46 protein-coding genes, 1 tRNA gene and 1 other RNA gene (1 of these 48 running past the window's edge) are annotated in these 57671 nt (G+C 66.3%); 22 read left to right on the top strand and 26 right to left on the bottom strand.

What is annotated here, in order from left to right; genetic code table 11:
* Positions 1-844: the 3' portion of an acetyl-CoA acetyltransferase gene (locus tag EH199_RS08320; protein ID WP_124808790.1), read on the top strand. It extends 695 nt beyond the left edge of the window; the window shows 844 of its 1539 coding nt (coding positions 696-1539); its start codon lies beyond the left edge, outside the window; the stop codon is at positions 842-844.
* A gap of 60 nt (positions 845-904) precedes the next feature.
* Here the strand turns inward: EH199_RS08320 and EH199_RS08315 are convergent, their stop codons facing one another.
* The 6 genes from EH199_RS08315 to EH199_RS08290 all read right to left on the bottom strand — a co-directional run bounded on the left by EH199_RS08315 (position 905) and on the right by EH199_RS08290 (position 9180).
* Positions 905-2338 carry an aldehyde dehydrogenase family protein gene (locus tag EH199_RS08315; RefSeq protein ID WP_124808789.1) on the bottom strand — a complete coding sequence of 478 codons (1434 nt, stop codon included), beginning with the start codon at positions 2336-2338 and terminating at the stop codon, positions 905-907.
* Positions 2339-2382: 44 nt separating this feature from the next.
* Positions 2383-3495: an NAD(P)-dependent alcohol dehydrogenase gene (locus tag EH199_RS08310; protein ID WP_124808788.1), complete on the bottom strand. Its 1113-nt coding sequence runs from the start codon at positions 3493-3495 to the stop codon at positions 2383-2385.
* A gap of 191 nt (positions 3496-3686) precedes the next feature.
* Complete coding sequence (locus EH199_RS08305; protein WP_124808787.1) at positions 3687-4727, bottom strand: alcohol dehydrogenase family protein; 1041 nt, start codon at positions 4725-4727, stop codon at positions 3687-3689.
* 18 nt (positions 4728-4745) lie between these two features.
* Positions 4746-5972 (bottom strand): acyl-CoA dehydrogenase family protein, encoded by a 1227-nt coding sequence (locus EH199_RS08300; RefSeq protein WP_124808786.1) that lies wholly within the window; start codon positions 5970-5972, stop codon positions 4746-4748.
* Between the two features lie 21 nt (positions 5973-5993).
* Positions 5994-6731, bottom strand: coding sequence for an SDR family NAD(P)-dependent oxidoreductase (locus EH199_RS08295; protein ID WP_124808785.1), 738 nt, complete (start codon positions 6729-6731; stop codon positions 5994-5996).
* Positions 6732-6819: 88 nt separating this feature from the next.
* Entirely contained in the window at positions 6820-9180 is a 2361-nt protein-coding gene (locus EH199_RS08290) for a TonB-dependent receptor (protein ID WP_124808784.1), read from the bottom strand.
* A 121-nt stretch (positions 9181-9301) separates the two neighbouring features.
* Here EH199_RS08290 and EH199_RS08285 point away from each other — a divergent pair, with 121 nt between their 5' ends.
* From EH199_RS08285 to EH199_RS08265, 5 genes are all read left to right on the top strand, one after another.
* The gene (locus tag EH199_RS08285) at positions 9302-10321 is read left to right on the top strand and encodes an AraC family transcriptional regulator (RefSeq protein WP_124808783.1); all 1020 of its coding nucleotides are present in this window, start codon (positions 9302-9304) and stop codon (positions 10319-10321) included.
* A gap of 146 nt (positions 10322-10467) precedes the next feature.
* Positions 10468-12702, top strand: coding sequence for a TonB-dependent receptor (locus EH199_RS08280; RefSeq protein WP_124808782.1), 2235 nt, complete (start codon positions 10468-10470; stop codon positions 12700-12702).
* Positions 12702-13946 (top strand): cytochrome P450, encoded by a 1245-nt coding sequence (locus tag EH199_RS08275; protein WP_124808781.1) that lies wholly within the window; start codon positions 12702-12704, stop codon positions 13944-13946. The genes EH199_RS08280 and EH199_RS08275 overlap by 1 nt, the downstream gene beginning before the upstream one ends.
* 11 nt (positions 13947-13957) lie before the next feature.
* Positions 13958-14824: a helix-turn-helix domain-containing protein gene (locus tag EH199_RS08270; RefSeq protein WP_124808780.1), complete on the top strand. Its 867-nt coding sequence runs from the start codon at positions 13958-13960 to the stop codon at positions 14822-14824.
* Positions 14825-14893: 69 nt separating this feature from the next.
* A complete protein-coding gene (locus tag EH199_RS08265; protein ID WP_124808779.1) occupies positions 14894-16774 on the top strand; it encodes an ABC-F family ATP-binding cassette domain-containing protein in 1881 nt (626 codons plus the stop codon).
* 7 nt (positions 16775-16781) lie between these two features.
* Here EH199_RS08265 and EH199_RS08260 read toward each other — a convergent pair whose 3' ends face one another.
* The 5 genes from EH199_RS08260 to EH199_RS08240 all read right to left on the bottom strand — a co-directional run bounded on the left by EH199_RS08260 (position 16782) and on the right by EH199_RS08240 (position 25147).
* On the bottom strand, positions 16782-17474 hold the full coding sequence (locus EH199_RS08260; protein ID WP_124808778.1) for a Crp/Fnr family transcriptional regulator: 693 nt from the start codon (positions 17472-17474) through the stop codon (positions 16782-16784).
* 71 nt (positions 17475-17545) lie between these two features.
* Positions 17546-19255, bottom strand: coding sequence for a sulfatase-like hydrolase/transferase (locus EH199_RS08255; RefSeq protein WP_124808777.1), 1710 nt, complete (start codon positions 19253-19255; stop codon positions 17546-17548).
* Positions 19256-19357: 102 nt separating this feature from the next.
* On the bottom strand, positions 19358-20755 hold the full coding sequence (locus EH199_RS08250) for an efflux transporter outer membrane subunit (protein ID WP_124808776.1): 1398 nt from the start codon (positions 20753-20755) through the stop codon (positions 19358-19360).
* Positions 20755-21960, bottom strand: coding sequence for an efflux RND transporter periplasmic adaptor subunit (locus EH199_RS08245; RefSeq protein WP_124808775.1), 1206 nt, complete (start codon positions 21958-21960; stop codon positions 20755-20757). Before EH199_RS08245 ends, EH199_RS08250 begins: the two co-directional genes overlap by 1 nt.
* Positions 21953-25147: an efflux RND transporter permease subunit gene (locus tag EH199_RS08240; protein ID WP_124808774.1), complete on the bottom strand. Its 3195-nt coding sequence runs from the start codon at positions 25145-25147 to the stop codon at positions 21953-21955. Before EH199_RS08240 ends, EH199_RS08245 begins: the two co-directional genes overlap by 8 nt.
* A 227-nt stretch (positions 25148-25374) precedes the next feature.
* On the opposite strand from EH199_RS08240, the gene EH199_RS08235 reads away from it, so the two are divergent.
* Together EH199_RS08235 and EH199_RS08230 are read left to right on the top strand one after the other, a co-directional pair.
* Complete coding sequence (locus tag EH199_RS08235) at positions 25375-26283, top strand: LysR substrate-binding domain-containing protein (RefSeq protein WP_124808773.1); 909 nt, start codon at positions 25375-25377, stop codon at positions 26281-26283.
* Positions 26284-26397: 114 nt separating this feature from the next.
* Positions 26398-27585: a serine hydrolase gene (locus tag EH199_RS08230; RefSeq protein ID WP_124808772.1), complete on the top strand. Its 1188-nt coding sequence runs from the start codon at positions 26398-26400 to the stop codon at positions 27583-27585.
* 19 nt (positions 27586-27604) lie between these two features.
* Here EH199_RS08230 and EH199_RS08225 read toward each other — a convergent pair whose 3' ends face one another.
* From EH199_RS08225 to EH199_RS08215, 3 genes are all read right to left on the bottom strand, one after another.
* Positions 27605-29350, bottom strand: a complete 1746-nt coding sequence (locus EH199_RS08225) for a diguanylate cyclase (RefSeq protein ID WP_124808771.1) — start codon at positions 29348-29350, stop codon at positions 27605-27607.
* A 73-nt stretch (positions 29351-29423) separates the two neighbouring features.
* On the bottom strand, positions 29424-30662 hold the full coding sequence (locus EH199_RS08220) for a CaiB/BaiF CoA-transferase family protein (RefSeq protein WP_124808770.1): 1239 nt from the start codon (positions 30660-30662) through the stop codon (positions 29424-29426).
* Between the two features lie 78 nt (positions 30663-30740).
* A complete protein-coding gene (locus EH199_RS08215; RefSeq protein ID WP_124808769.1) occupies positions 30741-31742 on the bottom strand; it encodes an AraC family transcriptional regulator in 1002 nt (333 codons plus the stop codon).
* 83 nt (positions 31743-31825) lie between these two features.
* Between EH199_RS08215 and EH199_RS08210 the strand changes: the two genes are divergently transcribed.
* Positions 31826-32200: a carboxymuconolactone decarboxylase family protein gene (locus EH199_RS08210; protein WP_223806545.1), complete on the top strand. Its 375-nt coding sequence runs from the start codon at positions 31826-31828 to the stop codon at positions 32198-32200.
* A 27-nt stretch (positions 32201-32227) separates the two neighbouring features.
* Positions 32228-33286 (top strand): 3-keto-5-aminohexanoate cleavage protein, encoded by a 1059-nt coding sequence (locus tag EH199_RS08205; protein WP_124808768.1) that lies wholly within the window; start codon positions 32228-32230, stop codon positions 33284-33286.
* A 49-nt stretch (positions 33287-33335) separates the two neighbouring features.
* Here EH199_RS08205 and EH199_RS08200 read toward each other — a convergent pair whose 3' ends face one another.
* From EH199_RS08200 to EH199_RS08185, 4 genes are all read right to left on the bottom strand, one after another.
* Positions 33336-34940 carry a fatty acid--CoA ligase gene (locus EH199_RS08200; RefSeq protein ID WP_124808767.1) on the bottom strand — a complete coding sequence of 535 codons (1605 nt, stop codon included), beginning with the start codon at positions 34938-34940 and terminating at the stop codon, positions 33336-33338.
* Positions 34941-35015: 75 nt separating this feature from the next.
* Entirely contained in the window at positions 35016-35207 is a 192-nt protein-coding gene (locus EH199_RS08195) for a hypothetical protein (RefSeq protein WP_124808766.1), read from the bottom strand.
* A gap of 96 nt (positions 35208-35303) precedes the next feature.
* Positions 35304-36041: a histidine utilization repressor gene (gene hutC, locus EH199_RS08190; RefSeq protein ID WP_124808765.1), complete on the bottom strand. Its 738-nt coding sequence runs from the start codon at positions 36039-36041 to the stop codon at positions 35304-35306.
* Positions 36038-37414 (bottom strand): formimidoylglutamate deiminase, encoded by a 1377-nt coding sequence (locus EH199_RS08185; protein ID WP_223806544.1) that lies wholly within the window; start codon positions 37412-37414, stop codon positions 36038-36040. The genes hutC and EH199_RS08185 overlap by 4 nt, the downstream gene beginning before the upstream one ends.
* Before the next feature lie 90 nt (positions 37415-37504).
* Here EH199_RS08185 and hutI point away from each other — a divergent pair, with 90 nt between their 5' ends.
* The 4 genes from hutI to hutU are packed head-to-tail and all read left to right on the top strand — an operon-like array spanning position 37505 to position 42712.
* Positions 37505-38710 (top strand): imidazolonepropionase, encoded by a 1206-nt coding sequence (hutI, locus tag EH199_RS08180; protein WP_124808764.1) that lies wholly within the window; start codon positions 37505-37507, stop codon positions 38708-38710.
* Positions 38707-40239 (top strand): histidine ammonia-lyase, encoded by a 1533-nt coding sequence (hutH, locus tag EH199_RS08175; protein ID WP_124808763.1) that lies wholly within the window; start codon positions 38707-38709, stop codon positions 40237-40239. Before hutI ends, hutH begins: the two co-directional genes overlap by 4 nt.
* A complete protein-coding gene (gene hutG, locus EH199_RS08170; RefSeq protein WP_124808762.1) occupies positions 40236-41057 on the top strand; it encodes an N-formylglutamate deformylase in 822 nt (273 codons plus the stop codon). Before hutH ends, hutG begins: the two co-directional genes overlap by 4 nt.
* The gene (gene hutU / locus EH199_RS08165; RefSeq protein WP_124808761.1) at positions 41054-42712 is read left to right on the top strand and encodes a urocanate hydratase; all 1659 of its coding nucleotides are present in this window, start codon (positions 41054-41056) and stop codon (positions 42710-42712) included. Before hutG ends, hutU begins: the two co-directional genes overlap by 4 nt.
* Positions 42713-42806: 94 nt before the next feature.
* Here hutU and EH199_RS08160 read toward each other — a convergent pair whose 3' ends face one another.
* Entirely contained in the window at positions 42807-43142 is a 336-nt protein-coding gene (locus EH199_RS08160) for a YbaB/EbfC family nucleoid-associated protein (RefSeq protein WP_124808760.1), read from the bottom strand.
* Positions 43139-44863, bottom strand: a complete 1725-nt coding sequence (locus EH199_RS08155) for a DNA polymerase III subunit gamma/tau (protein WP_124808862.1) — start codon at positions 44861-44863, stop codon at positions 43139-43141. Before EH199_RS08155 ends, EH199_RS08160 begins: the two co-directional genes overlap by 4 nt.
* A gap of 188 nt (positions 44864-45051) precedes the next feature.
* Between EH199_RS08155 and EH199_RS08150 the strand changes: the two genes are divergently transcribed.
* The gene (locus EH199_RS08150) at positions 45052-45543 is read left to right on the top strand and encodes a DUF4188 domain-containing protein (protein WP_124808759.1); all 492 of its coding nucleotides are present in this window, start codon (positions 45052-45054) and stop codon (positions 45541-45543) included.
* A gap of 8 nt (positions 45544-45551) precedes the next feature.
* Here the strand turns inward: EH199_RS08150 and ffs are convergent.
* From ffs to EH199_RS08130, 4 genes are all read right to left on the bottom strand, one after another.
* Positions 45552-45646, bottom strand: an RNA gene (ffs, locus tag EH199_RS08145) — signal recognition particle sRNA small type.
* A 57-nt stretch (positions 45647-45703) separates the two neighbouring features.
* A complete protein-coding gene (locus tag EH199_RS08140) occupies positions 45704-45982 on the bottom strand; it encodes an ETC complex I subunit (RefSeq protein WP_124808758.1) in 279 nt (92 codons plus the stop codon).
* 93 nt (positions 45983-46075) lie between these two features.
* On the bottom strand, positions 46076-48547 hold the full coding sequence (gene hrpB / locus EH199_RS08135) for an ATP-dependent helicase HrpB (protein WP_124808757.1): 2472 nt from the start codon (positions 48545-48547) through the stop codon (positions 46076-46078).
* Positions 48548-48591: 44 nt separating this feature from the next.
* Positions 48592-49908: an MFS transporter gene (locus EH199_RS08130; RefSeq protein WP_124808756.1), complete on the bottom strand. Its 1317-nt coding sequence runs from the start codon at positions 49906-49908 to the stop codon at positions 48592-48594.
* A 152-nt stretch (positions 49909-50060) separates the two neighbouring features.
* Here EH199_RS08130 and cyoA point away from each other — a divergent pair, with 152 nt between their 5' ends.
* From cyoA to EH199_RS08095, 7 genes are read left to right on the top strand one after another with little or no spacing between them, the layout of a single operon-like run.
* The gene (cyoA, locus tag EH199_RS08125; protein WP_124808755.1) at positions 50061-51212 is read left to right on the top strand and encodes a ubiquinol oxidase subunit II; all 1152 of its coding nucleotides are present in this window, start codon (positions 50061-50063) and stop codon (positions 51210-51212) included.
* 16 nt (positions 51213-51228) lie between these two features.
* Positions 51229-53241 carry a cytochrome o ubiquinol oxidase subunit I gene (gene cyoB, locus EH199_RS08120; RefSeq protein ID WP_124808754.1) on the top strand — a complete coding sequence of 671 codons (2013 nt, stop codon included), beginning with the start codon at positions 51229-51231 and terminating at the stop codon, positions 53239-53241.
* Positions 53238-53864 (top strand): cytochrome o ubiquinol oxidase subunit III, encoded by a 627-nt coding sequence (cyoC, locus tag EH199_RS08115; RefSeq protein WP_124808753.1) that lies wholly within the window; start codon positions 53238-53240, stop codon positions 53862-53864. The genes cyoB and cyoC overlap by 4 nt, the downstream gene beginning before the upstream one ends.
* Positions 53861-54235, top strand: coding sequence for a cytochrome o ubiquinol oxidase subunit IV (gene cyoD / locus EH199_RS08110; protein WP_124808752.1), 375 nt, complete (start codon positions 53861-53863; stop codon positions 54233-54235). The genes cyoC and cyoD overlap by 4 nt, the downstream gene beginning before the upstream one ends.
* Positions 54232-54939 (top strand): SURF1 family protein, encoded by a 708-nt coding sequence (locus EH199_RS08105; protein WP_223806543.1) that lies wholly within the window; start codon positions 54232-54234, stop codon positions 54937-54939. Before cyoD ends, EH199_RS08105 begins: the two co-directional genes overlap by 4 nt.
* Positions 54936-56231, top strand: coding sequence for an ATP-binding protein (locus EH199_RS08100; protein ID WP_223806542.1), 1296 nt, complete (start codon positions 54936-54938; stop codon positions 56229-56231). Before EH199_RS08105 ends, EH199_RS08100 begins: the two co-directional genes overlap by 4 nt.
* Positions 56231-56779: a response regulator transcription factor gene (locus EH199_RS08095; RefSeq protein ID WP_124808751.1), complete on the top strand. Its 549-nt coding sequence runs from the start codon at positions 56231-56233 to the stop codon at positions 56777-56779. The genes EH199_RS08100 and EH199_RS08095 overlap by 1 nt, the downstream gene beginning before the upstream one ends.
* A gap of 89 nt (positions 56780-56868) precedes the next feature.
* Here the strand turns inward: EH199_RS08095 and EH199_RS08090 are convergent, their stop codons facing one another.
* Both EH199_RS08090 and EH199_RS08085 read right to left on the bottom strand, forming a co-directional pair.
* A complete protein-coding gene (locus tag EH199_RS08090; RefSeq protein ID WP_223806555.1) occupies positions 56869-57165 on the bottom strand; it encodes an HU family DNA-binding protein in 297 nt (98 codons plus the stop codon).
* A 264-nt stretch (positions 57166-57429) separates the two neighbouring features.
* Positions 57430-57506: transfer RNA gene (locus EH199_RS08085), tRNA-Met, on the bottom strand.
* Between the last annotated feature and the right edge of the window lie 165 nt (positions 57507-57671).

The following is a 57671-nucleotide window of genomic DNA, read 5'->3' as shown; positions in this document are numbered from 1 at the left end:
ACAGATCGCCACGCCCGGCGAACGCAACCGTATCGTCGCCGATCCCTATACCTTGAAGCTGGTGGCGCGCGATCAGGTCAACCAGGGGGCGGCGGTGCTGCTGATGGCGGCCGGCGCGGCGCGCGCGGCAGGCATTCCGGAAGACCGCTGGATCTTCGTCCATGGCGCCGCGCTGGCGGTGGAGCGCGAAATTCTCGACCGGCCGGACCTCAGCCGCTATCCGGCCGCCGATGCCGCCATCGCCTCGGCCTTCGCCAGCGCCGGCAAGACCGCCGCCGACATGGCCGCCTTCGATTTCTACAGCTGTTTCCCGATCCCGGTCTTCACCGCCGCGATCGAGGGACTGGGCCTGACGGGCGACGATCCACGCGGCCTGACGGTGACGGGCGGCCTTCCCTATTTCGGCGGTGCCGGAAACAACTATTCGATGCACGCCATCGCCAGCGTGGCCGAACGGCTGCGGCGGGAAGCCGGGAGCTTCGGCTTCGTGGGCGCGAACGGCGGCTTCCAGTCGAAATACGGGGCCATGGTGCTCTCGGGCGAACCGCGCGCGTGGCCCGGCTGCGAAAAGGACGGCATCCAGGCACAGCTCGATGACGCGCCCAAACCCGCGATCACCGCGCAGGCGCAGGGAACGGGCACGATCGGAACCTACACGGTGGTCCACACCAAGGGCGTGCCCACGCATGGAATCGCCATCGGCACCTTGGCGGACGGCGCCCGCTTCATCGCCAACCCGGCCGACGAAGCGACGCTTTCGCGCATGGTGGCAACCGATCCGCTGGGGGCGAAGGTCATCCTCACCGCCGGCGAAAAGACCAACACGTTCGTTTTCACGGAATAGGCAAAAGGCCGGCCCGCTTCACAGGGAGCGGGCCGGCCTTCCGGAATCGCCGATATTGGCTCAGGAAACGAACGCGGCCTTCTTGCGGCGCACCAGCGTTTGCGTGGCGGTGTATTCCAGCAGCCCTTCCAGCCCGCCTTCCACGCCCACGCCCGATTGCTTCATGCCGCCGAACGCCGCCAGCGGCGACAGGTGCTGCGTTTCGTTGACCCAGACCGTGCCCGACTGGATGCGCTGGGCCAGTTCGAACGCCTTGTCCTCGTCGCTGCCCCAGACCGATCCGCCAAGGCCGTAGTCCGATGCGTTGGCGCGCGCGATCACATCGTCGTAATCGTCGAACCGGATCAGCGGCAGGACCGGGCCGAACTGCTCCTCCTGCACGATGCGGCTGTCCTCGGGCGGATTGTCGAGGATCGTGATCGGCACGAAATAGCCCGGAACCTCGGCCTTCTCTCCGCCCGTCAGGAAGGTATAGCCCTTGTCCCTGGCATCCTGGATCAGTTCCAGCACGCGCGCGTATTGCTGGCTGTTGTTGATCGGGCCGATCTGCGTGCCCTGCTCCGACCCATCGCCCACTTTCACCGTCTTCGCATAGGCCACGATGGCATCGCGCAGCGGTTCGTAGATGTCCTTGTGGATATACATCCGCTTGGTGGCGATGCAGATCTGGCCGTTGTTGGTGAAGGCCGCCCAGAACAGTTGTTCGGCGATCTTCTCTACATCCACATCGGGCATGACGATGGCGGCATCGTTTCCGCCGAGTTCCAGCGTCACGCGCTTCAGCGTGGGCGCAGCGGAGGCCATCACGCGGCGGCCCGTCTGGGTCGATCCGGTGAAGCTGATCTTGTCGAAGCCCGGGTGCGCGGTCATCCACGGCCCCAGGCTGTCACCGCCGGTAATCACGTTGAGCACGCCCGCCGGCAGGATTTCCGCCGCCAGCTCGGCAAACTTCAGCGTGCTCAGCGGCGTGAACGGTGATGGCTTCAGCACCATCGTATTGCCCGCGAGCAGCGCCGGCGCGACCTTGAACATCGCCAGGATCATAGGGAAGTTCCACGGCGCGATTGCGCCGACAACGCCCAGCGGCACGTGCCGCGTGATGCTGATCCGCTCGTCCGAATCCTCGTTCACCGTTTCGGGCAGGTCGAGCGCGGTAAAGGCCTTGAGCCAGTACCCCGCGCCCATGCATTCGCCCTGCGCCTCGTGGTGCGGCTTGCCCTGTTCGCTGGTCAGCAGGCGCGTGAAGCCATCGAGGTTGGCGAAGATCGCATCGCCCAGCGCGTTGAGCTTCGCCTTGCGCTCCTCGATCGGGGCTGCAGCCCAGCCCGGAAAAGCCTTGCGCGCCGCCGCCACGGCCGCGTCGAGATCGGCCTGCGTCGCGTCCGGCGCGCTGGCGATCGCTTCCTCGGTCGCGGGATTGATCACATCGAACGTGGCGCTGCCAGCAACGAATTCGCCGCCGATCAGCATCCTGTAAGTACCGTTGAATTCCATGGCTGTGCCTTTCACTGGGGTCTGTCCGGGGATCGGCCCGGCCATCAGGGAACGAGAACGACCTTGATGCACTCTCCGCGCGCCTGCGCGGCAATGGCTTCGTTGATTTCCGCCAACGGGAACGTCCGGATCAGGCGATCGAACGGGAAATTGCCGGCGGCATGGTGGGCCAGCAGTTCCGGAATGAAATCCTGCGGCGTGCTGTCGCCTTCGATGATGCCGATGATGCGCAAGCCCGGCGTCATCAGCGCGGCGATGTTCACGCTGATCGCGGCGGTCATGTCCTTGGGCACGCCGACCAGGCCGATCATCCCGTGCGGGGCTAGGTTGGCAAGTCCCGTCTCGATCACGCCGACATTGCCCGACGTATCGAGCGCATAGTCCACGCCCAGCGGCAGGATCGCGCGGATGGCTGCCGCCAGATCGCCGGCGGCGGGATCGATCACATGCGTCGCGCCGAATTCCAGCCCGATGGCACGCCGCGCGGCGATCGGTTCGACCAGGATAATCGTGGAGCAGCCCTGTATCCGCCCGGCCATCACGGCGGCCAGCCCCACGGGTCCGCCGCCGAACACGATCAGCGACGAACCGGCGGGGCAGGCCATCGACCGCATCACCGCGCCCGCGCCGGTCTGGAAGCCGCAGCCCAGCGGCCCCAGCAGTTCCAGCGGCAGGGCCGTATCGCCGACTTTCACCACATTGCGCGCGCGCGTGACCGCCAGCGTCGCGAACGAGGACTGGCCGAAGAAGTGCGACGACACGCGCGCGCCATCCGCGCCGGCATAGGCGGTGGAACCATCGTCCAGCCGCATCCCGGCATAGTTCATCGGCACGAATTGCACGCAATAGCTGGGCAAATCCTCGGCGCAGCGGGCGCAGGTGCCGCAGCTCGAAAAGCCCAGCACCACGCGATCGCCCACGGCCAGGTCATCGACGTCCTCGCCCACGGCCTCGATCACGCCGGCGCCTTCGTGGCCCAGCACGGCGGGCTTGGCGAACGCATCGAACTGGTCGCGGAAGACAAGATCGGTGTGGCACAGGCCGACACCGGCGATCCGCACCAGCACCTCGCCCGCGCGCGGCCCTTCAACCGTGACCTGTTCGAGCGTGAAATCCGCATGGGCGGCCCGCGCAACGGCGGCGGTACAGACAGTCATCAGGCTCTCCTCATCATCTTTCCGCGCCGTTCATTTCCTGAAGTTCCGGCAATCCGCTTCGGTGAACGTATGGGCTGGCCCCAACAACCGGCGCAGCAAGAATTGCGAAAAATGGCAGCATGCCATGCAATCCATCGGACCAATTTAATCGATCAGTTAATTTCGTCCAACCCGTTTGTCTCCCCGTTAGGTCAATCGGGCGCAAGGACCATCTTGAGCGCGCCGGCTTCCCGGCTGTCGAACAGACGATAGGCTTCCGACCCTTGCGATAGCGGCATCCGGTGGCTGATGTAGCGCTCCGGCCGCAGTCGCCCGGATTGCACCAGCGGAAACAGCGCGGGGAGTTCCTCGGGCACGGAGCAGGTGCCGATGCGGAAAGTCAGCCCGGCGGCAAACGCGCGCTCCAGCGGAAAGGCATAGCGCCGCGATTGCTGGACGCCGATCACCGAAACCGTGCCCCGGCGCGCCACCAGCCGCAGCGCCAGATCGACCGTGGCGTCCGACCCGACCACCTCCACTACGCAATCCAGCTTGCGCCCCTTCGTGGCCTCACGGATCGTTTCCAGCGCGGCATCGGGATGCAGCGCGATCGCCCCCGCTTCGGCGGCCAGCGCGCGCCGTTCGGCAATCGGATCGATCGCATAGACCACATGCGCGCCCATCACGAAGGCGCTGTCCACCGCCATCAGGCCGATCGGGCCAAGGCCGATGACGGCCACGGCGCTGCCCGGCCGGATATCGGCGTTGCGCGCGCCGAACCAGGCGGTCGCCAGCGCGTCGGTCATCCTCAGCGCCTGATCGCCGCTCACGCCTTCGGGAATGGGCACCGCGTTCATGTCCGCCGCCGGCACGCGGAACGCTTCGGCCTGCACGCCCTGCAGCCGTGCGGAAAGGCCGTAGCACGATCCCAGGCCGGATTCGCAGTTCAGGACGTTGCCGGCAAGGCATGACCGGCACGCGCCGCAGCCCACCGCCGCCGGCACCATGACCCTATCACCCACTTTCACGCGCGAAACGGCGCGCCCCACCTCGACCACCTCGCCCACGGCCTCGTGCCCCACGCAGAAGCCGATATCCTCGGAAAAGCCGTGTCCGTGGTAGATGTGCAGATCGCTGCCGCAGATCGAGCAAGCGTCCATGCGGATGATCGCATCGCGATCGGATTCGAGCACCGGATCGTCCATCGTCTCGTGCCGAATGTCCCGCGCGCCATGGTATCGCAGCGCCTTCATGCCCTTGCCCTCCCCGGTTCAGCGCGCGTTGGCAGCGACGTATTCCGCAATCTTGAGCTTGCCGAGCTGCGACATGTGGACTTCCTCCGGCCCGTCGGTGATCCGCACGTAGCGGTTGAGCGTGAAGAAGTGGGCGACAGGGGTGTCATCGCTCACCCCCATGCCGCCGTGGACCTGGATCGCGCGATCGGCCACGGTCTGAGCCATCTGCGGCGCGATAACCTTGATCGCCGCGATCAGGTCGCGCGCCACCTTGTTGCCGTGGCGATCCATCGCGTCGGCCGCCTTCAGCGTCAGCAGGCGGGCCATCTCGATCTCGCAGAAGCTGCGTGCCACGTGCTGACGAATGCTGCTCTGGTCGGCGAGCTTGCGGCCGAACGCGACGCGGCTGTCCGCCCGGCGCGCCATGTATTCCAGCGCGCGCTGCGCCTGACCGATCGAGCGCATGCAATGGTGGATGCGCCCCGGCCCCAGCCGGCCCTGCGCGATCTCGAACCCGCGCCCTTCGCCCAGAATAAGGTTCTCCTTCGGCACGCGCACGTTGTCGAAGCGCAGTTCCACCTCGCCGCCCGGCGAATTGTGCGAACCGAACACCGTCAGGTGCCGCACCACCGTGATGCCCGGCGTATCGCGGGGCACCAGGATCTGCGAATGCTGCGCATGGCGCGGCGCATCGAAATCGGTCTTGCCCATCACGATGAAGATGTCGCACCGCGGGTGCATCGCGTTGGAAATCCACCACTTGCGGCCGTTGATGACGTATTCGTCGCCCTCGGGCCGGATCGACAGTTCCAGATTGGTGGCGTCGGAGGAGGCGACCTGGGGCTCGGTCATCACGTAGGCCGAGCGGATTTCGCCATCGAGCAGCGGCTTGAGCCAGCGCTCCTGCTGCGCCGCGCTGCCGAACTTGGCCAGCACTTCCATGTTGCCGGTATCGGGCGCGGAGCAATTGAACACCTGGCTGGCCCAGGGCACGCGCCCCATGATCTCGGCCAGCGGCGCGTATTCCAGATTGGTGAGTCCCGGCGAGAACGCGCCGTATTCGTGCGGCAGGAACAGGTTCCACAGCCCGGCATCGCGGGCGCGGACCTTCAGCGCCTCCATCCCCGGCCATTCCTGCCAGAGGTTCGCCTGATCGTGGACGAAATCGGCATAGGCCTTTTCGTTCGGATAGACGTGCTCGTCTATGAAGCCTTCGAGCCGGGCGATCAGCCCCTTCACCTTGTCGGTATGGTCAAACTGCATGAGGGGATGCTCCCGGCTGTTTCAGAGGGACAGGCCGCCATCCACCACCAGCGTGTGGCCGGTGACGTAGGATGCCAGCGGCGACGCGAGGAAGATCGCCGCGCCGGCCATGTCTTCGGGCGTGCCCATGCGGCGCTGCGGAATGGTGGCCAGCGCCCCTTCCAGCCGCTGCGGATGCGCGGTGGTCACCTTGGTCAGCTTGGTATCGACCAGCCCCGGCGCCAGCCCGTTCACGCGGATGCCGTCCGCCGCGAACGCCTGCCCCAGCGATTTGGTCAGGCTGATCGCGCCCGCCTTGGACGCGGCATAGGCCGGATTGCCGATATTGGCCTTCAACCCCGAAATCGAGCTGACGATCACGATCGCGCCGCGACTCTCGGCAAGTTGCGACCGGAACTTGCGCGCGCAATGCATCAGGCTGTCGAGATTGACCGCCATCACCCTGTCCCAGCCGGCGCGCTCGAATTCGCCGCGCTTGTAGACGACTGTCCCCTGGCAGAGGATCAGGACGTCGAGCGAGGGGAACGGCAACGCCGCCGCATCGATGGCGTCGGGATCGCCCACGTCAACGCAGGAATAGCCCAGGCCCGTCAGGTCCGACCCATCACCCGGATCGTACTCGTCCGCCGATGCCCGCGTGCCCCAGACGTGGACTTTCCCGCCACGGGCGCGGAACGCCTGGGCGATGCCGTTGCCGATGCCGCTGGAACCGCCGACGACCAGCACGGTCTTGCCGGAAAAGTCGGTATCTGTGGGCATCCTTGCCTCTCCTTTTGCCGGCCCTCTCTTCCCGTCAGCGGGGCGCCGGACGATCCCGTCCCGCCCCCCGCCGATCGGGTATCACGCGTCAGAACGTGGCGCGCAAGCGCAGGCCGTAGGTACGTGGCGCGCCGAGATAGCCGTTCTCGTCACCGGTCTGGAGCGGCGTCGGGAACGACTGGGTGAAGTAGGTCCGGTTGAACAGGTTCTGCACCCACCCTTCGACCAGCAGGTTCCACTTCGGAATCTTGAAGCCCAGGTTGGCGTTGACCAGGCTGACCGGCCCCTGTTCCGAACGCGACGCGGTGCTGATGAGCTGGCGGCTGGTGTACTGGTACTGCACACGCCCCGTCAGGTTCAGGTTTTCGCTCAGCGGCTGATCGAGATTGAGCGCGACGTTGGCCGAAAGCTTCGGCGCGAAGCGGAACCGCGAATCCGACAGGACCGGATCGATCGAGGCATCCTTCGCGTACTTGGCGTGCGGTATCCAAGTGCCGTCGATGCCCAGCGTCAGGCTGTTCGAAAGCTGGAACAGGTTCTCGATCTCGACGCCATAGTCCTTGGCCGACTTCGCGTTGAGCACGGTGAAACGCAGCCCCACGAACTGCGCGATCTGGAGATCGGACAGGTCGTAGTAGAACAGCGCGATGTTGGTCCGCGCGCGCCGGTTCAGGTACTGGAACTTGGCGCCCACTTCATAGGCGTTGACCTTTTCCGGCTTGTAGGTGGGATCGAGCGGGGTCGAGACGGTCGATGTCGGGCTGATCAGGCGGATCAGGCCCTGAAGCTGCGGCGGAAGCGCGTTGAACACGGTCGGGTTGTTGAACAGCGTGCCCGCCGCGTTCGCATCGATGTTCACGCCGCCCGCCTTGAAGCCGCGGTTGTACGTGGCATAGAGCATGACATCGTCGACCGGACGGTACTGGATGCCCAGCGTCCCGCTGACCGCCTTGTCAGTCCGGGTCTTGTCATAGTTCGGGCTCGGCCCAAGGCCGAGAACCGTGAACACGGTGTTCGGGAACGGCGAGAAGAAGGCATTGCGGAACGCGCCCTGCTTCTTTTCGACCGAATAGCGCACGCCGGCGATGATGTTGACCTTCGAGCCGAGCGCGAAATCGAGATGCGCGAAACCGGCGTAGGAACGCGCCTTGCCCGACATCGCTTCCACCGCCCACGGGCCGACGGATGCGTTCACCGTGCCGGCCGGAATGCCCGAAGCGCCCAGCACCGCGTTCCAGTAGGCCTGCCCTTGCGAAGCCCAGGGCAGCGTGCGGCCCATCTTCAGCTTTTCATCCGAGACGAAGCCGCCGAACACGGCATCGGCGTTCAGCGCGCTGATCTTCGTGTTGTAGGTCAGTTCCTGCGAGATGAAGCGGCTGTCGAAGTTTTCGTAGTAGCGGAAGATATCCGCGCCCGAGAAATCCGGGTCCATGTCGCGCTGGTCGAGCTTGAACTTGCGGATCGCGGTTACCGACTTCAGCGTGCCGCCGCCAAGGCCGGCCTCGATCTGCAGCGTGCCACCGTAATCGGTGATCGTCTGGCGGCCATTGCCGTTCAGCGTCTGCTGAAAGTCGGACAGCTTGCGCGAAGGCACCTTGCCGCCGTTCAGCGTGGTCAGCAAGTCGACCAGCGGCTGCGTCGGGCCGTTCTTGAAGTCCGAAGTCGCATAGCAGCAGTTGCCGCCGCCGTGTGAATAGTCGCCGATCAGGCGGATGGTGAGGTCCGGCGTCGGCTCGAACAGCAGTTGCGCCTTGATCGCCTGCGTGGAATCGCCGTTCAGGTGCTCGCCATTGGTGGGGTTCGTGTAGAACCCATCGCGGTGCGAGACCACGCCCGCGATGCGGAACGCCGCGTGATCGCTGATCGGCACGTTGCCTGCCGCGCGCACGGTGAAGGTGTTGTAGTTGCCATAGCTGGCGTCAAACAGGCCCTCCATGCGGTCGGTCGAAGGCTTGGCCGAGGAAAGCAGCAAGGCGCCGGCGGTAGTGTTCTTGCCGAACAGTGTGCCCTGCGGACCGCGCAGCACCTGCAGGTTGTCGATATCGAGGAAGCTCTGCAGCGCGGCGGCGGCGCGGGTGCGGTACACGCCATCGATGAACACGCCGACCGAGCCTTCGAAGCTGCGGCTGTTGCCCGTGGTGCCCAGGCCGCGAATGATGACGTTGGCCGTGGAGCTGGAAATGTTGGTGGCGCGGAACGTGATCGACGGGCTGACCGCCTGGATGTTGGAGATGTTCTCGACGCGGGCGGTTGCCAGCGCTTCGCCGCTGGCCGCCGTGATCGCGATCGGCACGTTCTGGAGATTTTCGGCGCGACGCTGCGCGGTGACGACGATTTCCTGGAGCCCGGCGCCCTGATTATCCGCCGTGCTTTCCTGAGCGATCACGGGCGTTGCTACAACCGACGAAACGACCATGCCGGCAACGCCGGCAAGGAATACTGCCTTCATGCTTACTACCTCTCTCACTATCCGCTCTACGCCGGATCAGACCGATGGAGTCTGCTTCAATCCTGCGATTAAATCTTGACATATCACGCCACGATCGTGACCAATAGCGACAGGAGAGTTTATGACGCCGGTCGCGCATCCATCGTCCATGCAGCAATTCGTCCGGTACGCGCGGCTTACCGGCATACCGCTGGAAGATATTCTCGACCGCGAACTATGGTCGATCGTGCAATCGAGTGCGACGCGGGAAACCGTGCCCGCGCACGCCATGGTCGATATCATGCAGATCTGCGCGATCATGGCGAACCGCCCGGACATTGGCGTGGCCTTCGCATCCTGGTGCAACCTGAACGGCTACGGCCCGCTGAGCCTGCTTTGGGGCCACTGCCCGACGGTGGGGGAAACGATCCGCGTCTCGAACCGCTTTCTGCATCTGGAAAGCGATGCGCTGGGCGTCCGCTCCATCGAAACCGAGGACGAAATCGCGCTCGTCCAGTTCGTCACCATTCCCACCCGTTTCGGCGGCAGCCAGTTCGTGGAGGCCACGCTCAGCTTGCAGGTTCGCATCCTGCGGCTCGTGCTGGGGGCCGACTGGAGCCCCGTGCGCGTCGAGTTCGACCATCCGCCGCCGCGCAACCTCAACCTCCATCGCACCTTCTTTCGCTGCCCCACCACTTTCGGCGCCGACCGTTCCGCCGTCGTCATCCGCCGCGAGGAGATGAAACGCACCAATCCCAACGGCAACGCGCACCTGCTCGCTTATCTCGAACGCCAGCTCGCCGCGACCATGCGCCCCAGCGTGCGCGATTTCGTGCGGCAGGTGGAAGAACTTGTCGCCGCGCATCTGGCGGGCGGACAGGCCACGCTGGAGCGCACCGCCGCGCTGCTGCGACTTGGCGGGCGCAGCCTGCAACGCCGGCTGACGGCACACGAGATGACCTTCGGCGATGTTCTTACCAACGTACGCCTGCGCGTTGCGCGGGAATATTTCGCGCTTGAGGCAAAGCCTAACCTGTCGGAACTCGCACACCGCCTGGGCTATGGCGAGGCCAGCGCCGCCAGCCGGTTCCTGCGCCGGCACATGGACAGCGGCGCCCGCGCCCTGATCCTGCGCGGCAAGGCGATCCGCGCCCAGCTGTGACCCCGGCAAAACCGGCTCTCACACCAGCAAGAATTGTCAAATCCCGGCGCAACCCTGTGAAACGGCAAAGCGCTCTCCCGAAGATATAGGGTTTCTTCAGATGCAGGCCGGGCCAGCCGGCTGCGAACACCATGGGAGAAATCCGAATGCGCACCGCCCTCGCCACCGCCCTGTTGCTGGGTGGTGCCTCCTGGCTTCCGACCATCGCCCTTGCGCAAACGGCTGGAGACGGCGCCAGCGACAGCGCCTCCGCGCAGGACGTGATCGTGGTGACGGCCCAGCGGCGCGAACAGTCGGTGCTCGAAGTGCCGATCGCCATTTCCGCCATCGGCGGCGACAGCCTGGCGTCAAAAGGAATCACCAATTCCGCCGCGCTGCAATCGGCGGTGCCCAACCTGCAGATCAGCAGCCCCTATGGCTCGACTCAACCGAATTTCAGCCTGCGCGGCATCAGCGTGGCCAACGAATACAACTCCAACCAGGCCTCGCCGGTCGGCGTCTATCTCGATGACGTCTATCTCGCCAACCGCACCGCGCACGGCATGGGCCTGTTCGATCTTGATCGCGTGGAAGTGCTGCGCGGGCCGCAGGGCACGCTGTTCGGCCGCAACACCACCGGCGGCGCGATCAACTTCATCACCCGCGCGCCCGGGCTGCACGACAACGAAGGCTATGCCGAGGTCGGCTATGGCAACTTCAACACCTGGACAGCCCAGGCTGCCGTGGAAACGACGATGGTGGAGAACGAACTCGGCCTGCGCCTTGCCGCCAACTACATCAAGGGCGATGGCCAGATCCGCAACGTGTTCCCGGGCGGACGCGACGGCAATTCGCAGGATACCTTGCAGGGCCGCGCCACGCTGCGCTTCCGTCCCGGAGACGGACCGCTGGACGTGAAGATCAAGGTCTATGGCGGGCGCGATCGTGGCTCGCAGGCAGCCGTTCAGGGCTTCCTGCCGGCGCGTGCCGGCCTCGGCTTCTTCGAGACTAACGAAAACCGGCTCGGCCTGAACCGTACGGAAGCCTACGGCATCTCCGCCAACGTGGCCTACCACGTCTCGGACGCCCTCACGCTGACCTCGATTACCTCGCGCGATGCGGGCAAGCAGAACCTGCAACAGGCGGCCGACGGCGCGCCAGTGGACATCCTCGACATCAACTGGCGCTCTTCGTACAACCAGTTCAGCGAGGAGCTGCGGCTGAACTACAGCACCGGCAAGCTGAGCCTCGTCGCGGGCGGCTTCTATGGCTGGGACACGGTCGTCACCGACAACACCTTCAACATCGGCAGCGCGCTGGGGCCGGGCGTCAACGGCGGCTTCTTCCAGCACTATCGCCAGCGCCGATCGTCCACCGCGCTGTTCGCCCAAGGCGATTACAAGCTGGCCGACCGGCTGACCCTGACGCTTGGCGCGCGCTATACCTGGGACCGCGCGACTTATCGCGATGGCTATGCCTATCTCTTTGCCGGCGATATCGGCGGCGCGCAGACGCCGCTGGCGACGACCGTGCCCTGCGCCGGCGTGGCGGGCACCTGCGCCTATGATCCGACGGCACGCTACGCCGTCGACGGGCGCAACCGCGCGCTGACCGGCCGCGTGGCGCTGAGCTACGAACTGCCGGGCGGCACGCTGCTCTATGCCAGCTACAACAGAGGCTATCGTTCGGGCGCGTTCAACGGTGGCGGCTACACCTCCTCGGCCGGCATCACCTATATCGCGCCGGAACGGGTCAACGCCTATGAAGTGGGCTTCAAGGGCCGCTACGGCGGCATCCTGACGCTGACCGGGTCGGCGTTCTACTACGACTATACCAACCAGCAGGTGCAGGACACGCGGCCCGGCCCGGTCTCGTTCCTCGTCAACGCGCCCAAGTCGGAAGTCTATGGCGCCGAACTGGAGGCCAGCGCGCGCCTTTCGCGCATGTTCAAGCTCAGCGCCTCCGCCGGCTACCTCCACGCCCGCTACAAGCAATTGACGTTGCAGGGTACGAAGCTGGACGGCAACAACCTGCCCTTCGCCCCGGAATGGACGTTCCAGGCCGGCATCGACGCCACGCTGATGGACAACGCCACCGGCAAGATGACGCTCTCCCCCACCGTCGCCTATTTCAGCCGGCAGTATTTCTCGCCGTTCAACGCGATCAACGCCACCGGCACCACGCAGAACAATGCCGAACTGCAACAGGGCGCCTACGCCAAGGTGAATGTCAGCGCCGCGTTCCAGACCGGGCGCTTCACCTTCAAGGCCTTCGCCAACAACCTGTTTGACCGCCAGACCTACGCCTACGGCCTGGACTTGCGCGGGGCGGGCTTCCCCTACAACTTCCTCGTGCCTTCCACGCCGCGCACGTTCGGCGGCTCGGTCAGGGTCGCGTTCTGATGAGCAAGGCCCGCGCCATCGCTTCCAGCCCCATCGACCTGAAGGACGCCCGCCTGTTCGAACAGGGCGTTCCATGGGAGGCGTTCGCCCGGCTGCGGCGCGAAGAGCCGGTGTACTGGAACCCGGAAAGCGATGGTGCGGGCTTCTGGGCGGTGCTGCGCCATGCCGACATCGTGGAGGTATCGCGCAACCCCGCCCTGTTCTCCAGCGCCTACGAAAACGGAGGCCACCGCATTTTCAACGAGAACGAGGTTGGACTGACGGGCGCGGGCGAAAGCGCGATCGGCATCCCCTTCATCTCGCGCGATCCGCCGGTCCACACGCAGTACCGCAAGCATATCATGCCAGCGGTTTCACCAGCACGGCTAGGCGATATCGAGGCGCGCATCCGCACGCGGGTGGAGCACCTCGTCGCGGCGATCCCGCTGGGTGAGGAAGTGGACCTCGTACCCCTGCTGTCCGCTCCTCTCCCCCTGCTGACGCTGTGCGAACTGCTCGGCCTGTCGCCCGATCTCTGGCCCAAGCTCTATGACTGGACCAACGCCTTCGTGGGCGAGGACGATCCCGATTTCCGCCAGAGCCCCGAAGCCATGGCGGCAACGCTTGCCGATTTCTTCGCCTTCGCCACCCAACTGTTCGAAGCGCGACGGGCAGCGCCTTCGCACGACATCGCCTCGCTGCTGGCCAACGTGGAAATCCATGGGGAGAAGATCGCCTTCCGGGACTTTGTCGGCAACCTGATCCTCGTTCTCGTTGGCGCCAACGAGACCACGCGCAATTCGCTGTCGCACACCGTGCAGCGCTTCGCCGAAAGCCCCGATCAGTGGGCCATGCTGCGGCGCGACCGCGGACTGCTGAAGACCGCCACGCCGGAAATGGTCCGCCATGCCTCGCCCGTCCTCCACATGCGCCGCACAGCCATGGCGGATACCGAGCTGGGCGGCCAGAAAATCGCCAAGGGCGACAAGGTCGTGCTGTGGTACGTTTCAGGCAACCGCGACGAGACGGTGTTCGATGCGCCGGACCGGTTCGACATCACGCGGGCGAAGAACCCGCACCTGGGCTTCGGATCGGGCCAGCACGTGTGCGTCGGATCGCGCCTGGCCGAAATGCAGTTGCGCGTGGCGTTCGACATTCTCGCGGATCGGGTTATGTCTTTCGAGATTATACGGTCGCCGCGCCGGTTCCGCTCGAATTTCCTCAACGGGCTCAAGAACCTCGACGTCATGTTGCGGCCGGCGTGAGAGGCAGTCGAATGGTGGAAAGCTGGACCAACGAGCAGATCATCTCCGACGTGCTGGGGCGCGGCGCGGACATCCAGCTGGGCGGTGGCGAGAAAGGCTGGCAGCTTTCGCGCTGGCGCCAGTTCGTCGGCAGCTATGAACTTCCCGCCCTGCCCAGCCCCACGTTCGTGGTCCACATCGCCGGCAAGCCCCGCGTCAAGACCTGGGACCGCGATGGCTGGAGCGAGGCAAGCTCGATCCCCGGTTGCGCCACGATCATTCCTTCGGGCCGCCCGACCGGATGGCTCGTCGATGGCGAGCTGGACGTCGTGACCCTGTCCATCGCGGAAGACCAGCTTCGCGTCGTGCCTGCGCGCGACCAGTTCGACCGGATGCGCTTCGCCTTTTCCGACCCGCTGGGCGTGGCGCTGACGCGGCAAGTGCTGGCGGAACTCTATGCGCCGGAGACGCCGGAGCGGAACGTCTATGTCTCCACGCTGGTCGATGCGCTGAAGGCCCACATGCTGCGCGGCCCGGCGGACGCCAACGCCACGGCCTTTCCAACCTCCGACTTCTCCGCCTATCGCATCCATCACGTCATGAACGCGGTGCTGACCCACCCGGAGGAGGAACACACGGTGGAATCGCTCGCCGCCGAAGTGGGCCTCACGCCATCGCATTTCTGCCGGGTGTTCAAGCGCGCCACCGGCCTCAGCCCGCACCAGTACGTGATGAAGGCCCGGCTGGAGCGCGCGCAGGAAATGCTCTCCAGCACCGAACTGACGGTCGCGCAGATTTCGGAAGCGCTCGGCTTCGGCAGCCAGAGCCACTTCACCCGCGCCTTCCGCAGCTTCGCCGGCCAGCCGCCGACCGCCTGGCGGCAGTTAAAGCTGCATTGACGCGCCAACCAGGATAGCCGGCCGAGATAGGCCGTTGGGCTTTCGCGCCGGGCCTGCTAGGCGCGCGGCATGTTGACGATCAACGATATCACGGTGCGGCTGGGCGGCCGCACCATTCTCGACCGCGCCTCCGCCTCGCTTCCCACCGGCGGCAAGGTCGGCCTGATTGGCCGCAACGGGGCGGGCAAATCGACGCTGATGAAGGCCATCATCGGGGAAATCGAGCCCGACGATGGCGCGATCGAGATGCCGCGCCGCGCGCGCCTGGGCTATATCGCGCAGGAAGCGCCGGCCGGCACCGCAACACCGTTCGAAACCGTGCTGGCGGCCGACAAGGAGCGCGAACAGCTTCTGGCCGAAGCGGAGACCTGCACCGATCCCGACCGGCTGGGCGACGTTCATGATCGACTACTGGCGATCGACGCCTACAGCGCCCCTTCCCGCGCCGCGCGCATCCTGATCGGGCTGGGCTTCGACGAAGAGATGCAGGCACAGCCGCTCGACAGCTTCTCGGGCGGCTGGAAAATGCGCGTCGCGCTGGCGGCGCTGCTGTTTTCGGCGCCCGACCTGCTGCTGCTGGACGAACCGTCGAACCACCTCGACCTTGAAGCGACCCTGTGGCTGGAGAACTTCCTCAAGTCCTATCCCGGCACGCTGATCGTCATCAGCCACGAGCGCGATCTGCTGAACAACGTGGTCGATACCATCCTGCACCTGCAGGGCGGCAAGATCACGCTTTACCCCGGCGGCTATGACAGCTTCGAGCGCCAGCGCGCCGAACGCGCCGCGCAACTCGCCGCCGCGCGCGCCGCGCAGGACGCGCAACGCGCCAAGCTGCAGGATTATGTCGCCCGCAACAGCGCCCGCGCCTCCACCGCCAAGCAGGCGCAATCGCGCGCCAAGATGCTGGCCCGGATGCAGCCGATCACCGCGCTGATCGAAGACCCGACGATGCGCTTCGACTTCCCCAGCCCCGACGAGCTGCGCCCGCCGCTGATCACGCTGGACAAGGCGGCGGTCGGCTATGCCCCCGGCACACCGGTGCTTGCACGGCTCAACCTGCGCATCGATCCGGACGACCGCATCGCGCTGCTCGGCCGCAACGGCAACGGCAAGACCACGCTGGCGCGCCTGCTGGCCGGCCAGCTCGAAGCGATGGATGGCGTGATGCGCCTCTCGGGCAAGACGCAGATCGGCTATTTCACGCAGTATCAGGTGGAGGAACTGGCCAGCGCCTCAACCCCGCTCGAACTCATGACACGGGCGATGGACGGCAAGACGCCCGCCGCCGTGCGCGGGCAGCTCGGGCGGTTCGGGTTCTCGGGCAATACCGCCACGTCGCAGGTCGGCACGCTTTCGGGCGGCGAACGCGCGCGGCTGGCGCTGGCGCTCGTCACGCGCGATGCACCGCATCTGCTCATCCTCGACGAGCCGACCAACCACCTTGACGTCGATGCCCGCGAGGCGCTGGTGCAGGCGCTCAACGCCTATGACGGCGCGGTTATCCTCATCAGCCACGACCGGCACATGGTGGAACTGACGGCGGACCGGCTGGTGCTGGTCGATGGCGGCACGGCGACCGAATACGCCGGGTCGATGGAAGACTACATCGACTTCATCCTGGGCCGGAACCAGCCGCGCGAAGCGCAGTCCAGCGACGTCAAGGGCGCCAAGCCCCAACGCAAGGCCGGCGCGCAATGGCGCGAGGACATGCGCGCGCTGAAGAAGCAGGTGAGCGAGGCGGAAACGCGCATGGGCCGGCTGCAGAAGCAGCTTTCGGCGTTCGATGCCGCGCTGATCGATCCGGCTTCCGCGCCGAACGACCTTGCCCAGCTCAACATGGGCGAACTGTCCCGCCGCCGCGCCACCGTGGCCGACGAACTGGAAGAGGCGGAGGCCGCATGGCTGGACGCCAGCGAGGCGCTGGAAGTGGCGCAGGCTGGAGGCTGAGGCGTACCTAGGCTTCCATGGCAAAGGCGTGCGCCTGCAGCGCCGCCGCATCGGGAACCTCGATCGCGCCGTACCGGCGGCGCACCAGCCCGCGATGCTCCAGATCGGCAAGGCAAGCGTTCACGGTCTTCCGGCTGAGGCCGACCATCTCGCCCAGCGCCTGCTGGCTTAGAGGCAGCTCCGCCCCCGTGCGCGCGTCGGAGGCGAAGCGCGCCAGCCGCGCCGCCAGCCGCTGCCGGGGTGGCAAGGCGGTGGTTTCGGCCAGCAATTGCACCATCATCCGCAGTTGCGCATAGTTGAGGCTGGCGATGGCCTGCCAGATCAGGGGTTCGTCGCGCGCGATGGCCGCCAGTGCGGCGTCGGTCACCTGGAGAACCAGACTGGCCGCCGTGCTGATCGCGGTGACCAGCCGGGGGCCGCCGCCGAAGCGCGCCGTCTGGCCGATGGCATTGCCGTGGCCGATCTGGCCGATCAGCACGTCCCGATCCCCCGGCGCCTGCGCATAGATCTGCAACGCGCCGCGCACGACAACGAGAATGCCGCTGTCGTCATCCCCTTCGGCATAGGCCCAACGCCCCGCAGGCAGCACCCGCAACGTGCCGTGGGCCAGCAGGCGGCGGCGCAGGTCGCCGCCATGTCCATCGAGCCAGCCACACCGGTCGAGCGCGGCGGCCGCCATCGCAAAATCGTCTTCGCCCATGGCCGCGCAGCCTAAGACGTCAGGGTACGCCTGTCATCGCCCCAGGCAACGGCGATCGCTCCACGTCCCGCCTACTTCCCGGTGGTGAAACCGATCTGCACCTTGGGCGGGTACTTGCGCAGTACCTGCTGGTAGCGCGCGATTTCCGCGCCGACCGGAATGGCGATCGGCAAGTGCCGGATCGCCACCGAATTATCCTCCTGCGGATTGGCGTAGAGGTTGAACATGGTGCCGCCCGCCGTCTGGCTGACCGTGCCGGTGAACCCGCCGTGGTTGCCGTTGGGCGTCATCGCATAGGGGTCCTGCGTCAGCATGGTGAACTTGAACTCGTCCATTCGCACCGCGGCGAACTGGGTGTTCCAGAAATACAGGATGCTGCGCCGGTTCGAGGCGCCGTTGTCGGCGAGCAGGAACGAGGTCTGGTCAACCCCGTCGAGATAGTTGCCCGCCCCCATCTTCTCGCCCATCGCGGCCCCCTTCACGCCGGCAAGGCTCAGGCTGGTGGGCAGGATGTCCGCGAAATCGAACAGGCCGTCGGACTTGCGCGGCCCGATCATGCCCTTCCAGTACACGAAGGTCGGCACGCGGACTCCGCCTTCCCAGGTCGATCCCTTGCCACCCCGGAACGGCGTGCGGCCGTGGGGATCGATTTCCTGTTCCGGCCCGTTGTCCGACGTGAACACGATCATCGTGTTGTCGATCTCGCCCGTCTCTTCCAGCGTCTTGTAGAGCCGCGCGAAGATGTCGTTCATTTCGACGAGGCAGTCGGTGTAGTCGTTTCGCGCGGGCGAACGGCCGGCGTAGAAAGCGTTAGGATAGTTGTCGAAATGGCAGCCGCGCGTGCCGTAATAGAGGAAGAACGGCTTGCTTCCGCCCTTCTGCCGCTTGAGGAAATCGACGGCGTAATTGGCCCAGCGCTGGTCCAGATCGCGGCTGTAGTCCACCGTGATAAGGCCCACGTTCTCGATCTTGCCGCCCTTCGCGGCGTGAACGTCGTACTTGTTGAACGGCGCTTCCTCGATCAGCCGGCTACGCGTGGGGCTGAGCGCCACTTCCGGATTGAAATTGGGATCACGCCATTCGGTGTACATGTCGGACACCGAAAGGAAGCCACGGAAATCGTCGAAACCGGCATTCTGCGGCTGCGACCCTTCGTTTTCACCCACGTGCCACTTGCCGATAGCCTGGGTGACATAGCCCTGTGCCGAGAGCATCGAGGCGATCGTCGGCTTGCCGTTCAACCCGCCGGCCTCGCCATACATCGGCGGACGCAGCAGGCCATGATGGATCGGCAATTGCCCGGTGAGAATCGTCGCGCGCGAGGGCGAGCAGCTTGGCTGCGAATAGGCGGAGGTGAGCACCAGCCCTTGCGCCGCCACCTTGTCGACATCGGGCGTCGGCGCGCCCAGCGTCACGCCGCCGCCGTTGAAGCCGAAGTCCATCCAGCCCACGTCATCCATCAGGAACACGATGATGTTGGGCTTCTTTCCGGTCTTGCGCTGGAGATCGGCCAGCTTCTTTCCGACTTCCGCGGTCTGGTCCGGATGATCGATCATCGGTTCCATGTTGTCGGCAACGGATTTGCCGGGAATCCCGATGTACTGGTCCTGGAAGTCATAGCCGGGCGCCTTGCCGCGCTTGATCGGGCCGGGCGTGCCCGGTCCCTGCACGACTCCGCCGCCCACCGGCACGCTTTGCGCCCATGCGGCATGGCCGCCCGTGGCCACTGCCAGCGCAATGGCGGCGCACCGCCAGAACCTGCCGGTCCGCTTCCTGCCCATCAGAACCTCCGCCTGCTTCCGTGATCTCCCATCCACACCATAGCAGACCGAGAGATCCGGATTGTCACGAAGGTTACATTTGAACGCCGCCCGGCAAATCCATCAATACGCGCCGCCGAGCGCGTTCACGAGCGCGACGCTGGCACGCATCTGCTGCGTTTCCACGTTGAGCAGCGCACGCTGGGCATCCAGCGCCTGCGTCTGCGCCGTCACCACTTCCAGATAGTCCGCGCCGCCATCCCGGTAGCTCGCCAGCGCCAGCGTGCTGCTGCGCACCGCCGCATCGGCCGCCGTCTTCTGGTCCACCACCTGCTGGCCGAGCAGCCGCCCGGCCGCAAGCGCGTCCTCGGTCTGGCGAAACGCCATGAGCACGGTCTGGCGGTACTTTTCGGCCTGTTCGGTATACTGCGCCCGGGTCAGCCGCACCTTGGCCGCGCGGCGCCCGCCGTCGAACACCGCCAGCGCGGCCGCGATCGGCCCCAGCCCCCAGAACGTGTTGGGCGCGATCAGCAACGAACCGTCGGTGGTCTGGAAACCGCCGGAAAGGCCAAGCGTGACCGTGGGGAAGAACGCGGCCCGCGCCACGCCGATCCGCGAATTGGCGGCAGCCATGCGCCGCTCCGCCGCCGCGATGTCGGGCCGGCGCTGGAGCAGCTCGGAGGGAACCCCGGTGGCCAGCGCCAGCGGCAGCAAGGGCTGCGCGCGTGGCGCAATGGAAAAGTCCGAGGCGACCGCCCCCACCAGCGCGGCGATCTCGTGCTCGGTCGCCGCGCGCTGGCTGGCCACGGCGGCTATTTGCGCACGCGCATTGCCCAGCACCGTCAGGGCGCGACTGACGTCGATGCCCGAGGCAATGCCGCCATCATGGCGTGTCCGCGTCAGGTCATAGGCCCGCTCGAACGCCGCCACCGTTTGCCGCAGCAGTTCGGCTTCCGCATCCAGGCCCCGCAACCGGGCATAAGCGTCCGCCACCGAGGTCTGGAGGCTGAGCCGGGCCGAGACGACGTCCTCGTCGCTCGCCTGCGCTTCCGCGCGCGCGGCGGAAACCGAGGCGCGGATACGGCCCCACAGGTCCACTTCGTAGCTCAACCCGCCACCGACAATGGCGTTGTTGTAGGTTTGCGCGCTGCCATTGGACAGCGGGCGGTCGGCGGACACGCGTGTTCGCGCGAAGCTGCCGCTGGCATCAATCTCTGGCACCAGCGAGGCCCGCTCGCCTTTGACCACGGCCTGCGCCTGATCGTAGCGGGCGAGCGCGGCGGCGAGCGTCGGGCTGGCCTTTTCGGCGCGGTTCTCCAGATCGTCGAGCACCGGGTCGTTGAAACCCTTCCACCATGTCCCGCGCGCCGCGCCGTCCATCGGCGTTGCCGCCGCCCACCCCTTCACTTCCTTGAAGGCATCCGGGACCGCCACGCTGGGCGGATGGTAGGCGGGCGTCATCGAACAGCCCGCCAGCAATGCCGGCAGCAGCGCGGCGTAAGCCACCTTGCCCGCGCGCATTACTTGCCGGCCTTTCCGCTTTCGGAAGCCTGCACGTGCACACGGTCGCCGGTCTGGATCGCATCGGGCGGGGTATCGACCAGGCGTTCCCCCCGCGCGACGCCGGACGAGAGCAGCACCGTGGCGCCTTCGTCCCGCGCGATTGTCACCGGACGGACGGTCACGCGGTTGTCCTGCCCGACGACAACCACGCTCGGCCCCTTGCTGCTGTAGAGGATCGCGCTGCCCGGCACCGACACCGCGTTGCCTCCACCCCCGCCGACCTTGAAGCTGACTTGTGCGAAGGCGCCCGGCTTCAGGGCGCCATCGGGATTGTCCGCCTGCAATTCCACCAGCACGGACCCGGACTGCGCGTCCACGGCACCGGCGCTGCGCGTCAGCACCGCATGGAACGTGCGGCCGGGATATTCCGGCAGGCTCAGATCCGCCGCCATGCCGGGCGCAATATCGGCGGAATAGTTCTGCGGCACTTTCACATAGATGCGCATCCGGTGCGTGTCCGACACCGTGAACAACGGCTGCGAGGAGGCGTTGCCCGCCACCACCAGCGCGCCCACCTGGGCCGATCGGCTGGTGACGGTTCCGGCGAACGGCGCCGAAAGCCGGGTGAAGCCCTGCAGCGCCTGCAAGCGCTTCACATTGGCCAACGCCGCGTTCGATACCGCCGTGCGCGCGGCAAGATCGCCGGCCTTCTCGTCCGCCGACTGCCGCGAAACGGCATCCTGCGCCAGCATCGCGTGCCAGCGCGCGGACGTGGTGGCGGCCAGCCGCTGGTTGGCCAGCGCCGTCTGGTAATCGGCGCGCGCGGCGGCGAACTGCTGATCGACTTCGGGCGCATCGAGCACGGCCAGCACCTGCCCCGCGCGCACGCGATCGCCGATGTCCGCCAGCCATTGCCGCACATAGCCGTTGGTCCGCGCATAGATCGCCGCGCTGTTGAACGCCTGCACGTTGCCTGGCAGCACCAGCGGCGCGCCATCGGCATCGGCCTTGGGCACGACCACGCTGACGGTGGGGATCGCCGCCTCGGCCGCGGTCTGGCGCAGCGTGCCCGTGGCATGGATGCGCACGCCCACGCCCACGGCCACCACGGCCAGCGCCACCACCACAGCGCCCATCCCGGCGCGCTTCAACCCGCGGCTGTCCGGACCGGACGAGATGGAAGGCTGGATTTCCTGTTCGGTATGCGAAGTCGTGTCATGCATGGCTGGGTTGCAGCTCCGGGGACGTGGCTTCGACCTTCCGCTTGCGGTGGGCGAAGCTGAAAACAACGGGAACGAAGAACAGCGTGGCGATAGTGGCGCAGACGAGGCCACCGATCACGGCGCGGCCGAGCGGGGCATTCTGTTCGCCGCCCTCGCCGAGGCCCAGCGCCATCGGCGCCATGCCGATGATCATGGCCAGCGCCGTCATCAGCACCGGGCGGAAGCGGACGAGACCGGCTTCCAGCGCGGCCCGTCTGGCATCGCCGAACTCCGCCAGTTTCTCGCGCGCGAAGCTGACGACAAGGATCGAGTTCGCAGTGGCGACGCCCATGCACATGATCGCACCGGTCAGGGCTGGCACGGACAAGGTGGTGCCGGTGCCGAACAGCATCCACACGATCCCGGCCAGCGCCGCCGGCAGCGCGGTGATGATGACGAAGGGATCGACCCAGCTCTGGAAGTTGACGACGATCAGCAGGTAGATCAGCACCACCGCGCCGATCAGGCCGAAGCCCAGGCCCGAAAACGCCGTGTTCATCGTGGCGAACTGGCCACGGATGGTCACGTTCACGCCCTTGGGCTGCTCCTTTTCCAGCGCCTTGATGGCCGCCTGGATGTCACCCGAAACCGCGCCCAGGTCGCGTCCTTCGGTCGTGCCGTAGATGTCGAGCGCGGGCTGAATGTTATAGTGCGAAATGACGGGAACGGTATTCCCGCGCGAAACACCGGCCAGGCCCCCGAGTGGCTGGATCGCGCTGCCGGCCGCGCCGGAGACTGGCACGTTCGAAAGGGCGCTGACGGAATCCAACAGGTATTCCGGCGCCTGCGCCACGACCGGGTATTGCACGCCGTTTTCGGGATTCACGAAGAACACCGGTGCGGTCTGCGAGGTTCCGGCCAGCGAAGCGGCGAGACTGTTGGTCACGTCGCGCTCCGTCAGGCCATATTGCCCGATACGGGCGCGACTGACGTCCACGTTGAGCTGCGGCGCATTGGCCGGTTGCTGGATACGCGCATCGGCAAGGCCGGGGATCAGCTTCATCCGCGCCAGCAGCTTCTGGGCATAGACCCGCGATGCCTGCACGTTCCTGCCCATGATCTGCACATCGATCGGGGCCGGCGCGCCAAAGTTCAGGATCTGGCTGGTGATATCGGCGGGCAGGAAGGCGAAGGTCGTGCCCGGAAAGCGGCGCGCCAGTTCGGAGCGCAGGCGCGATACCACGCGATCGGTCGGCTCGTGCCCTTCCTTCAGCGCGATCAGGATATCGCCGTCCTGCGGACCGATGGTGCCGCTGTTGTTGTACACCGTGTTGATCGAGCTGACCGGCAGGCCGATGTTGTCGGTCAGCGATCCCAGCTGGTCTGCCGGGATGATCTGGCGGATCGCGGTTCCGATCCGGTCGAAGCGCGCCGCCGTATCCTCGATCCGCGCGCCCACCGGCACGCGGACATGCATCGCGATCTGGCCGGAATCGACGCTGGGGAAGAAATTGCTGCCCAGGAATGGCAGCAGCCCGAACGAGAGCACCACCACGGCGAGAAAGCCGACAATGAAGGGCTTTCTTGCCTCCAGGGCGCGATTCAGCAGGCCGAGATAGCTATCACGGATTGCCTCGAAGCGCCGTTCGAACCCGCGCTGGAAGCGGACCAGCGGATTGCGCGATCGCGGCGCGCCGGCAAGGTGGTGGTTTTCGCTCTCCGGCTGATGCGGCTTCAGCAGGTACATGGCCATGGTCGGAACGAGCGTGCGCGACAGGATGAACGAGGCGATCATGGCGAAGACCACCGACAGCGCCATCGGCACGAAAAGGAAGCCTGCCACGCCCGGCAGGAAGAACATCGGCACGAACACGATACAGATGCACAGCAGCGAAACGAACGCCGGCGTCACGATCTGGGCGGCGCCGTCGAGGATCGCCTCCATCACGCCCTTGCCCTGTTCCAGGTGCCAGTTGATGTTCTCGATCGTTACCGTCGCGTCGTCGACGAGGATGCCGACCGCGAGCGCCAGCCCGCCCAGCGTCATCACGTTCATCGTCTGACCAAACGCCGCCAGCGCCGCGACCGCGGCAAGGATAGCCAGCGGGATCGACAACGCGATGATGACGGTGGACCGCCACGAGCCAAGGAACAGCAGGATCATCAGCGACGTCAGCGCCGCCGCGATGGCGCCTTCGTGGATCACCCCGCTGACCGCCGCCTTCACGAACAGCGATTGGTCGCCTACCGGCACGATGCGCAGGGCATCGGGCAGCCCGGCGGCGATCTTGGGCAAAGTGGTCTTCACGCCATCGATGATGGCCAGCGTCGAGGTCGCGCCGTTCTTGAGCACGGTGAGCAGCACGGACCGGCGACCATCGACATGCACCACGTTCTGCTGCGGCGCGCTGCCATCGCGCACGAAGGCCACATCGCGCATGGTGATGGTGGCCCCGTTGACCACCTTGACCGGCAAGTCGTTCAGCGCGGCGACCGAATCCGGCGCGTTGTTCAGGCGCACACTGTACTGCGTCGGCCCGATCTTGACGAAGCCGGCAGGGTTGATCTGGTTCTGCGCCGCAATCGCGTTGCCCACGTCCTGCGCCGAAAGGCCCTTGGACTGGAGCGCGAGCGGATTGAGGTCGATCTGGATCTGGCGCTGCTTGCCGCCCGAAGGATAGGGCATGGCAAGGCCCGGAACCGTCACCAGCTGCGGGCGGATCTGGTTCTGGCCAAGATCGAACAGTTGTTGTTCGGACAAGCCCTTGCCCGACATGGCAAGCTGGATGATCGGCACGGTGGAAGCGTTGTAGTTCAGGATCAGCGGCGGGGTGATCCCCGGTGGCATCTGCTTGAGCACCGATTGCGAGATCGAGGTGACCTGCGCGGTCGCCGTGCGGATGTCCGCGCCCGGCTGGAAATAGATCTTCACGATGCCAATGCCCTGGAAGGACTGGCTTTCGATGTGCTCGATATCGTTGACGGTGGTTGTCAGCGTGCGTTCGTAAGGGGTGATGATGCGCGCCGCCATATCGTCGGGCGGCAGGCCGGAATATTGCCACGCCACGGCGATCACCGGGATGCGGATGTCCGGAAAGATATCGACCGGAGTGCGCAGCGCCGCCAGCACGCCACCGATGGCGATCAGGATCGCCATCACGATGAAGGTCAGGGGACGGTGCAACGCGATCTTGACGATATTGAACATTCACGACTCCACGCCTTCTCCGCACATCGCGGAAAAGTCCGTTCACGCTTCCTCTCCCCGGATGCACCTGATTGCCGCCTGCGACCGAAGCCCGACCCCAAGGCTTCCGCGACAGCAAGAGACCGCCAACTGGAACGTGGCGGCGGTGGTGCCGCTCCATGCGCTTTCCGTCATGTTGCGTCTAATATATAATACGGCATGATTGATATGCAGGGCAACATAAACTGATGGATCTCAGGCACCTTCGCTATTTCCTGTGCGTGGCTGATGAAATGCATTTCGGCCGCGCCGCCGCGCGGCTCGGCATTTCGCAACCTCCCCTGAGCCAGCAGATCCGCGCGCTGGAGGATGAACTGGGCGTGCGGCTGTTCGACCGGACCAGCCGGCGCGTGCGGCTGACCCGCGCGGGCGAACTGTTCGCGCCCGAAGCGAGGCTGGCCTTGCAGCAGGCGGACTATGCCGCGCACACCGCCCGGCGCGCGCAGAGGGGGGAAATCGGGCGCCTGGCGCTGGGGTTTACCGCCTCCGCGCCGTTCGTCCCGAAAATCTCGCAGGCGCTGTACCACTTCCGGCAGGCGCACCCGGAAGTGGAGCTGAAGCTGGAGGAACTGGGCCGCGACGAACAACTCGACGCGCTGGCGCAAAACGAGATCGAGGTGGCGATTATCCGCGGGTTCGGGAAGCCCTTGCTCTCGTCCGATCTGACCGCGACCTGCCTGATAGAGGAAAGCATGGTGCTGGCCCTGCGCGAGGATCACCCGCTCGCCACACGTGATCTCGATCCCACCATCGCCGACCTGCGCGACGAGCCGCTGGTGCTTTACAGCGCGGCGGCCGGAGCAGGGTTCAACGAACATTTCTTCTGGTTGTGCGAACAGGCCGCCGTTCAGCCCAGGGTTGCGCACGAAGCGAACGGGCTGGCCACCCTGCTTGGCCTGGTAGCAGCGGGCTTCGGCGCCACGATCCTCGCCGAATCGTTGGTCCGCCTCCACGTGGACAATCTGGTCTACCGCCAGTTTTCCCCGCCGCTCGAGACGCGGCTATGGCTGGTCCATCATGCCCAGCTGTCTCCGACGGCACGCAATTTCGTGGAGCTTGTCCAGCGCTCCAACGCGGTTGAGGACGCCGCAGTCTGACGTCCGGAACGACACATCAACCCCTTTCGCCCACCAGGTGAATGGCTATGCTGACCGCCGAACAGCACAACGGCACGGAGGAACCGGCCGGGCAACGAACGGGAGGATGAAAGCATGCGCAAGAGAACCATCGCGCTGGGCATTGCGATCGCGGCATTGGCGGCGGGAGGCGGCTGGTACGCCAGTCTCGACAAGGAAACGCGCGGCATCCTTGCCGCGATGCCGACCAATGCCGATGTGCTGATGTGGTCCGAAAGCCAGCGCGATGCCGCGTTCCGGGCAATGGACCGCCTGCCGTTGCTGGCGCAGGCCAACGAGATCGCGCCATCGCCGCATCCGCTGGCCCTGCCCGAAGGGAAACCGCTGACGATTCCAGGGATCGATGACTATCTCGCCAAACAGCGCGAAGCGGGGATCGTGATCCTGCAGGATGGCAAGGTCCGGTTCGAACGCTACGGGCTGGGTTTCGACGCGCAAGGGCGATGGACCAGCTTCTCGGTCGCGAAGTCATTTACCTCGACGCTGGTCGGCGCGGCGATTCAGGACGGCGCGATCCGAAGTCTGGAAGACAAGGTCAGCCAGTACATTCCCGACCTGCGCGGCTCCGCCTACGACGACGTCAGCATCCGCCAGTTGCTGACAATGAGTTCCGGCGTGCGCTGGAACGAGGACTACGAAGACCCCAATTCGGATGTCGCGCGTTTCAACACCGCGAAGCCCGATCCCGGTGTCGACGCCACCGTCAGCTACATGCGCAAGCTGCCGCGCGCACACCCACCTGGCGAAGTGTGGCACTACAACACGGGCGAGACGAACCTGATCGGCGTGCTGGTTTCATCGGCGGTGAAGAGGCCGCTGGCGCAGTACCTGCAGGAAAAGGTCTGGCAGCCCGCCGGCATGGAAGCCAAGGCGACATGGCTAAAGGGCGAGACGGGGCATGAAATCGCCGGTTGTTGCCTCCAGGCCGCCACGCGCGATTTCGCGCGGTTCGGGCTGTTCGTGCTGGCCAACGGCAAGGCGGGCGACCGGCAGATCGTGCCCACCGACTGGTTCGCGCAGGCGACAACCAAGCAGAAGGATATCGGCCACCCGGGCAAAGGCTATGGCTTCCAGTGGTGGACCTACGATGATGGCTCGGTCGCCGCGCAGGGTATTTTCGGGCAGGGTATTTTCATCGATCCGAAGCGGAAGCTGGTGATCGCGTCAAACGCCGACTGGACGCGCGCGAGCAAGGGGCCGGAGCCGGCGGCGCGCGAAGCCTTCTACAAGCAGATCCAGGCACGGATCGACGCAGGGAACTGAGCCACAGCGTCTGCCGGGGTCAGGCTACCAAGTCCACTGCAAGATCATCGTCCGGCCGCGGACCGCTGGCAACCACGCAATCGCGGCCCCGCCGCTTGGCCTCGTACAGCGACCGGTCTGCCTGCCGGTAAAGAATCTGGAAATCCGCATCCTCGGTCGCGGTGGCGAGGCCGATGCTCACGGTGATGCGCCCCGCACCGATAACCGCGCCATAGTCGGCCGCGGCAATATCCTCGCGCAGGCTTTCGGCGAACTGGGTCGCGGCGAACGCATGCAGTCCGCTGATTGCCAGGGCGAACTCCTCGCCCCCGAAGCGGGCCGGCAGGCACAGCGCGCCCTCCCACCGTTCCAGTTGCCGCGCGATGATGCACAGCACCTGATCGCCGGCATCGTGCCCGTGCGTATCGTTGACCACCTTGAAGCGATCCACGTCGATCAGCAGCAGCGCGAAGGGGCTGTCACCGGCGGCCGCACCCGATACCATCGGTTCGATCGCCTCCGTAAAGCCGCGCCGGTTGCGGAGGCCGGTCAGGGGATCGCGACGGGCCAGATCGTGCGCTATCGCTTCGGCCTGCAAGGCATGATCGCGCTCTACACGCAGACGGCCCAGACGGCGCGTCGCCGAAACGGAAACCCAGATCGTCTGCCAGGTCGCCGCCAGCAGGACCAGCATCTGCGATCCCCCGCCCCAGAACAGCCGGTCCGTCGGCAGGAACTGCGTCACCCCCAGCGTGATCATCGGCACTGCCCAGGCAGCGGCGAAATCGCGCGCCAGCGCGTTGCCGCGCCGCCATGCGATGGTCAGGCTGACCGTGATCGCCGTCAGATCCGCAAGCACCAGCATACCAAGCACGGAGGCCCAGAATTCCAGCGGCCCCGCGCGCATGAAGCTCAAGGGCACGCCCAGCGCGCCAATGCCGATGCCCAGCGCCAGCGTCGCGATCCGCAGGGCAACGGGTATCTCCCGGCGGTCGAGCGCGGTGATCGCGCCGAAGGTCGCCAGCATCACCGCGAGGCACGATAGCCCGGTACAAAGCTGCGCGGAAAAGCTGCCGGCCATGCCGGGCAGCACGAACAGGTTGAGCTGCGACCAGACGGCCCCCCAGATCACCATGCAACCCGCCCACGCGGCCTGCCAGGCCGGGAATTGCCGGCGCACCGCGAAAGACAGCGAGATATTGTACAGGGCCGCGATGAACAGCAGCATCAGCGCGGCGCCCACACAGGCGGCCAGCGCCACCACTTCCAGCGCACCATCGCCTTGCGTCGCCAGCCGCATCCGCAGCAGATCGTAGCTGGTCAGGCGGTCGAATTGCAGCACGATCGTGCGCAACGGCGCTTCGCGATCAGGCGCCGCGAACGCAATCTGCGCGCCGGGGCGCCAGTGCGTGCCGAAATCGCCGCCGTGCACGCCCTGCCATGCGGTTACGCCATCGGCATAGACAAAGCCCACCGACAAGGCGTCGAACCGGGTGTTGTGGATGCTGAGAACCAGATCGTTTCGCGGGATCGGAATCGTGTCCAGATCGACCCGCAGCCACAGCGTTCCGCGTTGATAGCCGGTTGGCGTACCGTTGCAGGAATAGGGAGAACGCGGCGCGGCACGGGGCGATTGCGCCATCACGCTGACGGCGTGGCAAAGGGAGTGCGGCAACGGCCAGTGCGCGGCCTGTACGGCAGATCCGAAACCAATGGCGAACACTGCGGCAAGCGCCAGCAAGGCGCGCCGCAACCACATCCCCCATCCGCCAGGCGAATCCTTCATGGTTCGCTATTGGCATATCTTCATCATCAAATTCTTACTGCCGCGCCGCCGTCCGGACGCGGCAACGGCTGGATCATCGCTGCGCCACCGCGCCACCCGCTTCGAGTGCGGCAAGTTCCGCATCGTCCAGCACCAGCCATTCGTGCAGCAATTCACGCGTGTTTTCACCGATGCGCGGCGGGCGATGGCGATAGTCAGCCGGCGTGACGGACAGCTTGGCCGGAAAGGCCACAGCGGGGATCTCCACGCCGTCCTCGCGCACGAACCGGTGCACCGTCTTGCGCGCGGCGATGAACGGATCGGCAAAGATATCGCGGATGGTGTTCACCGGTCCCGCCGGCACATTGACGGCCACCAGCCGTTCCACCAGCGGTCCGCCTTCCAGATCGGCCACGATTTCCTGGAAGATGTCCTCGATCGCGTCGCGGTTGATCAACCGCTGCGACCCGGTGACGAAGCGGGGATCGTCCGCCAGTTCGGGCCGCCCCATCTCCACGCAGAAACTGCGGAACTGGCCGTCGTTGCCCACCGCGATGATGATCTCACCATCCTTCACGCGGAAGGTCTTGTAGGGCACGACCGTAGGGTGGCGGTTGCCCATCCTTCCGGGATTGACGCCGCCGACAAGCCAGTTCGACGCCTGGTTGGCCAGCGTGGCGATCTGCGTATCGAGCAGCGAGATATCGATATGCTGACCCTCGCCCGTCCGTTCGGCATGGCGCAGCGCGGCCAGCATGGAAACGGTGGCGTACATGCCCGTGGAAATGTCGGCCATGGCCACCCCGGCGCGCAGCGGTCCGCCGTGTTCTTCCCCGGTGATCGACATGAAACCGCCCATGCCCTGCGCCACGAAATCATAACCCGGCCGATCGGCGTAAGGGCCGGTCTGGCCGAACCCCGTGATCGAGCAATAGACAAGGCGGGGATTGATCGCCCGCATGCTGTCGTAATCGAGGCCATACTTGACCAGGCCGCCGACCTTGAAGTTCTCCACCATGATGTCCGCCCGCTCGGCCAGCCTCCGGATCAGCGCCGCGCCATCGGGATGGGCCAGGTTGATCGCGGCCGAACGCTTGTTGCGGTTGGCGCAGAGATAATAGGCGCTTTCGCGTGGATCGTCGGAACCGTCCGGCAGCTTCAGGAAGGGAGGCCCCCAGCTACGGGTATCGTCTCCCTTCCCGGGCAGTTCAACCTTGAGCACGTCCGCGCCCAGATCCGCCAGAATCTGCGTGGACCAGGGGCCGGCCAGCACGCGGGAGAGATCGAGTACCCGGACACCTTCGAGCGCTCTGTGCTGCTTGCCTGCCTCCACGCCCCGACTTCCTTGTCCCGTTGCCGGATCGGGCTAGGGATCGCGACGGCAAAACTCAAGCCGCATTGGCGCAACCATTCATGCCCGGTTGCGCCAATCGCGCGGGGTGATGCCATGATGATGCCGGAACCAGGTGCTGAACGCCGATGCGCTGGAAAAGCCCAGGAGGTCTGCGATCTCGGCAAGGCTTCGCGCCTTCGCCTCCAGTTGCCGCCGCGCCACGTCGATCCGCGCTTCGTCCAGCAGCGCAAGAAAACGGGTTCCTTCCATCTCCAGCGCGCGCGTCAGCGTCCGTCGCGACACGCCCAGTTGCGCGGCGACATGCTCCGCCGTGCAACGGCCGCTGGAAAGGAGCAAGGACAGGACGCGGCGGACCCGGTCGGCCATCGCTTCGGGTTGCCCCGGATCGCCGATCCGCAAAAGCCGGCTGGCGTAGGAGCGCAGTCCTTCCTCCGCCATGGGATTGGGCCGCTCCAGCAGATCGGACCGGACGACGATGCCATCGAATTCGGCATTGAAGCGGACGTGCGGGCCCAGCACGCGCCGGAAGCGGGACACATCGGCGGGCGGTGAACGGGTCAGGCATACCTCTTCCGCCTCCCACGCGGGTCCGGCAAGCTGCTTGAGAATGCGATGCTGCATCGCGACGGCAATATCGCGCGCCTGCACTTTCGGGCCGGGCACGAGGATGGCGGAGCGCAGGACGACGACATCGCCGAAGAGTTCGCGCGTTACGGCCAAGGCATCGTTATGCAGGGGCAAATAAGCCTCGATAGCGGCCAGCGCCGATCCCACGCTGGGTTCATCGCGTGCGATCAGGCCGATCGGGCCGAGATTGGAAAAACCGCGCAGTTCGGAAAGGCGCAGCCCGAAATCATCGCGCCCGCAGGCCACGGCAGCCCGCTCCAGCGCTTCGTTCACGGCCGTTACCGGCACCCGCCGGTCCGGCTGCGCCTCAATGTCCGCCGGCAATCCCGCCGCACGCAACACGCGCCCCGCATCCACGCCATAACTGCGGCAAAGCGCGGTCATGCCGGTAACGGCCGCGGCGCGAACGGTCAGGCGGGCGATATGGCTCATATTGAAAATATTATAGCGCAAATCAGAAAGATTGAACACCCCGTCCCGCCTATTCCGAACAACGACGAACGAGGGAGAGAGCGATGAGCCAGACACCGGTTTGCGACGCCATGCGCGCGCAGGGGCAATGGAATGCCGCCTGGGACGAGGCCGCCGCCATCGATGCGGAATGGGTCGAACGCTTCATGGCGATGGGCACGCATCCGATCGCCAGGGGCGTGCTCGATCCCAAGACCTACGAACTGATCGCGATCGCGGTGGATGCCTCCTGCACCCACATGTACGCGCCGGGCGTTCGCCGCCACATCGCCAAGGCGCTCGATCTGGGCGCCTCGCCCGAGGAAATCATGGCCGTGCTGCAATGCGTGGCCGTGCTGGGCATTCATTCGGTGGCGCTGGGCGCCCCGATGCTTGCCGACGAAATGAAGGCGCGCCGCCTCGCGCCAGTCACCGCGTAAACCAGCCGCAGCTCAAGGAGGCCCGACATGCATTTTCTCGACGATAGCCTGCTGCCCGAAAACCAGGAAAAGCTGGTCATTCAGGTCGCGCCCTATGGCCCGCAATGGTTGCCGGGCGATTTTCCCGAAGACATCCCCGTCTCGATGCAGGAACAGGTGCAAAAGGCGGTGGACTGCTACAACGCCGGCGCCTCGGTGCTGCACCTCCATTGCCGCGAGGCCGACGGCCAGGGATCGAAGCGCATCTCGATGTTCAACGAGATGGTCGACCGCATCCGCACCGCCTGTCCCGACATGCTGATCCAGGTGGGCGGATCGATCTCCTTCGCGCCCGAAGGCGAAGGCGCCGAAGCCAAGTGGCTGAGCGACGATACGCGCCACATGCTCGCGGACCTTTCGCCCAAGCCGGATCAGGTGACGATCGCGATCAACACCACGCAGATGAACATTACCGAACTGATGATGGACGGCGATGTCGACGGCACGATCCTGGAAAATCCGGCCTATGCCCTCGCCTATCGCGACATGTACCTCGAATCCGGGCCGAAGTTCTATCTGGAGCACCTCAAGCGCCTGCGTGACGCGCAGATCCAGCCGCATTTCATGCTGGCGCACATCGCCCAGTTCGAAACCGTGGAGCGGCTGATCCGCAAGGGCGAATACATGGGGCCGCTGATCCTCAACTACGTGGCCATCGGCGGCGGTGCATCGGGCACGCACCCGGCCGACCTGATCGAATTCGCCCGCCGCGTGCCCGATGGCGCTGTGCTGACGATCGAATCGATCATGCGCAACGTGATCCCGTTCAACACGATCGCGATCGCGCTGGGCCTCCATGTCCGCGTGGGGATCGAGGACAACATCTGGCGCCGCAAGGGCGAACGGATGACCTCGGTGCAGCAGATCGAACAGATGGTGCGCATTTCCGAGGAAATCGGGCGCGATGTTGCTGGTGGGGCGGACGCCAAGCGGATCTACCAGATCGGCAGCTGGTACCAGTCGGCCGACGAAACGCTGCGCAAGCTCGGCATGCCGCCGAACCGCCGGACGGGGCAGCGCGGCAACCCGATGTGGGAATACGCCTGAGAGCTGGAGGGGGCCTTGCCGGGCGTCGAAGGGCGCCCGGCAAGCGTCGTCAGTTGACCTGCCGCTCCCGCCCCTGCCAGTAGGGTTCGCGCAACTGGCGGCGCAGGATCTTGCCCGATGGATTGCGCGGTAGTGCGGCGATCACATCCACGCTCTTGGGCACCTTGAAGCCGGCCAGCCGTTCGCGCGCCCACGCGATCACGCTCGCCGGATCGATCGCGTGCCCCGGCTTGGGCGCGCAGACCGCTTTCACCGCTTCGCCCCAGGTTTCGTCGGGCACGCCGATCACCGCCACTTCCAGCACATCGGGATGCCCGTAGATCGCGCTTTCGACCTGCGCGGGATAGACGTTCTCGCCGCCCGAGATGATCATGTCCTTGATGCGATCGTGCATGTAGACATAGCCGTCGGCGTCGATGTAGCCGGCGTCGCCGGTCGCGATCCAGCCGTCCTCGCTGACCGCCGACCGCGTCGCGTCGGGCAGGTTCCAGTAGCCCAGCATGTTGTTCGATGAGCGGGTCTGGATTTCGCCGATGCTGCCCTGCGGCACTTCCCGGCCTTCGCCATCCACCACGCGCACCTCCACGCCCGGCAGCGGCTTGCCGGCCGATCGCATCCGCTGGTTGCCGTCCACCGAATGATCCTCCGGCGGCAACATGCAGATCGTGCCGGTGGTCTCCGTCATGCCATAGGCCTGGATGAACTGCGCATCGAACATCGCGATGCACTGCCGCAGAAGCTCCAGCGGGATCGGCGAGGCGCCATAGATGATGTAGCGCAACCGGCTGTAGTCCACGCTGGCGCAATCGGGATGGTTGAGCAGCATCTGCAAAGCCGCCGGCACGATGAAGAAGCGCGTCACGCCCTTCTGTTCCACCGCATCGAACACCGCGCGCGGCTCGAATTCCGCCAGTATGATCGCGGGAAGACCAGCCGCCAGCGCCATGACGCCAAGCCCGGTCCCGCCGATATGCGCGCAAGGCATGGCAACGAGAATGGCCTCGTCCTCGGCCAGCACGTTGTGCGGAAGCTCCTGCCCGCGCGATTGCTTGCGCAACCCGAACAGGTTGTGGTTGGACAGCACCGCGCCCTTGGGATTGCCTGTCGTGCCCGAGGTGTAGAGTTGCAGGACCGCATCATGAAGCCCGGCCGGCTGGAAGGGACGGGGTTCCGCCGCGGCGATCCATGCGCGCGCTTCACCGGCGGTGATGCACCGCGCGACGCCCTCCACGGCCGCGAAGGTATCGCGCATCGCATCGAAGCCATCGCCCAGAAATACCGCCTTCGCCTGCGCGTTTTGCACGATCCACGCCGCCTCCGGCGCGGCGAGCCGCCAGCCGACCGGGACCATCACGATGCCCGCCCGCGCCACCGCGAAGAACAACGAAAAATACAACGCGCTGTTCTTGCCGAACCATGCAATGCGATCGCCCGACACCAGCCCCATATCGAACAGGCCGCTGACGATGCGGCGCGTCACCTCATCCAGTTCGCGGTAGGTGACGACGCCATCGGGGCCGTCGAGCGCGGCGCGGTCCGGCCTGTCTTCCGCCCAGAACGCGATGAATTCGTCGAAGGTGAAAAGCGCGGCGGTCCGTTCCGCCGTCGATGCTGCCGTCGATGCTGCCGTCGTCAGGGCCTCTGCCTGCGCCATATCCCGTTCTCTCCCTGCCTCCGCATTTCGCGGGGCTTTCGTGCCTTGCCGCGTGCGTTCAGGCACCCACGTCCTTCATTTGAAAAGCGCGAGCACGACATCGATGAATGTCACCCCGGCTATGGGCGCCGCCAGCACGAACAGCAGGTTCACCCCCACCACGCCCAGCAATACCCTTTCGCGCCGCTTGCTCAGCGTCGGCCGGCGCTCAGGCCCTGGCCTGATCGGCTCCTGCGGCGGCCAATAGTTGTCCAGATCTAGAAACACGCATCCTCTCCATGGATTCGTGGTCCCATGATGGCGCGATCCGCGCGAGACACCAAGCACGTTCCGTAGCCACGGCCGCCATCACGGCCAGCCGCGTTATCCGGCTGCATCGCCTTTCGGCGTGAAGCGCGCCACAAGATCGAATGCGTCGGCCGCAAACAGCTGCCTTACCCAGGTGACGTGCGCATCGCCGCGCCATGTCCGGCGCTCCAGCATCAGGCAGGGCGCGCCCTTGGCAATGTTCAGCAGTTCGGCGGCTCGCGCATCGGCGGCTCGTGCACCGATGCGGTGCTCCGCCTCGGTCCACGGCACATGCGCCAGCAGCCAGGTACCCGGCGGGGTCCTGCTGAAATCCGCTGCCGCCGCGGCAGGAACGACGGCCAGACTGATCAGCCGGTGTTCGAATGCGAACGGAATGCCATCCGCCAGATGGAGACAATCGATTTCCAGCACATCGCCGCTGCCGCCAAAGCGATCTTCCTCGCCCCCCGCCGCCGCCACACGCTGCCGCGCGGACAGCAAGCGCAGATCGTAGGCCTTGCCGCGCTCGGCGATCGTCGCCGGAATGTCTGGAATGCCCAGCACGGCGGATTCGATGCGGGGTTGCGCCACGAACGATCCGGCGCGCTTGCGCCGCACGATCAGGCCCGCTTCGGCCAGCGCTTCGGTAGCGCGCGTCACGGTCATGCGCGCGCAGCCATATTGCGCGGCCAGTTCGTGCTCCACGGGAATGCGATCGCCCGGCCGCCACGCGCCGGACATGATCTTTTCCTCGATATCGGCGCGGATGCGCTGGCTCAGCGACAGCGTTTCCGCACCCTTTCCCCGCGTCATGCTTCCAGCAGCCCTTTCACCACCCGCCGATACCGCGCCTCGATAGCCGCATGATCGCGATGGCGTCCATCGATCACGACGCGATCGCCCGCGCGCCAGACATCGGCGATGTCGCGCCGGCCGCCAGCAAAGACGAACGTATCGAGCATCGCATCGCCGCTGCGCGCCAAGGCAAGATCGCCATCGTCGCGCAGCACGACGAGATCGGCCGACGCGCCGACCGCAAGGCCGCCGGGCACGCCCAGCGCCTGGGCACCGCCCGCGACCGCGCGCTGCCACAGGCTCCGTCCAGTCGAAAGACCCGGCTCGCCCAGCATGTTGCGCGCCCGCGCGACGAGGCGTTGGCCATATTCCAGCAGCCGCAGTTCCTCGCCCAGATCGATGCGGACGTTGGAATCCGATCCCACCCCGAAGGTGCCGCCGGCATCGACGAACGCGCGCGCCGGGAAAATGCCGTCGCCCAGATTCGCTTCCGTGATCGGGCACAGCCCCGCGACCGCGCCAGACCGAGCCATGTCCGCCAGCTCGCCGGCATCGACATGCGTGGCATGGACAAGACACCAGCGGCGATCGACCGGGGCATGGTCCAGCAGCCAGCGCACCGGCCGCGCACCGCTCCACGCCAGGCAATCCTCCACCTCGCGCATCTGTTCGGCGATATGGATATGGACCGGCCCTTCCTCCGCCAGCGGCAGGATTTCCGCCAGTTCATCGGGTGTCACCGCGCGCAGGCTATGCGGCGCGATGCCGACCACCGCATCGGGAAGACCGTCCAGCGCGGCGCGGCTTGCCGCCATCAGCCGAGCGAAGCTGTCCGGGCTATGGAGGAAACGGCGCTGTGCCGCGCTGGCCGGCTGCCCCCCGAAACCACCGTGCGCGTAGAATACGGGCAGCAGCGTCAGCCCGATGCCCGTTTCGGCAGCAGCAGCGGCAAGGCGCACGGCCATTTCACCGGGATCGGCATAAGCGCCCCCTTCGGGATCGTTGTGCAGGTAATGGAACTCGCCAACCCGGCAGAAGCCCGCTTCCAGCATGTCCATATAGGCGCGCGCCGCAATCGCCTCCATCGCATCGGGGCCAATCGCGCCGACGAAGCGGTACATCAGATCGCGCCAGCTCCAGAAGCTGTCGCCTTCGTGCCCGCCGATTTCGGTGAGCCCGGCCATGGCGCGCTGGAACGCGTGGCTGTGCAAATTGCCGATGGCCGGAACGCCGATGCCGATCCGCACGTCGCCGGCCCGCACAGGCTGCCCCGCTGCGATAGAAGCGATCTTCCCCGACACGACCCCGATCCGCACGTCGCGCGCCCAGCCATCCGGCAGCAGCGCCTGCGCCAGATGCCAAACCGTCGCCCCCTCCGTCATTCCGATCATGCTGTCCACCATGGCCGACTCCGCCTTGCGCTCATTTTGTCTATACATTATTGAAGGCGCTGCCAAGAACAACGACTCACGGGAAATGCGATGCGCTGCGACACGATCTGGCAAAACGCCCGGCTCTGCACGCTGGCCCCGCACATGCCCGGGCTGGGCGTGGTCGATGACGGAGTGATCGCGGCGGACGAAGGCCGCATCGTGTTCGCGGGCGCGGCGAGCAGCGCCCCCGCTTTCGAAGCCACGCGCACGATCGATTGCGCCGGACGCTGGATCACGCCCGGGCTGATCGACTGCCACACCCACCTCGTCCACGGCGGCAACCGCGCCGGCGAGTTCGAGATGAAACTGGCCGGCGCCAGTTACGAGGACATCGCGCGCGCCGGCGGCGGCATCCGTTCCACCATGCGCGCCACGCGCGCATCGAGCGAGGCCGACCTGGTGGCCAGCGCCCTGCCCCGGCTCGACGCGCTGATCGCGGAAGGTGCGACGACGGTGGAGATCAAGTCGGGCTACGGCCTTTCGCCCGAGAGCGAGGCCCGCCTGTTGCGGGCCGCCCGCGCGCTGGGCCGCGAACGCCCGGTCACGATCCGCACAACCTTCCTGGGCGCGCACGCCGTGCCGCCGGAATTCGACGGCGATGCCGATGGCTATATCGACCTCGTCTGCGACCGGATGCTGCCGGCCGTGGCCACTGCCGGACTGGCCGACGCGGTCGATGGGTTCTGCGAAGGCATCGCCTTTTCACCCGCCCAGATTGAACGGGTATTCGCCCGCGCGCGGGAACTGGGCCTGCCGGTCAAGCTCCATGCCGAACAGTTGTCGAACCTTGGCGGCGCGGCGCTGGCAGCCCGCCACGGCGCGCTCTCGGCCGATCACCTCGAACAACTGGACGCGGACGGCATCGCGGCGATGAAGCAGGCCGGCACCGTGGCGGTGCTGCTGCCCGGCGCGTTCTATTTCCTGCGCGAGACGCACCTGCCGCCGATCGACCAGCTCCGCGCGGCCGGCGTGCCCATCGCCATCGCCACCGACTGCAACCCCGGCACCTCGCCACTCACCTCGCTGCTGCTGACGATGAACATGGCCGCCACGCTGTTCCGCCTGACGGTGGAGGAATGCCTGACGGCCGTGACCCGCAACGCCGCGCGGGCACTGGGCCTTGGCCACGAGACCGGCACGCTGGAGCCCGGGCACTGGTGCGACCTCGCCATCTGGGACGTCGAAAGCCCGGCCGAACTTGTCTATCGCATGGGCTTCAACCCGCTCCATGCCCGTATCTGGAGAGGGAAATGAACCCCGCACTCGTCCTTACCCCCGGCTCGGTATCGCTGGCCGACTGGAAGCGCGTCCACGCCGGCGCACCGGTATCTCTCGCGCCATCGTCCGGCCCGGCGATCACGGCGGGGGCGGCGGCGGTCGAGCGCATTCTCGACCGGGGCGAACCGGTCTACGGCATCAACACCGGCTTCGGAAAGCTGGCGAGCGTGCGGATAGACACGGCCGATCTCGCCACGCTTCAGCGCAATATCGTGCTGAGCCATGCCGCCGGCACCGGCGAACCGTCGCCCATCGCGGTCGTGCGCCTGATGATGGCGCTGAAGCTGGGCAGCCTGGCGCAGGGCGCGTCGGGGATCGCCCCGTCGACGGTGGCGCTGCTCGAAGCCATGCTCTTGCGCGGTGTAACCCCGGTCGTGCCCGCGCAAGGCTCGGTCGGCGCATCGGGCGATCTCGCCCCCTTGTCGCACATGGCCGCCGCGATGATCGGGGTGGGCGAGGCATTCTTCGCGGGCGAACGGATGAGCGCCGCCGCCGCGCTGGCGAAAGCCGGGCTGGAACCCGCCGTGCTCGGCCCCAAGGAAGGGCTGGCCCTGCTCAATGGCACGCAGTTCTCGACCGCCAACGCGCTGGCCGGGCTGTTCGCGGCGGAAACGCTGTTTCAGGCCGCGCTTGTCACCGGCGCGCTGTCGACCGAGGCCGCCAGAGGATCGGACGCGCCATTCGATCCGCGCATCCACCTGCTGCGCCGTCAGCCGGGCCAGATCGCGGTGGGCGATGCCCTGCGCGGACTGATGGCCGGCTCCGCGATCCGCGCCTCGCACCTCACCGGCGATCCGCGCGTGCAGGACCCCTATTGCCTGCGCTGCCAGCCGCAGGTGATGGGCGCGGCGCTCGACGTGCTGCGGCAGGCCGCGTCGACGCTGGCGATCGAGGCCAACGGCGTCACCGACAACCCGCTGATCTTCCCCGAAACCGACGAGGCACTTTCGGGCGGCAATTTCCACGCCGAACCGGTCGCCTTCGCCGCGGACATGATCGCGCTGGCGATCTGCGAGATCGGCTCGCTGGCCGAACGGCGCATCGCCATGCTGGTCGATCCCGCGCTGTCCGGGCTGCCCGCATTCCTCACGCCCCGGCCCGGTCTCAATTCCGGCTTCATGATCCCGCAGGTGACCGCCGCCGCGCTGGTCAGCGAGAACAAGCAGCGCGCCTATCCCGCCAGCGTCGATTCCATACCCACCTCGGCCAACCAGGAAGACCATGTCTCGATGGCCGCGCACGGCGCGCGCCGCCTGATAGGCATGGCGCGCAACGCCAGCGCCGTGATCGGGATCGAGGCGCTGGCCGCGGCGCAAGGGTGCGATTTTCATGCCCCGCTGGCATCGAGCGCGGCGCTGGAAGCCGCCCGCGCCCTGATCCGTGCGCACGTGCCGCATCTGGAGGACGACCGCCATTTCCATCCCGACATGGAAGCGGCCAATGCCCTTGTCCGTTCGGGCGCGCTCGCCACCGCGACGGGCGCGGACCTGCCCGGCGTCGCATGAGCGGCTGGCTCCATATCCACCGGGGCGATGCGCCGCTGGTCGTGGCCTTCCCCCACACCGGAACGGACATTCCGGACGATGTCGCGCCGGCGCTCCGTTCGCCTTGGCTGGCGCGCAAGGATGCCGACTGGTGGATCGACCGGCTCTACGATTTCGCCACCACGCTGGGCGCGACCACGATCCGCACCACGATTTCGCGCAGCGTGATCGACGTGAATCGCGATCCCTCGGGCGCGTCGCTCTATCCCGGCAAGGCGACCACCGCGCTCTGCCCGGTCGATACGTTCGATGGCGAACCGCTCTACCTTCCCGGCGCAGAACCGGACGCGGCGGAGATCGCCCGGCGGCGCGAATGCTATTTCGCCCCCTATCACGCGGCGATAACCACCGAGATCGCGCGTCTCCGGCAGGTCCACACACGGGTCGTGCTCTATGACGCGCATGCGATCCGCTCGGTCGTGCCGCGCCTGTTCGATGGCACGCTGCCCCAGTTCAACATCGGCACGTTCGACAACGCGGCCTGTGATCCCTCGCTGGCGGAAACGATCGCCGGCATCGCCGCCGCATCCCCGTTCGACCACGTCGTCAACGGCCGCTTCAAGGGCGGCTGGACCACGCGGCACTATGGCCGCCCCGCCGACGGCATCCACGCCGTGCAGATGGAACTCGCCTGCCGGGGCTACATGGACGATCCCGCCGGGCCGCTGGATCACGCCAACTGGCCATCCCCCTACCAGCCCGAACGCGCCGAAGCGCTGCGTTCGGTGCTCACCACGATGCTCGAAGCATGTCTCGATTTCGCGAGAGGACAATCATGACCCGTATCGACAACAGCCGTGTCATCCGCCCGACCAACGGCACCGAACTTTCCGCGCGAAGCTGGCTGACCGAAGCCCCGCTGCGGATGCTGATGAACAACCTGCATCCCGATGTGGCCGAACGGCCGGAGGAACTCGTCGTCTATGGCGGCATCGGCCGCGCCGCGCGCGACTGGGAAAGCTATGACCGGATCGTCGAGACGCTGAAGCGGCTGGGCGACGATGAAACGCTGCTGGTCCAGTCGGGCAAGCCGGTCGGCGTGTTCCGCACCCATGCCGATGCCCCGCGCGTGCTGATCGCCAATTCCAACCTCGTGCCCCATTGGGCGACGTGGGAACATTTCCACGAACTGGATCAGCGCGGCTTGGCCATGTACGGCCAGATGACCGCCGGATCGTGGATCTACATCGGCACGCAGGGCATCGTGCAGGGCACCTACGAGACATTCGTGGAAATGGGCCGCCAGCACTACGGCGGCGATCTTTCGGGCAAGTGGCTGCTGACCGCCGGCCTGGGCGGAATGGGCGGGGCGCAGCCGCTGGCGGCGGTGATGGCGGGCGCCTCGTGCCTCGCCATCGAATGCCAGCCGAGCCGCATCGATATGCGCCTGCGCACCGGCTATCTCGACAAGGCGACGGACAATCTGGACGAGGCGCTGGCGATCGTCACCACGGCAAAGACGCCCACCTCGGTCGGCCTGCTCGGCAACGCCGCCGAACTGCTGCCGCTGCTGTACGAACGCGGCGTGCGCCCCCACCTGCTGACCGACCAGACGAGCGCGCACGATCCGGTCAACGGCTACCTGCCCGCCGGCTGGGCGCTGGAACGCTGGTTCAGCGAGCGGGAGCGCGATCCCGCCGCCGTGGCCCGCGCGGCCAAGGCATCGATGGCCACCCACGTCCGCGCCATGCTCGCCTTCCAGGCGGCGGGCGTTCCGACCACCGACTATGGCAACAACATCCGCCAGATGGCCAAGGACGAAGGCGTGGACAACGCCTTCGATTTCCCCGGCTTCGTGCCCGCCTATATCCGGCCGCTGTTCTGCCGGGGCATCGGCCCGTTCCGCTGGGCGGCGCTTTCCGGCGATCCGGAGGACATCTACAAGACCGACGCCAAGGTGAAGGAACTTCTGCCCGACAACGCACACCTGCACCGCTGGCTCGACATGGCGCGCGAACGCATCCACTTCCAGGGCCTACCGGCGCGCATCTGCTGGGTCGGCCTCGGCGACCGGCACAGGCTGGGCCTGGCCTTCAACGAGATGGTCGCGAAGGGCGAACTCAAGGCGCCGGTGGTAATCGGCCGCGATCATCTCGATTCCGGATCGGTCGCCAGCCCCAACCGCGAAACCGAAGCCATGCGCGATGGATCGGATGCGGTATCGGACTGGCCGCTGCTCAACGCCCTGCTCAACACCGCCAGCGGCGCGACCTGGGTATCGCTGCACCACGGCGGCGGCGTGGGCATGGGCTTTTCCCAGCATTCGGGCATGGTGATCGTGGCCGACGGCACCGATGCGGCGGCCCGCCGCCTCGAACGGGTGCTGTGGAATGATCCGGCGACGGGCGTGATGCGCCATGCCGATGCAGGCTATGACATCGCGCTGGATTGCGCGCGCGAAAAGGGGCTGGATCTGCCCGGTATCCTCGGCTGATCGCCAGCCGCTGAAGTTGCAGAAAAGCCTCCCGGTGCAGGGCATCGGGAGGCTTTTCTGTGTTCGGCACGCGCCAACCGGGTGGCACGCGAAATCAGAACGGCAGCTTGAAGCCCGGCGGGATACCCGCTGCCATCTGCACTTTCTGCATTTCCTCCGCCGCGGCGGCATCCGCCTTGCCGCGCGCATCGTTGAATGCGGCTGCGATCAGGTCTTCGAGAATGCCCTTCTCCGAAGGAGCAAGCAGGCTTTCATCGAGCGATACGCCGATCACGCGGCCCTTGGCCGACGCCTTGATCCTGACCAGCCCGCCACCGGCCGCGCCTTCCACCTCGATCGCGTCCAGCTTGGACTGCGCATCTTCCATCTGCTTCTGGATGGTCTGCGCCGCCTGCTGCGCGGCCTGAATCATTTCTTCCATGGACTTCATGCGTGTCTGCTCCGACTCTGGCCCCAAGGCCGTGCCTGATGCTCTCTCGAGCTGTCTTCATCGATGATCTTCGCGTCAGGAAACGCGGCGAACGCGGCCTTGACCAACGGGTCTTCCAGCATGGCCTGATGGGCCTGCTGCTGATGAGCCGTTTTGGTTTCCTCAAGGCTGGGCTGCGCCTCACCACTGGAAACGGCGTCGTCGCGCTCCACCTGCCATGGCTCGCCGGTCGCGTGCTGCAGCGCCTTGCGGATGTCGGCCGAAGGATCGCCCGGCAGCCCCGGCGCCAACTGATAACGCAGATACCCTGCGCGCAACTCGATCACCCGCACGGACAGCCGCATCGACGATCCGACCAGCGGCGCGTGATGCTCCACTTGCTCGACCAGTTCCGCCCAGTCCAGCGCCACGGGCACCGGTGCGGGAACATGCATGGCCCGGGAACCGCCGCCGCTTCCATCGCCGTTTTCGCCAGCCGGCGCGGCCGCCATCACCACCGGGCGTGAGGCGATGTCCTCCAGCTTCTTCACCAGCGATCCCGGATCGGGCATGTCGGCCGCATGAAGCACGCGCAGCAGCGCCATCTGCGCCGCCACCAGCGGGTCCGGCGCGGTCTTCACTTCCTCGTAACCCTTGAGCAGCAGTTGCCACAGCCGATGGAGCTGCCCCGCCGCCAGGTCCCTGGCCCAACCCTCAATCGCGGCGCGCTCCTCGGGCGATCGGGTGTCGGAACCCGAACCGCCGATCTGCGCCACCGTCACCTTGTGAACGATGTCCATTTGCGCGCGCATCATCGCAATCGGCTCGATGCCCAGCGCGTATTGCTGCGCCACTTCCTCCAGCAGCGCGCCGCCGTCACCCCCCAGCACGGCGGCGAACAGGCGGCGCTGCATGGTCTTGTCGGCAAGGCCCAGCATCTCGCGAACCTGCTCGGCGGTGACGACGGTCGCCTCGCCGCCGCCCGCAAGATCCGCGTGGCTGATCGCCTGATCGAGGATCGACAACCCGTCGCGCACCGAACCCTCAGCCGCCGTGGCGATCATCGCCAACGCCTCGTCCTCGGCCTCGACGCCTTCCTTGCCGCAGATCATGGCGAAATGGCTGGCCAGCAGCGGCGCGGGAATACGCTTGAGATCGAACCGCTGGCAGCGCGACAGCACGGTGACGGGCAGCTTGTCCACCTCGGTCGTGGCGAACAGGAACTTCACATGCGCCGGCGGCTCCTCCAGCGTCTTGAGCAGCGCGTTGAACGCGTTGCGCGAGAGCATGTGAACTTCGTCGATGATATAGATCTTGTACCGCGCCGAAACGGCGGCATAGCGCACCGCCTCGATGATCTCGCGCACGTCGTCCACGCCGGTATGGCTGGCGGCGTCCATCTCGATCACGTCGATGTGCCGCCCTTCGGCGATGGCCACGCAAGGCTCGCACTGGCCGCAGGGGTCGATCGTCGGCCCGCCCTGGCCGTCCGGCCCGATGCAGTTGAGCGCCTTGGCGATCAGGCGCGCGGTCGACGTCTTGCCCACCCCGCGCACGCCGGTCATCAGGAAGGCATGGGCCAGCCGGCCGCGCTTGATCGCGTTGGCCAGCGTCTGCACCATCGCGTCCTGCCCGATCAGTTCGGCGAAGGTCTGCGACCGGTACTTGCGCGCCAGCACGCGATAGGGCTGCACATCGCCGCCCGTTGTCGAAGGCGGCGCGGGCTTCGGCTGCGGCGGCATGTCCAGGCCAAGACCGAGCGCGTCCTCGGGCATATCCGGATCGCGTTCGGTCGGCGTATCGTTGCCGAAGATGTCGGTTGAATCGACCATGATGACCCTAGGTAGGCGCTGCCGCGCGGAATGTCGATTTGCACCACATCAGAATGCAGCGAATTGACACGTCAGTTTCACCATGAAACCAATCGCGCATGAACGCCATTCAACCCGGCCGCTTCACCGCCAACCACGCCGGCCCGCTGGTCGTTTTCGCCATCGGCATGCGCATCAACCGCTTCTGGCGCTTCGGGAAATGGTTGCCGGTGATCCGCGCGATGCGGCCCATGCTGGCCGAGCTTTCCGCGAATCCGGACAGTGGCTTCCTGGGCGCCGAATACCTTCTGCGCGGCCCGCGCACGGTCATGCTGCTGCAGTACTGGCGCGATTTCGACAGTCTGGAAGCCTATGCGCGTGATCGCGATCGGGCGCATTGGCCGGCCTGGACCGCCTTCAACAAGGCCGTCGGCGCTGATGGCACGGTGGGCATTTTCCATGAAACCTACGTCGTTCCGGCAGGCGGCCATGAAACGGTCTATGCCAACATGCCGCCGTTCGGGCTGGGCAAGGTGGCTGGCACGATTCCCGCCACGGGATCGCGCAACGAAGCGCGCTCGCGCCTGAAGGCGGCGGTATCGGACGACTGAAATGTGCGATGGAAGGAGCCGGGCGACCCGCCGCTATCCGTTGTGGCTGCTTCCTTCCGGACCTGACCAGGTTGGCGAACGCTAACGTCCACCCGACTCCCGGTGGGGCATATGGAGACAAGGCAACCGTTTGTCCAGCCTTGCGGCCGGACGGCGCGGATCAACGGAAATTGTCGGCGTAGCTCTGCAGCTTCAGCTTGCGCGGCGGGGTCGGCGTGACGTGCGTCTCAATGCCGTAGCGATCGGCATAGGCCTTCGCTTCCACTTCCGAACCGAAGCGCAGCACCACCTGCTGCTGCGTATCGCCGGAGCCGGTCCAGCCCATCAGCGGATCGGGCCGCTTGGCCTCGGCCGGTTCGAATTCGAGAAGCCAGTCGGCGGTCCGGGCCTTGCCGGACTGCATGGCGTTTTTCGGGCGCTGATAGATGCGTGCAGGCATGGGCTGCGCTTTCGGTCGAATCGTTGCCGGAATCAAGAGAGACTTTCCGCGCACCCCGTCAAAGGTGGCTGCGAACGCAGGATCGGGCCGTCATCAGGATCGCCGCGAAGCCTCGAACGCGTTCTTGGTCTTGAGGCTAGGGTCTTCGGCCCACGGCTCGTCCGGCCAGCGGTGCCGGGGATAACGGCCTTTCATGTCCTTCACCACATCGCGCCAGCTTCCACGCCAGAACGCGGGCAGATCGGCCGTCGTCTGGATCGGCCGGCCGGCGGGCGAAGTCAGGCTCAGCAGCAGCGGCCGCGCCGGCTGGCCGATCACGGGATGCCGGTCCAGCCCGAACAGTGCCTGCACTCGCAGTTCCACGGTCGGGCCGCCCTCGTGCGCGTAATCGATGGCGTGGCTGGTTCCGGCTGGCGAGCGGTACTCCGCCGGAGCCAGCCGGTCGAGCGCCTGCCGCTCGTTCCAGTCCAGCCGGTTCGCCAACGCATCGTGCAGCTTGCCGGCGGGGATGGAAAAGTCACGCCTTCCCGCCAGCAAAGGCCCGAGCCATTCGTCCAGCCCATCCAGCAAGGCCGCCTCCGAGAGCGCCGTAAGCCCGGCATGGCGCGCGCGTTCGAGCAGCGCCCTGGCCCCTCCCCCCAGCGGCAGCAAGGCGAGCCCCGAACGCCGCACCTGATCGAGCAGGAGCGCGGCCACCGCATCCGGATCGGGCGAAGGATCAGGCACCCGCGCCAGCACGATCGCGCCGAGCCGGCGCTCCAGCCGCGCCTCGACACGGGCCTCGGCCTCGTTCCACGTCAGGGCGTGGCGCGCTTCCAGCCGGTGCGGCAGCCAGCGGGTAATGTCCGCTTCGTCCAGCGCCAGCGCGGCCATGATCCGCGCGCCTTTGGCCTCGCCCTGCGCATCGCCGATCACCAGCCATTCGGCGGTGGCGAGCGGCGATGCGGGATCGAGCCGATAGCCGCGCCCGCCGGAGGACAGCCATTCCTCCCCGCTGGCGGACCGGCGGCGGGCGATGCGATCGGGGAAGGCTTCCGCGAGAAGCACGCCCGGGGGCGGGACTTGCCCGCGTCCATCGGCAGATTCGGAGCCGGTGGACGAAGAGACGCGCTCCGCCATCTCCGCCCAGCGCGCCGCCAGTTTGCGCGATGCCTCCGCCCGGCCGCCGCGTTCGCCGTTCCAGCGATCGAGCCGTCGCGCCAGATCCTCTCCCTTTCCGCCAAGGCCGCGCTCCTGCAACAGCAGCGCCAGCCGCGCCGCCTCCCGCGCCGCGCCGCGCCTGGCGGCAAAGACGAGCATATGGGCCAGCGCCGGCTCCATTGGCAGCTTCGCCAAGGCGCGGCCGTGCGTGGTGATCCGGTTGTCGGCATCGAGTGCGCCCAGCGCTCGCAACTGCGCCTGCGCGGCCGCCATCGCCGGAACCGGCGGCGGATCGATCCAGGCCATGTCGGCCGGATCGCCCGCGCCCCATTGCGCGAGCGTGAGCGCCAGCGGTGCCAGATCGGAGGTGAGGATTTCGGGCGGATCGAAGGCCGGCCGGCCGGCGTGGGCGGCTTCTTCCCACAAGCGATAGGCCACGCCCGGCCCCTGCCGCGCCGCGCGGCCCGCACGCTGCGCCGCGGCAGCCTGGCTGGCACGGTGAGTCACCAGCCGCGTGACACCGGCGGTCTTGTCGAACTCGGCCCGGCGCGAAAGGCCGGCATCGACCACCACCGAAACCCCGTCCAGCGTCAGGCTGGTTTCGGCGATGGCGGTGGCGAGCACGATCCTGCGGCGTCCGCCGGCATCGCGCCGGATCGCGGTGCGCTGCCCCGCCGGCTCCACCTGCCCGTGCAGCGGCAGCACGAGCGCTTGCGGCAGGCGATCCGCGAGCAGATCGGCGGTGCGCTCAATGTCGCGCACGCCGGGCAGGAAGGCCAGGACATCCCCCTGTTCGCTGCGCCATGCCTCGCCGATGGCGGAGGCCATGGCCTGTTCCAGCCGCAGGTCCGGCCGCGCGCCCAGCCAGCGGATAGCCAGCGGGAACGCCTTCCCTTCGCTCTCGATCACGGGCGCATCGCCCAACAGTCCGGCAAAGCGCGTGCCGTCGATGGTGGCGGACATGACGATCAGGCGCAGGTCTTCCCGCAACACCGCCTGCGATTCGATCGCCAGCGCCAGCCCCAGATCGCTATCGAGATGGCGCTCGTGCGCTTCGTCGAACAGCACGGCGGAAACCCCCTTCAGGTCGAGATCTCCAAGGATCGTCGCCACGAAGATCGCCTCGGTCATGACGAGGATGCGGGTCCGGGCCGAGCGTTTGCTGTCCAGGCGGGTCAGATACCCCACCGTCTCGCCCGGCTGCTCGCCCATCAGTTCCGCCATGCGCTCGGCAGCTGCACGCGCCGCCACGCGGCGGGGCGAGAGCAGGATCACCGTGCCATCGCACCACGGCTCACCAAGCAGCGCGGGGGCGACGGAGGTGGTCTTGCCCGCGCCCGGCGGCGCGATCAGCACGGCGGACGGCTGCGCGCGCAAGGCGGCAAGCAGATCTGGCAGGACGGCGTGGATCGGCAGGTCGGTCACGCCGGTTCCCTAGGCGGCAATCGCGGCCCAGGGAACCGGGTACGTCAATGGCGGCTCGCCAGTTCCGAATTGAGCCACAGCGCCACCAGCGTCGCCAGCGCGCCCGACAGCAGATAAGCGCCCGAAGCGAGCAGCCCGCCCTGCGCGGCCAGCCACAACGCCACCAGCGGCGCGAACCCGGCGCCGAACAGCCACGCCAGATCGCTCGTCAGCGCCGAACCGGTATAGCGATGGCGCGTGGCGAAGTTGGACGAGACCGCGCCCGACGATTGCCCGAAGGCCAGTCCCAGCAGGATGAAGCCCAGCACCATGAAGGCGATCTCGCCGCCCTCACCCAGCCCCAGCAATTGCGGCGCGAACCCGCTGAACACAGCGATCGCCGCGGCCGAAACCACCAGCAGGCGGCGGCGCCCGATGCGGTCGGCCAGCAGGCCCGACGCAATGATCGCCAGCACGCCGATCGCCGCCGCACCGGCTTCGATCAGCAGGAAGCTGGTCGGCTGCTCGGGCGTGAACAGCAGTACCCACGACAGCGGGAACACGGTGACCATGTGAAACAGCGCGAAGCTCACCAACGGAGCGAACACCCCGATCGCGACCGTGCGCCATTCGCGCGAGACTGTCTCCAGCACCGGCGCGGCCTGAAGATCGCGCGATTCGTAAAGCCGCCGGAACTCGGGCGTCGCCACCATGCGCAGCCGCGCGAACAGGGCAACGACGTTGATCGCGAAGGCGACGAAGAACGGATAGCGCCAGCCCCATTCAAGGAAATCGGCGATGGACAGCGATGCGGTGAAGAACGCGAACAGCAGGCTCGCCACGATCAGGCCCAGCGGCGCGCCAAGTTGCGGGATCATCGCATACCAGCCGCGCCGGTTCTCGGGCGCGTTGAGCGCCAGCAGCGAGGCCAGGCCATCCCAGGTGCCGCCCAGCGCGAAGCCCTGCCCCAGCCGGAACAGCGCCAGCAGCCAGATCGCCCGCGCGCCCAGTGTCTCATAGCCGGGCAGGAAGGCAATCGCGGCGGTCGATCCGCCCAGCAGGAACAGGGCGATCGTCAGCTTCGCCTCGCGCCCCAGCATGCGGTCGACGGCCATGAACGCCACCGACCCCACCGGACGGGCCAGAAAGGCCAGCGCAAACAGCGAGAACGACCACAGCATCGCCTGAAGCGGGGGAGCGAAGGGGAAAAAGACCTTCGGGAACACCAGCACCGAAGCGATCGCATAGACGAAGAAATCGAAGAATTCGGACGTGCGACCGATGATCACGCCGATGGCGATGTCGCCCGGCGAAACGGCGTGACCGGCATGCCCGCGCGGGCCTTGCCCCGCCATGCCGTTATCGAAGGGAACTGCAGTCATGTCAGGCACCTCGTTCGTGCCCGTTGCGGGCTTCACCCCGGTCTGTTCCGACCGTTGAGGACAAGGTTTCACTGTCATTGATCCGCGTCAAGGCGCGGGTGGGACAAATTGTCCAATCGAACGCACCATCCGACGCGCCTAGTCCGCGCGCCATGCCAGCGATCCCCCCGTCCCTCTGGCGCCTCGCGCGCGGTGCCGTCGTCCTCCCGCTTGCTGCCCTCCTCTCCGGCTGCGACTGGGTCGTTCTCAATCCCTCGGGCGATATCGCGCAACAGCAGGCGCATCTTGTGATCGTCGCCACGGCGCTGATGCTGCTGATCATCGTGCCGGTCATGGTGCTGACGGTCGCCTTCGCCTGGCGTTACCGTTCTTCCAACACCGCGGCGACCTATGCGCCCGAATGGCACCATTCCACCAAGCTGGAACTGGTGATCTGGTCGGCGCCGCTGATGATCATCATCGCGCTGGGGTCGATCACCTGGGTCACGACCCATACGCTCGATCCCTACCGCCCGCTATCGCGCATAGACGCCGCCCGGCCGCTTCCGGCCGGTACGAAGCCGCTGGAAGTGCAGGTCGTCGCGCTCGACTGGAAGTGGCTGTTCATCTACCCCGAACAGAAGATCGCCACCGTGAACGATCTGGTCCTGCCGGTGGATCGCCCCGTGCAATTCCGCCTGACCGCGTCGTCCGTGATGAACTCGTTCTACGTGCCCGCACTCGCCGGCCAGATCTATGCCATGCCGGGCATGGAAACGAAGCTCCATGCCGTACTCAACCGGATGGGCTCGTTCCAGGGCTTTTCCGCGCAATACAGCGGCGCCGGCTTCTCCAAGATGCGTTTCGTGACGCGCGGCGTATCCGCGGGCGATTTCGACGCCTGGGCCGCTGGCATCCGCAAGGGTGCCGACGCGCTGGACCGCACGGCCTACCTGAAGCTCGAACAGCCGAGCGAGAAAGAACCGGTCCGCCACTTCGCCAACGTCGATCCGGCGCTGTTCGACGCAGCCGTCAACCTCTGCGTCCGCCCTGGCAAGATGTGCGTGAACCAGATGATGGCGATCGACGCCGAAGGCGGCACCGGCCGCGCCGGGCAGTTCAACCTTGCCGCGCTGACCTACGACAAGTTCGGTCGCGAACAGGTGGTGCCCGTGCTTCCCGGTCGCCAGCCCAGCGGCGCGCAACTGTTCGTCAACGCGAATGCCTATTGCGCCGGCAAGGGACCGCTGAAGGAGGCACCGCCCCAACAGCCGGCCAGCCGCACCCTATCCCTCGCCGCTCCGGCGTCCTCCCCCGTTTCCTGATCGCGGACACTGATCCATGACACCTGCCGAACCACACTGGTCGTTCCTGCTCGGGCGCCTCGGCCCCGATGCGATCCCGACCGAGCCGATCGTGCTCGCCACGTTCGCGGTCGTCGCGCTAGGCGGCGTCGCGCTGCTGGCGGCGCTCACCTATTTCCGCCTGTGGGGCTATCTCTGGAAAGAGTGGTTCACCAGCGTGGATCACAAGAAGATCGGCATCATGTACATGGTGCTGGGCCTCGTCATGTTCCTGCGCGGCTTTGCCGACGCGCTGATGATGCGCATCCAGCAGGCGATCGCGTTCAACGGATCGGAAGGCTATCTCAACGCGCACCACTACGATCAGATATTCACCGCACACGGCGTGATCATGATCTTCTTTGTGGCCATGCCGTTCGTGACCGGGCTGATGAACTACGTGGTGCCGCTGCAGATCGGCGCGCGCGACGTCTCGTTCCCGTTCCTCAACAACTTCAGCTTCTGGATGACCGCCAGCGGCGCTGCGCTGGTGATGGCCTCGCTGTTCGTCGGGGAATTCGCGCAGACGGGGTGGCTGGCCTATCCGCCGCTTTCCGGCCTTGCCTACAGCCCCAACGTCGGCGTCGATTACTACATCTGGTCGCTGCAGATCGCGGGCGTGGGCACCACGCTGTCGGGGATCAACCTGATCGCCACGATCGTGAAGATGCGCGCGCCCGGCATGACGATGATGCGGATGCCGGTGTTCACCTGGACCTCGCTGTGCACCAACGTGCTGATCGTGGCGTCCTTCCCGGTGCTGACCGCCGTGCTCGTGCTGCTCAGCCTCGATCGCTATGTCGGCACCAACTTCTTCACGAACGATTTCGGCGGCAGCCCGATGATGTACGTGAACCTGATCTGGATCTGGGGCCACCCGGAAGTCTATATCCTGATCCTGCCGATCTTCGGCGTCTTCTCCGAAATCACCTCCACGTTCTCGGGCAAGCGGCTCTTCGGCTATTCGTCGATGGTCTATGCCACCGTCGTCATCACCATCCTGTCCTACCTCGTGTGGCTGCACCACTTCTTCACGATGGGTTCGGGCGCGAGCGTGAACAGCTTCTTCGGCATCACCACGATGGTGATCTCGATCCCCACCGGGGCGAAGATGTTCAACTGGATGTTCACGATGTACCGCGCGCGCATCCGCTTCGACCTGCCGATGATGTGGACGATGGCGTTCATGCTGACGTTCGTGATCGGCGGCATGACCGGGGTAATGCTTGCGGTGCCGCCGGCGGACTTCGTGCTGCACAACTCGCTGTTCCTGATCGCGCACTTCCACAACGTGATCATCGGCGGCGTGGTGTTCGGCGTGTTCGCGGCGATCAACTACTGGTGGCCCAAGGCGTTCGGTTTCCGTCTGGAGCCGTTCTGGGGCAAGGTCAGCTTCTGGTGCTGGGTCGTCGGCTTCTGGATGGCCTTTACCCCGCTCTACGTCATGGGCCTGATGGGCGTGACGCGCCGGATGCGGGTGTTCGACGATCCCTCGCTGCAGATCTGGTTCCAGATCGCCGCGGCGGGCGCCTTCCTTATCGCGCTGGGCATCGTGGCCATGCTGATCCAGTACACCGTCTCGATCCTGCGGCGCGACGAACTGCGCGACGAAACCGGCGATCCCTGGAACGCGCGCACGCTGGAATGGTCGACGAGTTCGCCGCCGCCCGCCTACAACTTCGCCTTCACCCCGATCGTGCATGATCTGGACGCGTGGGAGGACATGAAGCGCGCGGGCGTGGCCCGTCCGGTCGAAGGCTTCCGCCCGATCCACATGCCCAAGAACACGGGCGCGGGCGTGATCCTGGCCGGAATCAGCGCGGTCTGCGGCTTCGCCCTGATCTGGCATATCTGGTGGCTGGCCGTGGCAAGCTTCGGCGCGCTGCTGATCACCGCCATCGCGCATACCTTCAACTACCGGCGCGACTTCCACATTCCCGCCGAAACCGTGGCGGAAACCGAAGCCACCCGCACCCGGCAGCTTGCCGCGCTTGAGGGAGCCGCAGCATGAGCCAGTCCGTTTCCCCGGCGACCCTGACGGGCCGCTACTACGACCTGCACGAGCACGATCATCCCGAAGGCGGCAGCACCATGCTGGGCTTCTGGATCTACCTGATGAGCGACTGCCTCATCTTCGCGATGCTGTTCGCCGCCTTCGGCGTGCTGGGCGGCAACCTCGCGGCGGGGCCGGGGCCGAAAGACCTGTTCGACCTGCCGCTGGTCGCACTCAACACCTCGATGCTGCTGTTCTCGTCGATCACCTACGGGTTCGCGATGCTGGCGATGCAGCGCGGGCAGAAAGGGCAGACGCAGCTCTGGCTGCTGATCACCGGCCTGTTCGGCGCGGCCTTTCTCGGGATCGAGCTGTACGAATTCTCGCACCTGATCCACGAAGGGGCGACGCCACAGCGCAGCGCCTTCCTGTCCTCGTTCTTCACGCTGGTTGGCACGCATGGCCTGCACGTTACGTTCGGCCTGGTCTGGCTGACGGTGCTGATGGTGCAGGTCGGCCAGCGCGGTCTGATCGCCGCCAACAAGCGCCGCCTGATGTGCCTCAGCCTATTCTGGCACTTTCTCGACGTCGTCTGGATCGGCGTCTTCACGTTCGTCTATCTGATGGGAATGCTGCGATGAGCGCTGCACACGATGTTCATGGGCACGGGCATGACGAGGGCCACGGTTCGCTGCGCGATTACGTCTGGGGCTTCGGTCTTTCCGTCATCCTCACCGCCGTCCCGTTCTGGCTGGTGATGAGCGGCGCCATTGCCGACAAGGGCACCACAGCGCTGGTCATCACCGGCTTCGCCGCGGTGCAGATCGTGGTCCACATGATCTTCTTCCTGCACATGAATGCCAAGGCGGAAGGCGGCTGGAACCTTCTGGCGCTGCTGTTCACGGTGGTGCTGGTGGTAATCGTGCTCAGCGGATCGCTGTGGGTGATGTATCACCTCAACCACAACATGATGCCCCAGGGCACCATGCAGGGCATGGAACAAGCGCCTTGAACACCAGGGCGGCGCGGCGCGGGTTCAACTGGCTCGCGCTCGCCCTTCTTCTCCTTGTGCCCGCCTTCATCGCGCTGGGCGTGTGGCAGGTCCACCGGCTGGCGTGGAAGGAAGCCCTGATCGCGCACGTTGAACAGGCCACGCATGCCACGCCGATCCCGGTGGCGGTGCTTCCGCAAGGCCCGCTCAAGCCGCTCGAATACCGCCGCCTCACCATGAGCGGCACATATGACGCACGAGGCGTAACACTCGTGACGGGCACATCAATTCTCGGCAGCGGCTACTGGGTGCTCGTCCCGCTCCAGCCCGATCGTGGTCCGCCCGTCCTCGTCAATCGCGGCTTCGTCCCGAGCGGTTCCCGAGTTGATCCGGTGCGCCGCGCGACGCCCTCCGGCCGCGTCACCGTCACCGGCCTGCTCCGCCTGACCGAACCCGGCGGCGCCTTCCTGCGCGCCAACCGGCCCGGTGATGATCGCTGGTATTCGCGCGATGTCGTCGCGATTGCCGCCAGGCGCGGCGTGACCATCGACCCACGGCTGTTTATCGACGCGCAGTTGGAAAGCCCCCGCGCTTCAGAAACACCCGTCGCCGGGCTCACCGTGCTGACGTTCCCCAATAACCACCTTGCCTATGCCCTGACCTGGTTCGCCCTCGCCGCGCTGTGCGCCGCCGGGGCAATCGTGGTATGGCGCAGGCAATCATGACCAGAAGCCTCGCCCAGCTCTCCTATCCGCCCGCCAGCGCGCGCAACATGGCGCTGCTTGTCCAGTTGCGCTGGATGGCTGTGGCGGGACAATTGCTGACGATCTGGATTGCCGCGGCAGCGATGGGCGTGAACCTGCCGTTACCACAGCTGATAACCGTGCCGGTCCTCCTCGGCTTCGTGAATCTTGCCACCGCGGTGATGGGGCGGGAGCGCGAAGGGTACAGCTACATGGAACTGCTCGGCGCGCTGATGCTGGATGTCGCGGCACTGGGCTGGCAGCTCTATTTCAGCGGCGGGACGACCAATCCGTTCACCTTCCTGTTCCTGCTGCAGATCGTGATCGGCGCGATCCTGCTGCCGCCGGACTGGAGCTGGATCGTCGCCGCGATCGCGGCGCTGGGCGTGGCGCTGCTGACGTTCCTGTACCGTCCGCTTGCGCTGCCACCGCAATACGCCGCGGAACCCTTGCGCCTCTATCTGCTCGGCAGCCTGCTCTGCTTCCTTCTGATCGCCGCGCTGCTGGTGTTCTTCGTAATCCGCATGGACCGCAACCGCCGGCAGAGCGATGCCGCACTCGCCACGCTGCGCCAGCAGGCGGCCGAGGAACATCACATCGTCCGCATGGGTCTGCTTGCTTCGGGTGCGGCGCACGAACTGGGCACGCCAATGTCCACGATGTCGGTGATCCTGGGGGACTGGGCGCACCACCCCGTGGTCAAGGCCACGCCTGAACTGTCCGGCGAAGTGGATGAAATGCAGACCGAGTTGAAGCGCTGCAAGACGATCGTCTCGGGCATCCTGATGTCCGCCGGCGAAGCGCGGGGCGAAAGCCCATCGGTCATCCGGCTCGGCGCGTTTCTCGATGAAATCGCCGCCGACTGGCGTGATCGCAGCGCCGGTGCCGTGCAATTTCGCAACGAAGTTTCGCAGGACGTCGCCATCGTCTCCGATCCTGCCTTGCGCCAGGTTATCGGCAACGTGATCGACAACGCGCTCGAAGTTTCCCCCGCGCGCGTCACCATCCACGCGCGAACGCCCCTCCGGGATCTGGTCATCGAAGTGCGCGACAACGGACCGGGCTTCGCGGAGGAAATGCTCGAAGCTTTCGGTAAACCCTATTCCTCCACCAAGGGCCGCGCCGGCGGTGGACTGGGCCTGTTTCTCGTGGTGAATGTGATCCGCAAGCTCGGCGGCCGGGTGGAAGTCGGCAATCCCAATGACGGCGGCGCGCTGGTGCGCATCAGCATTCCGCTCGAAGCCTTGATCTTTTCCGGAAAAGGGGCGCGCTGATGCAGGACGATACCGCGCCATCGCGGCACTCGCTGGTGATCGTCGAGGACGATCCCGCTTTCGCGCGGACCTTGCAGCGATCGCTGGAGCGCCGTGGCTACACCGTCAGCCATGCCGCGTCGCCGGAAGATCTTGAAGTCCTGCTTGCCGCCACGCGCTTCGACTACGCCGTCGTCGACCTCAAGCTGGGCACCGCATCCGGTCTGGGCTGCGTGCAAATGCTTCACCAGCGCGATGCCGATACGCGCATCGTCGTCCTTACCGGTTTCGCCAGCATTGCCACGGCTGTCGAAGCGATCAAGCTCGGCGCTTCGCACTATCTGGCGAAGCCCGCCAATACCGACGATATCGAGGAGGCCTTCCACAAGGCCGATGGTGATCCCGACACCCCGCTCGAAGGCCGCAAGAGCTCGATCAAGACGGTGGAATGGGAATACATTCACGCCACGCTAGCGGAATGCGATTTCAATATTTCGGAAGCCGCGCGCCGCCTTGGCATGCATCGCCGGACGCTGGCACGGAAGCTCGAAAAACGCCAGTTGCGCTAGGGAGCCCAGAAGGCCCCGTCGATGCGTGCGCCTGACGCGGGAAGTGAAGACCGGCGCCCTGCCACTGGCAAGGCGCCGGCTGCAACGGCTCAGCCGTTGAGCTTGTCCTTCACGGCCTTCGCCGGAGAGAAGGTCAGCTTGTTCGACGCCGCGATCTGGATGGTCGCGCCCGTCGAGGGGTTGCGGCCTTCACGCGCGGGGGTGTTCTTCACCTTGAACTTGCCGAAGCCGTTCAGGGAAACTTCGTCGCCCTTGCCGGCGGCATCGGCGATGGCAGCGAAAACGCCGTCCACGGCCTTGCGCGCGTCGGCCTTGGTAAGGCCGTGGCTCGCGACGAGGACATCGGCCAGATCATTGCTGTTCATGGTCTTGCTTTCATTGGTAATGGGATGGACCGGCTAACGCGACAAAGCCTCACTAATCCATCGTTCCAACCAAGCTATCCACTGTTTTCCGCCTGAAAGAGCCGAAAATAGGGCGTTTTTGGCAAAACGATGGTGCCTCCGGCGCTTCCGGAGCGCGCGTTGTGTCGTGAAATCCGCATTTGCGCAAGCGTCATCACGCGCGGAAACGCCACCTTTGCCAACACCGTGCGGGCAGCCGAACGCAAAAAAGCCCCGCACAAGGCGAGGCTGGAATGGGCCGATCAATGGTTGCGGGGGTAGGATTTGAACCTACGACCTTCAGGTTATGAGCCTGACGAGCTACCGGGCTGCTCCACCCCGCGTCACCTTGGCACGTACCGATAGCGGCAGGCACCTTTAGTCATCATGAATGGGTTTTTATGTTGTTATAATCCGTCGGCTTCAATGCCTGGCGGCGACCTACTCTTCCAACGCTTGAGCGTTAGTACCATTGGCGCGGACTGGTTTCACGGCCGAGTTCGAGAAGG

This window comes from Novosphingobium sp. LASN5T (genome assembly GCF_003856955.1).
Taxonomy (GTDB): Bacteria; Pseudomonadota; Alphaproteobacteria; order Sphingomonadales; family Sphingomonadaceae; genus Novosphingobium.
Note: the sequence above shows the minus strand (reverse complement) of the source record. Positions and strands in the feature narration are given on the sequence as shown.

What these genes read in the sequence shown, in the direction of transcription:
- EH199_RS08205 (WP_124808768.1), top strand. Translation starts at nt 32,228, where the DNA reads ATGCATTTTCTCGACGATAGCCTGCTGCCCGAAAACCAGGAAAAGCTG.
- EH199_RS08260 (WP_124808778.1), bottom strand. Translation starts at nt 17,474, where the DNA reads ATGGGCGAAGACGATTTTGCGATGGCGGCCGCCGCGCTCGACCGGTGT.
- cyoC (WP_124808753.1), top strand. Translation starts at nt 53,238, where the DNA reads ATGAGCCAGTCCGTTTCCCCGGCGACCCTGACGGGCCGCTACTACGAC.
- EH199_RS08275 (WP_124808781.1), top strand. Translation starts at nt 12,702, where the DNA reads ATGAGCAAGGCCCGCGCCATCGCTTCCAGCCCCATCGACCTGAAGGAC.
- EH199_RS08255 (WP_124808777.1), bottom strand. Translation starts at nt 19,255, where the DNA reads ATGGGCAGGAAGCGGACCGGCAGGTTCTGGCGGTGCGCCGCCATTGCG.
- EH199_RS08240 (WP_124808774.1), bottom strand. Translation starts at nt 25,147, where the DNA reads ATGTTCAATATCGTCAAGATCGCGTTGCACCGTCCCCTGACCTTCATC.
- hutG (WP_124808762.1), top strand. Translation starts at nt 40,236, where the DNA reads ATGAGCGGCTGGCTCCATATCCACCGGGGCGATGCGCCGCTGGTCGTG.
- EH199_RS08185 (WP_223806544.1), bottom strand. Translation starts at nt 37,414, where the DNA reads ATGATCGGAATGACGGAGGGGGCGACGGTTTGGCATCTGGCGCAGGCG.
- EH199_RS08285 (WP_124808783.1), top strand. Translation starts at nt 9,302, where the DNA reads ATGACGCCGGTCGCGCATCCATCGTCCATGCAGCAATTCGTCCGGTAC.
- EH199_RS08245 (WP_124808775.1), bottom strand. Translation starts at nt 21,960, where the DNA reads ATGCATGACACGACTTCGCATACCGAACAGGAAATCCAGCCTTCCATC.
- EH199_RS08225 (WP_124808771.1), bottom strand. Translation starts at nt 29,350, where the DNA reads ATGAAGGATTCGCCTGGCGGATGGGGGATGTGGTTGCGGCGCGCCTTG.
- hutU (WP_124808761.1), top strand. Translation starts at nt 41,054, where the DNA reads ATGACCCGTATCGACAACAGCCGTGTCATCCGCCCGACCAACGGCACC.
- EH199_RS08215 (WP_124808769.1), bottom strand. Translation starts at nt 31,742, where the DNA reads ATGAGCCATATCGCCCGCCTGACCGTTCGCGCCGCGGCCGTTACCGGC.
- EH199_RS08100 (WP_223806542.1), top strand. Translation starts at nt 54,936, where the DNA reads ATGACCAGAAGCCTCGCCCAGCTCTCCTATCCGCCCGCCAGCGCGCGC.
- EH199_RS08140 (WP_124808758.1), bottom strand. Translation starts at nt 45,982, where the DNA reads ATGCCTGCACGCATCTATCAGCGCCCGAAAAACGCCATGCAGTCCGGC.
- cyoD (WP_124808752.1), top strand. Translation starts at nt 53,861, where the DNA reads ATGAGCGCTGCACACGATGTTCATGGGCACGGGCATGACGAGGGCCAC.
- EH199_RS08300 (WP_124808786.1), bottom strand. Translation starts at nt 5,972, where the DNA reads ATGCAGTTTGACCATACCGACAAGGTGAAGGGGCTGATCGCCCGGCTC.
- EH199_RS08095 (WP_124808751.1), top strand. Translation starts at nt 56,231, where the DNA reads ATGCAGGACGATACCGCGCCATCGCGGCACTCGCTGGTGATCGTCGAG.
- cyoB (WP_124808754.1), top strand. Translation starts at nt 51,229, where the DNA reads ATGACACCTGCCGAACCACACTGGTCGTTCCTGCTCGGGCGCCTCGGC.
- EH199_RS08280 (WP_124808782.1), top strand. Translation starts at nt 10,468, where the DNA reads ATGCGCACCGCCCTCGCCACCGCCCTGTTGCTGGGTGGTGCCTCCTGG.
- EH199_RS08305 (WP_124808787.1), bottom strand. Translation starts at nt 4,727, where the DNA reads ATGAAGGCGCTGCGATACCATGGCGCGCGGGACATTCGGCACGAGACG.
- hutH (WP_124808763.1), top strand. Translation starts at nt 38,707, where the DNA reads ATGAACCCCGCACTCGTCCTTACCCCCGGCTCGGTATCGCTGGCCGAC.
- hutC (WP_124808765.1), bottom strand. Translation starts at nt 36,041, where the DNA reads ATGACGCGGGGAAAGGGTGCGGAAACGCTGTCGCTGAGCCAGCGCATC.
- EH199_RS08250 (WP_124808776.1), bottom strand. Translation starts at nt 20,755, where the DNA reads ATGCGCGCGGGCAAGGTGGCTTACGCCGCGCTGCTGCCGGCATTGCTG.
- hutI (WP_124808764.1), top strand. Translation starts at nt 37,505, where the DNA reads ATGCGCTGCGACACGATCTGGCAAAACGCCCGGCTCTGCACGCTGGCC.
- EH199_RS08295 (WP_124808785.1), bottom strand. Translation starts at nt 6,731, where the DNA reads ATGCCCACAGATACCGACTTTTCCGGCAAGACCGTGCTGGTCGTCGGC.
- EH199_RS08270 (WP_124808780.1), top strand. Translation starts at nt 13,958, where the DNA reads ATGGTGGAAAGCTGGACCAACGAGCAGATCATCTCCGACGTGCTGGGG.
- EH199_RS08230 (WP_124808772.1), top strand. Translation starts at nt 26,398, where the DNA reads ATGCGCAAGAGAACCATCGCGCTGGGCATTGCGATCGCGGCATTGGCG.
- cyoA (WP_124808755.1), top strand. Translation starts at nt 50,061, where the DNA reads ATGCCAGCGATCCCCCCGTCCCTCTGGCGCCTCGCGCGCGGTGCCGTC.
- EH199_RS08150 (WP_124808759.1), top strand. Translation starts at nt 45,052, where the DNA reads ATGAACGCCATTCAACCCGGCCGCTTCACCGCCAACCACGCCGGCCCG.
- EH199_RS08315 (WP_124808789.1), bottom strand. Translation starts at nt 2,338, where the DNA reads ATGGAATTCAACGGTACTTACAGGATGCTGATCGGCGGCGAATTCGTT.
- EH199_RS08310 (WP_124808788.1), bottom strand. Translation starts at nt 3,495, where the DNA reads ATGACTGTCTGTACCGCCGCCGTTGCGCGGGCCGCCCATGCGGATTTC.
- EH199_RS08265 (WP_124808779.1), top strand. Translation starts at nt 14,894, where the DNA reads ATGTTGACGATCAACGATATCACGGTGCGGCTGGGCGGCCGCACCATT.
- EH199_RS08200 (WP_124808767.1), bottom strand. Translation starts at nt 34,940, where the DNA reads ATGGCGCAGGCAGAGGCCCTGACGACGGCAGCATCGACGGCAGCATCG.
- EH199_RS08155 (WP_124808862.1), bottom strand. Translation starts at nt 44,863, where the DNA reads ATGCCGCCGCAGCCGAAGCCCGCGCCGCCTTCGACAACGGGCGGCGAT.
- EH199_RS08235 (WP_124808773.1), top strand. Translation starts at nt 25,375, where the DNA reads ATGGATCTCAGGCACCTTCGCTATTTCCTGTGCGTGGCTGATGAAATG.
- EH199_RS08290 (WP_124808784.1), bottom strand. Translation starts at nt 9,180, where the DNA reads ATGAAGGCAGTATTCCTTGCCGGCGTTGCCGGCATGGTCGTTTCGTCG.
- EH199_RS08130 (WP_124808756.1), bottom strand. Translation starts at nt 49,908, where the DNA reads ATGACTGCAGTTCCCTTCGATAACGGCATGGCGGGGCAAGGCCCGCGC.
- EH199_RS08210 (WP_223806545.1), top strand. Translation starts at nt 31,826, where the DNA reads ATGAGCCAGACACCGGTTTGCGACGCCATGCGCGCGCAGGGGCAATGG.
- EH199_RS08160 (WP_124808760.1), bottom strand. Translation starts at nt 43,142, where the DNA reads ATGAAGTCCATGGAAGAAATGATTCAGGCCGCGCAGCAGGCGGCGCAG.